This window comes from Sphingomonas sp. RIT328 (assembly GCF_000632225.1).
GTDB lineage: Bacteria > Pseudomonadota > Alphaproteobacteria > Sphingomonadales > Sphingomonadaceae > Sphingomonas > Sphingomonas kyungheensis.
Map to the genome: position 1 here is coordinate 1 of NZ_JFYV01000004.1, position 57671 is coordinate 57671.

The window sequence follows — 57671 nt, forward strand, 5'->3', positions numbered from 1 at the left end:
AGCCCTTCCCATTCCCCCGGCCCAGTTCGCCACTCGGCAGAAGCCGATGGCTGTGCAGCCATCGCCTTCGGCTCACAGGAAAAAGGAAGGAATAGAGACCATGAACCCGATCAACGATCTGCCCGCGTCCGGCTATTCCCAGCAGGCCGCTGCCATCGCCAGTGCGCTTGTCCAGCACCCCTCCGCGGCTAGCCATCGCCTCATGCTGTGGCTCGCCCTCGATGCGCTTGAAGATCCCGTCCGCGACCACGAGGAGGGTTTCGACAAGGCGCAGATGATTGCGCTGCTCCTCACCGACCTCGCGCGTGCCGCCTGATCCGCCCGAAGCCGTCTGGAACCACCCACCCGCGCGCATGCGGCCGACGCCGTGCGCCCGACAAGGATCACCGCCATGTCCTACGCCCATCTCGCCACCAGCTTCCGCCGCAACGCGCGCCAGATCACCGCGCGCGAGCCCCTCTCCGACGATCAGCTCCAGCGCGTCGTACCCTCGATCTTCGCGGCGGACGCCCACGCCAGCCGCTCTGCCCGCTACGTCTACGTGCCGACGATCGACATCGTCCGCGGCCTGCGCGCCGAGGGCTGGCATCCGTTCTTCGCCGTTCAGGCGCAGCCGCGCGACGGCTCACGGACCGGCCATGCCAAGCACATGCTTCGCCTGCGTCGCCCCGATCATATCAGCGAGCGCGAGGCGCCCGAAGTCGTCATCGTCAACAGCCACGATGGCACCACCTCCTACCAGATGTTCGCCGCATCATCCGCTTCGTCTGCACCAACTCGCTCATCGCCGGTGATCGGTTCGAGGAGGTCCGCGTCCACCACAAGGGCGACGTCCGCGACGAGATCATCGAGGGCGTCTATACCGTCGCAAACGACTTCCCGCGGCTCGTCGACGCTTCGCGCGAGATGGCCGCGGTGCAACTCACCCGCGACGAACAGCGCGTGTTCGCAGAGGCTGCACTGGTGGCGCGCTACGGCGAGGAGGAGCCTCCCGTCACCCCCGAACAGGTGCTCAGGGCGCGCCGCGCGGCCGATGTCGACGCCAGCCTGTGGGCGACGTTCAACGTCGCGCAGGAGAACATCGTCCGCGGCGGCCTGCTCGGCACGCGCCGGCGCGAGGACGGCACGATCGCGCGGCGCCGTACCCGCCCGATCGGCGGCATCGACCAGAATGTCGCGGTCAATCGTGCCCTCTGGACGCTCGCCGAGGGAATGAAGAAGCTCAAGGCGGCATGAGCGCGTGTCGGTGCCGCGGCCCTGCCGGCCGCGGCATCCCGTTGCGGCCGGTCGAACGAAGGGAGAGCTACGTGCAGAACATTGCGGAATTTCGCCTCATCGGTCGCGTCGGTCGCATCGACGTGCGCGAGAAGGTCGCACACGTCGATGTCGCAAGTGACTACCACCGCAGGAGCGCCACCGGCTGGCTGCAGGACACTCATTGGAACCGCGTCACGCTGTTCGGCCGCCTGGTGCGGCGCGCCGCGCAGCTCATCAAGGGCGACATCATCCATGTCACCGGACGCGTCCGGCAGAACGGCTACGAGCGCGACGGCGGGCGTATCCCTTCCGTCGAACTGATCGCCGCACGCTTCGCCTGTCTCGGTCGAACTGCCGAGGCCGTGCCGCGGCCCGCACGATCCGCCAATGATGATGAGCCCTGCCTTGCCGCGCTTAGTGCCGCGCTCGTCGGCTACGGCTATCTCGTGGATGAATTCGAGCATCAGCGCGATCCCGCCGCTCTCGAGACGCATGGCCGGCTCATCGAGAAGCAGGCCGCCGCGGTGCGTGCGCTGCTCGAACGGACGCTCGCCAGCCCCGCACTCATCGCCGCCTTTCATACGGCAGGCTATACCGGCGACTATCTTCGCGGATGCCCGTGGTCGCCCGAGCTGGCCGATGCCGTCTATGACGTTCGCCACCGTCGCGGAGAATATCACGATGGTGTGGCGAATGATTAAACGAGTCATACAAAATATCAATATAGATAGACGCTACGGGTAATTTTACGCCTATAATGTAGATAGAGGTGAGCTGTGATCCCGGTCGTTTTCATCTTCACATGGTTCATTACCGGCGTTGTCGTCATCCCGATAACGGCGATATTCTTCTCGTTCCGTCGCGCATGCCTCTATGCGTTGATCTGGGCGCTTCCGTTCTCACTGCAACCTATGGTGCACGAGATGGGGCAAGTCGAGACGCCATGGCACCACCACAAAGCGAACTCGGAAAAGCTTGGCGGGTAATTAGACGCAGGCGTGCGTGGGGCGCATCACTGCGCCGCGGCGCAGCGCCTCGTTCATCCGCGACTGCCATCCCGCGCCCGAGGCGCGCCACCGCGCCAGCACGTCCCGATCGACGCGCAGCGTCACCGATTTCCTCATCGATCCCGCCGGCCTTCCGCCCCTGTTCCGCACCAGTGCCGCCGCAGCTGCCCTCGGCACACCTCGCCCTGTGGCCGCGCGCGCCGTCGTCTCCTCCATTCACTCCGGATTGTCGTCATAGCCGGCAGGGGGCAGACCCTTACTCGTCGCCATAGCGCCGCATCTTTTTCTCATGTGCCCAGCAGAAGCTGATGATCCTTATGGCGTCGCCATCCATCGTGAACACCACGCAATACCCCCGCCCCCCGATCCCGCCAGCGTCAACGGCAATCATGATGACGACGACGCCGAGCGGAGGGACGAGGCGGCGTGACGAAGGGGCGGTGGGCGGCAAACGCCACTGGCCTATTCCTAGCGGCAAACATGGCAGGCAATGGGCGGCATGAAGGTCGGCGTCCTCGTCTCGCTCCGCATGTGGCGAGGACGAAAGGAAGGCTGCGCCTGCGCCCGTGATGATTCCTAACATTGCTGACGCAGCGATCGCCGAGTGTGCACCCAGCCGGTCGGCGATTAAGCGAGTTAAAGCGCTGCCGCTTACCATGACAGACACTACCGACCTGAACGTTTTCTATGACAGAAATCAAGGGGAATTCCTGACCATTAGTTAACGCAAAGTTACGAAGATCAAGGTAGCTATCGTATATTGCATAAAGGATATGCGAGCCATGTTATGTGAAATTGATGCTGTGGCCGGCCAATCTATTGGAGCAGCACGGCAGATGATGATCGAAGCGCTCTGGATTCTCGATCAGTCGCCCTCGGCCGCGGTACAGTTGGCTGCCGTTCACCTATGTCAGGCGATCGATCTGATGGATGTCGACGCCCTCTAGCGCCGTGCCGGCGCATCGCGCCTCGTGCTCACGGTAGGCGTCCTTGCGCGAAGAACAACCCACCTTTCCGTTCGGCGGGGTGCGGCGCGGGGAAAGCAGGCACGGTCTTGTCGTCCGCAGCGTCTCTGCCGCTGGCTCGCGTGCGTCGATCCGGCGTTAGCGCGCTCTGCTTTCTGCGTATCCGCGGTGAGCCTCGCATCGCTTACACGACCACACGCCGCCTCCGGAACGTCGAGTAGGTGCCGGCGGGGTGGCATGTCGGCTCGCGCCGACGTTGCTTGTCAGGATCCTCTTTCTCGAATCCCTAGTCCGGCACCGGCGCGCGAGCCGTACCAACATTGGCGTACTCAATTTGCCGCGACACTCCAAGTCAGATATACTGAGGATATCCTATCCATATCGAATGGCGATCCAGCGCCGATCGACAGGCGGGGAAATCCATAGGCTCGGATATGGAGATAGAAAGGATATCGATTTACGAGCCAGGCGATATCGACATATTTAGCGATAGGCAGTAGCTAGCCCATCGAATGGCAATCGATCGGAGGCCGGAAGGCTAGAATATCGATAGCCTATGGAAATCCGATGGATATCCGCGGTATCAGACAGGAGGCACAGGTGGCGGTGATTGCAATTGGAAATCCGAAAGGGGGGGCTGGCAAGACGACGCTTGCACTTGTCCTGGCAGACACCCTTTCAACCAATGGAGCGAGCGTCACGGTGATAGATGCGGATCCGAATGCGATCATCGAGCGGTGGGCTACCAAGAGGCAGGAAGCCGGTCGTGCGCTGCCTTATCGGGTAATCCCGCGGCCTACCGAATCCGAGCTGATTGCCACGATCGAGCGCGTGTCCAAAGACGATGACTTTGTGATCATCGACCTGGAAGGGTCCGCCTCTCGAATGACTTCGCGCGCACTGGCACGATCGCACATGGTCCTCATCCCGTTCAATCTGTCTCCGATCGATGCCGAGTTGGCGGCCCAGGCCGTCAGAGCGGTCCGGGAAGAGGAAGAGGCGCTGCAACGCCGCATTCCGTTCAGGCTGGTTCGTAGCCGAACGAACGCGGCGATAGCGACGAAGACGGCCAAGCGCATCGTCGAAGCAATCAGCGCGGCCGAGCTGCCGTTGCTCAGCGCGTCGCTTGTCGAGCGCGCCGCGTATCGAGACATATTCGAATTCGGGCTGTTGCTCACCGAACTTGATGGCGCCGCCACCTCCGGCGTCCAGAATGCCGTGATCAATGCAGCGGATCTCGCGCAATCTGTCGTGGGTGCCTTACGTGAGGAGTATCCAGAGTGACCAATTTCGGTTTTGGCAAGGGAGATGGAAAGCCGTCCGAAGATGCACCGGCATCCAGAAAGCTCGACTTGGGCGGTATGCCAAAAGGCTCGGTTGAGAATGATCCGATGCGTGAGCGAGAAGCCATGGATCGAGCGGAAGCCGTCGGTTTCATAAACCGGGGACAGGGCAGGGGGGTCACCCGCCGAACTCGCGTTGCGCAGCCCACCGCATCCGTCTTTGTAAAGGGCCCGGAGGAACTGATCGAGTGGTTTATCGCCTATACCGACGCGCAGGGACATCAGGCCTATTGGAAGTCGATCGAGGATTTACGCGACTTGGTCGAAGGTGAAAAGCGCAAGTCCCGGTGACAACGTCGCGCTAGCATCCGCCCGCGATCGCATCCGTCCGCATCAATACACCACACCCATCCTGATCAGGAGGTGCCAGCAGCTCGCATAGCTGAACTCGCAAATCGAGTCCCTATGCGGACGCCGGCGACTGACGATGATACGCAGGTCTTCGGCGCTCAGCGTCCAACACCGGATCAGCGCGGCTTCGCCTCGGCAAGGCGAGGAGGTCGGCGTGTTGCACCTCGGTCGGAACGGAACGACGCGGCACTTGGTGTCACGCCTTTGCGGGAGCTGTCCAACCGATCCGTGCCTAGGTATCGATCAGCGTCGAGTGGGCGACCCCGGGGTCGCGGCAGACCGCTCGTGCCGCTTGACACAGGCTGGATCTCCTAGCTTCTCCTCTTCGTCGCTATCCCCTTAATCGCTTCCGGCTTTGATCGAGACGCCGACCCGAATAGCGTACGCTGCGGAGGGATACAGCGCGATATGGTTTCCGCGCATCCGAAGCGTGCAGATAGCCTGCGGCTCTTCGAGGTGCTCGACTGCAAACCAGTGGCGAACGCGCCTGCGTCAGGCCGCAACGCCTGACTCAAGCAATGCCAAGTGCGCTGCGACTGCCTTGCCGCCGTGCCGTGCAATGGCTGCGGCGATGGCCCTGGCGTCGGCCTTGTCGATCGCCGCAATCTTCACCCGTTCGAGCGCGGCGAGGAGGGTGGGGCGACCGGCATCGCGCGCGGCAAGCTCGGCGGCTTTCGCACGCTCATCCAGCGCAGCCAGCTCCGCCGCGAGCGCTTCGCGACGCGCCTTGATTGCGGTCAGCTGGTCGGCTTTCGATGGGCGGGCCATTGCATCACTCCGTTATAGTGGCGAGACATGGGCCGGGGCGGGGGTTGATGACCGATCCCGGAGACCTGTCGATCAGCCCCAGCTGCGACCGCCATACCATTGTAGAGCGATTGGCGGAAAAGGACGTGACGCCATCACGTTGCCGCACGTGCGGCCTGCTGAAAGGTGCGAACCAATCGCTCGCAAGCAACTCTCCGATCAGCGTGTTTCTGGCAAGGAAACCGTTGTTTGAGGTTTGGGGAAGGTTGTCTATAATGGAGAGAAGAGAGGTATGGGAGTCATATCGCTACATCGCCCTCCGAAAGCTCCCATAGCAAGACCGATCAGCCGGAACGGCGGACAAGCCGCACCACTCCCTCAGGCGGCGATCGTCGCTGCAACGTCGCGTGAGCGACAAGCTGATAACGGTGGTGAGCTGAATAGCCGTCCCTTGTCACTCCGTCGGCGACCGCACATTCACTATCGCGATCTCAAGATCGACACCTGCAAGGGCGCGATCCGTCGTGTACACGTCGGCCTCGAGATCGATCGCCAAGGCTAGGCACGCTCGATCACCCAAAGACAAGCCCAAAGCCTTAGTCATGGGGCGGATGTCACCGATGATGAGCGCCTGCACAGGAGAGAGCGGGCGAACATCGAGGTGAAGACCGCCCAGGACTTCGCGTACCTCGTTTTGTGGCAGGCCCCGTTCTCGCAGTTTGGATACGACCTCCGCAAGGTTCACCGTTCCGATGACGCAGTGACCCAGAACGTCGATTACCCGGTCGGCACCAGCTTCGTCGTTCAGGAGACAGAGAAGGGCAGAGGCGTCGAGTACAACCTTGCTACTCACGCTCTGCCTCCGCGCGGCGGTCCTCGATCAGCTCGTCTGCCAACTGATCCCCTTCAGGTACATAACGACGAACAATGGCCCGTGCTCGCTCGATAGCCCTTGAAACCGATCGGACTCTCAGCTCGCCATCATGCACATCGACAAGCACGGTGTCACCCGTGCTGATGCCGAGGTTGCGCCGCATCGATGCCGGTATGACCAGCTTTCCACCATCCACGATCTTTACGCGCTGTGCATCCATATGCACCATTCCCTTTTCTGCTACCAGACAAGGCCTATCATACCTTAACACTGCATAATGCACAGAGATTCGCCTTGTCCATATCGCCGCTATTTATGACTCACGTGCGTTCACCAAGGCTGCTCTAGCCATTTAGGGACCGATAGGTTGGCTAGGCTAAGCAGTATCGCTCAAGCATCTTTGTAGCCACCAACGAGAACTGTGGCTAAGTGAGGTATACCGATACGAGCCGAGGAACGATGATGGGACAGCCGAACACGATCGTTCAAGCCGCGCGGGTATATCTGCGGGTGAGCACCGACGAGCAGGATCTTGCGCGGCAGGAGTCGATCGTTGCTGGCGCGAGGGCGGCGGGCTTCTATGTCGCGGCGGTTTATCGCGAGAAAGCGTCGGGCGCCCGGTCAGACCGACCCGAGCTCCTGCGCATGGTCGAGGACCTGCAACCAGGTGAGGTTGTCGTGGCCGAGAAGATCGACCGGATCAGCCGATTGCCGCTGCCCGAGGCGGAGCTGCTCGTCGCGACGATCCGGGGGAAGGGTGCACGCCTCGCTGTGCCCGGCATCGTCGATCTGTCCGATCTTGTCGCCGACAGCGCGGGTGTGGCGAGGATCGTGCTTGAGGCGGTGCAGGACATGCTGTTGCGCGTGGCCTTGCAGACCGCCCGCGATGACTATGAAACTCGGCGCGAGCGGCAGCGCGAGGGCATCGAGATCGCGAAACGGGCCGGGCGGTATACCGGCCGCAAGCCCGACCTGGCGCATCACCGCCGCATCATCGGGCTGCGAGAGGCAGGCATGAGCATCGCGCGAACGGCGGAACTGGCCGGATGCAGCATCGCCCAAGTCAAGCGCGTCACTGCGCTTCACCGTGCCAGGATGATAGCGCGACCGATCGACGCAACGGTCGAAGAAGATGAGGCCGCCGCATCTGCTGGGCCATCGGGGTAAGGAATGCATCAAGTTAATCGAGAGGCGGCCGCGGATGTGGTCTGCAATACACGGAATTTAAATAATCGGTCCCGCTTCGACAAGCTCGCTGCCAACTTTCTCTCTGGTCTGGCCGTCGCTACCGCAGTCGCACTCTGACTATGGCGAGCGTTGGTAAGTAAAGGTAGATCATAGCCAAAGACGAAGAAATGTTCGGCCCATACCTGATGCTTGTAGGTTCCGATCGCTATGACGGTCTTGAGCAAGGTGGCCCGGAATTCGGAGTCGTCGTTTACTGCTGGCTCGACGACGAAATTACCGCCTATGACTGATATGTCGCCTTCTTCGGCAACCAGGAGCCAGCGAGGAAGCCTGCCCAAAAACCATACATTCTACGCTGCGCCTCGACATCACTGTCGGTCAGCCGCTTATCAGGTGATTGAGTCCGGACTCTAGCCCCATACGCCCGATCGAAGTGACAGTCTTCGACCCATGCATAGGCATCGTTGCACGACCGCTCACAATCTGCCCTGCAGGATTATAGCCGGGAAGCCTGCCGCCAGATCGCCAAAGCCGATGCTGTTTCGTCCGAACGCCCTGAGAGGCGTGGTGCCTTATAAGGGTTTCTCTACTCAAACTCCTGAAGTTTCATGGCAGGCGTTATCTCCGCGCTATGAAACACATCTTCCGTCAGTATCGTACCTCCTGCATTCATCTTCGACATGACCTGGACCAATCCGTCCGCTGCTGACGCCATGCCCACCTGTAGTGTTAGTCTGGGTAGTATTGGTCACTATTTTCACGCTGGTCCGGTTCGATGCGGAATCGTAGGCATAGTTGCTAGTCACCCCATCGCTCGGTCCGCCCTTCCTTGCCACGGCTGACAAGCGGCCCATCCCATCATATTGATAAGAGATCGTTTCACCGATTGCGGATGTTGGTGCCACACTCAAGCCGATCAACAAGGTTGCGTTCAATATAGCTTTCATCGCCTACCCCAGCCAAGAAACGAAGCGCAGAGCGCCAGCAGAGTTTCCAGCCAATATGATGATGATATTGCACAGTTAGGCAAGATAAATCATGCAAAAGCTGATATTAACCATCTAAATGGCTCACCAATCTAAGAACTTATATTTTGTGCAACAAGTAGTAATCTATTTGCGAATCACCACGGCTAGCAGTTAGGATCAAATGATAGATTCGGGATGGATAAAATGAGCAAAGGTGATTGCACTAACCGTCGGCCATATCGCCTTTTTCGGCTGGCACTTGCTATATCTACGGCCCTAGGCTCGGCTCATTTTCTTCCAGCTACTGCACAAGTAGCGGCCCCACCCCCTGAAAGCCAGACGGTGGACAAAAACAGAGTTGACCTTTTTGCGGGCAAACTATCAATTGCAACAGCATCTATATCGATGGGTCAGGCGCCCACCGGGCTATCATTGTTGTTCTTCCTAAGCCCAGGCGGACAGGGGTGGGCCGATAACGTCACCTCTTATATAGACAAGAGCGCTAACGGCATCACGACCGTCGTCCTAGATGGCAAATCTATTACATTTTCGTACAATGATGGGACATTCATCTCGAGAAAAGCGGATGGTAGTTCGCTTACCTTCTCAGATGGTATATACACATTTACAGGGCGTGACGGACTAGTGGCACATTTTAGTGCCGCAATAACTGAACCATCCCCTTACTACGGGAATCAAGGATACGCCACGGATATACATTACCCAACGGGGCACACACTGACTTATTCCTATGACGTAGATGGAATATATAGCAGAATAGCTAGTGTATCCAGTAATCTCGGATATAAGATAGCTTTTCATTACTACGATGACCGGCCGTTTTCCACTAGTGGTTTCAATTGGTTTATCAAGACGCAAGCCGATTTGACGAACGTCGCGACGGGGCGCGCTGTCTCTCTGCAGCTCTCCACTGGTCACGTAGCTGTTCCAGGGGTCGACTTTGGTTACACCGTAACCGATGCCATTGGGAGGCAAACTCAATATCTCGGTAGCGCCTCGCGAATTACTGGGATTGCCAAGCCTGAAAGCACCGCGGCAGATATCGAGCTATCGTATGATGTCAACGGGCAAGTCAGTACGGTTAAAGACGCCCTGGGTACGACGACATATTCATACTCAGACGGAAATGACTACCGCACAACGACCGTAACCGACCCTCTAAATCATAAGAGTACCTATAGGTTTTCGTTGGCCTCCCAATTGCCTGTTGAAATCGTAGATGCTTACGGCAATAAGACGAGCTACGATTATGACGATCTTGGCAGACTGAAGAAGGTTACCTTCCCAGAAGGGAATGCAATAAGCTATGATTATGACAATCGTGGCAATGTATACCAAGTAAAACGATTTGCAAAACCGGCATCCGGCTTGCCGGAAATTATCGAATCTGCAGGTTTTACCGAAGACTGTAGTTCATCAGCATCATGCAACAAGCCTATCTGGCTAAAGGACTCCGCCGGAAATCGAACGGATATTAGCTATGATGCTTCGACCGGGGCGGTCCTTTCCGTGCAAGCTCCTTTGGTGGGATCGGACACAAATAGACCCACGCGTGTCAATACGTACACCTATATCAACGGGGTCCAGTTTTTACAGGCTTCATCGATGTGTGCAGATTCTGCGTCGTGTGACGGTACCGCAAAACAGACGAAAACTTCATTTACATACAATGAACATGGTTTACCGGCTAGTATATCAAACGAGGCGGGAGATGGATCTTTAGCATCTAACGTTTTAATGAGCTACGATGATGTTGGGAACGTCATCAGCATTGATGGGCCACTCGCTGGAGCCGCGGATACAAGTGTATTTAGGTATAACGCAGACAGAGAGGTGGTTGGCTCAATAACGCCCGATCCGGATGGGACGGGGCCTGCGAAGCAGGCGGCGGTTCGAACCACGTATGACTCTCGGGGGCGGGTGACACGATCGGAAGTCGGTGTTGTCGCGGGCACCGATGATACATCATGGACGGCATTTGCTGCTCAGCAGCAAACGTCAACGAGCTATGACAATGCTGACAGACCTGTCGTCAGTACACTTAGTGGAGGCGATCTAAGCGAGACAACATCATACAGTTATGATCACCAGCGGCTGGACAGTCAAACAACCCTTATAGGTGGAGGCGATCCAGATCGCATTATAAAATACTCCTATGATGATAATGACCGCTTGGTTAAAAAGACGGAGGCGTATGGGTCGACGGCTCAGGCTGATACGTTTACAACATCGTTTACGGCAAATGGCAAGCCGTCTGCAGTAACGGATGCAAATGGAAATGTGACCAGCTACTCGTATGACGGGTTTGATCGGCTGCTAACGACAACCTATCCTGGCGGCACTTATGAACTTTTGGGCTATGACAGTAACAGCAACGTTACTAGCCGGCGGCTACGTGATGGGCAAACCGTTGCCTACCAATATGACGCTCTCAATCGACGCGTCTACGATGATAATCCCGGCGCAAACATTACGGAGGCAGATGTAAGCTACACATACGATAATTTTGGCCGGCTTTTGTCCGCAATTGATCAAAACGGCTGGTCAGTCAATACCGAGTATGATGCGCTCGGTCGTCCAGTTCGTGAATACAGCAATATATCGAGTACCGCTTTGCAGTATGACTCTGGTGGCCATCTAATTCGACAAACCTGGGGCGATGGTTTTTTTGTTACGTACGAATATGACGCTGCTGGTAAAACGACTGTAATCCGCGAGAACGGAAGCCTTGCTTTAGCCGAATTTCTCTATGATGATTTAGGTCGCCGGACAACGCTCACTCGTGGCAATGGAACGGTGACCAGCTATAATTATGATGCTATGTCACGACTACTTACCCTTAGCCATGACCTTGCGGGTAGTGCTTGGGACCAGACGTATGCTTTTACGTATAACGGTGCCGGGCAGATCGCAACACGCTCGGGCAGCAACGATAGTTATGGGTGGAAAGACGCAACCAATGTAAGCCGTGACTATGCGGTAAATGCTTTAAATCAATATACTAAAGCCGGAGACGTAAGCTTCGGCTATGACGAGCGTGGCAACCTGGTAAGCTCAGGTAGTTCGACATATCAATATAACTCGCGCAATCATCTCGTTTCCGACGGTAACGGCCAGTCGTTCTATCGCAATCCTGTAGGGCAATTGGCCCAGACTCCGGGGATAAAATATGATTGGGTGAACGGTCAACTGGCGCAGGAGTCTGGCGATAGCATTCAGCGCCGCTATGTCTACGGCCCCAACCCGGACGAGGTGCTGGTCTGGTATGAGGGAGCCGGCACGAGTGACCGGCGCTATCTCCATACCGATGAGCGTAACAGCGTGGTGGCGGTCAGCAACGATGCCGGCAACGCGATCGCTATCAACAGCTACGACGAATACGGCATTCCAGGCACCAACAATCAGGGCCGCTTCCAATACACCGGCCAAGCTTGGATGCCTGAGCTCGGCATGTACGATTATAAGGCGCGCATGTACTCGCCGACGCTCGGCCGTTTTATGCAGACCGATCCCATTGGATACGATGATGGCACGAACTGGTATAACTACGTCGGCAGCGATCCAATCAACGCAACCGATCCAAGCGGGACGCTTCTTGTATGGGCCTGCGTAGCCGGTAATTGTGGATATACTGATGATGGTAGGGGTTTTGGTCTCTCCCCCGGTGATTTACGCGGCTTGAATCCGGGTTTCGCGCCTAATGATCGTGAGAAGGATAATTCATCTGGCGCATCTAATCCTGCATCTAAGGATGATGGCTTAACATGTAAGGGAAGGGCGACGTTTTCAGCAGTGGGTCCTTATCCTCAAGCTTCAGGTGATTCCGCTTTTGCTCCGGGCGTCAAGCCTGCTAATCGAACCGTCGCCATTGCAGGAGCACAGACATTTGGATTTGGCCGTAGGGCGCTTCGCCAAGGCGCGGCAGCGAGTATCCGTATCTCACCTGAGGGTCTAGACGACGTCCTCAGCGCCACAGGTGGACCAAAGCCACCATACACGGTGAGTGACTACGGCGACGCAAATATTCGAAACGCTCCCGGAACACGCTTTGATATTTACCGGTTTGCGACGAAGGAAGGCGCCCTTGCTTTCGGAAAGCGAACGGTGCCGTATACGGTTAAAGTTCCAGCAGGTGGCCATTGCCCGCCTGGTGCATCTGCGAAATAGGAGGAGATATGTTTATTGACGTACCTACTACCACTGAGGCGGGTGTAATCCGCTTAACCTCAGCCCGTTCCAATTGTGAAATCGTTCGCAATGTAACGGATGATGAGCTTGGCGATATAATTGAAGGTCGATGTGGCGAAAAAGCTGTATTTATAACTCGGGCACTTAAAAACATTCGGGTTGATCGCATTTCACCGTGCCGTGCTGTGATGACCGTATTCGCCGTGAATAAGCCAAAGCTACTTCTACTTGATAACTGCAGTGCAAAACTAAATATAAAAAACGTTGGTGATATTTGGTTAAAAAACCTCACCCATCGTTATCATGTCTCTGCCTCTCAGGTGGAGTATGTCTCATTCGAAATGGTCAGGCGGCAGGTGGGTTGCTATAAAGTTACTGTCACATTCGATGCTGACGCGAAGGCAGGTAAAGTAAATGCTTATATGCAAAGGTCTGGCAAATATTGCCTTGACAAATCATGATCGGTTAGCCGATGCGCTCCGGTTTGGGCATGATTGAGCGGATCAATTAATCCTCTACGCTGGAATGCGTTGGGATCATGCTATCCGCGAAGGGCATCGGCATCGGGTCAGGCCATAGCGGATCGATGAAGATGCGTGAACCACCTCAAGTCTTCGCCCACAACTCCGCCGCGTCGACCTTCCCTTGGTCGCTAAGCCTAAATCCCTACACGTGTTCGCAGCAGCGCCGGACGAATGTAAACCCCCACCTTACCGACATAAAGCATCGGCTGGGCGTGGCCCGGGGCCTTCTCAAACCACAAAAACACACACAAGGCCTATCATTCAGCATAATCCACGGGCATGGAGCCAGTTCAGTTGATCCGTGGCACCGGCGATCGACGCTTCTGTCGTCAGGGTAATCTCGCCAAGGCGCTGAAACACTGCGTCGGCTTGCGCGTGCATCAGCACCGTCAGGCCTAGGGCGTAGTCGTAGCTTTCAGCGTGCGAGGCCTTAAAACACCGGCGTGTCGCGCTCGTCACGGACCCGACGCGCTCCGCCAAGCACATATCGATAATCTCGCGGGCATGATCCTGAACGGGGGTCAGCGGCTGCCCTTTCCAAGTTTCGCTGCCAGCCCAACGATGCACATTAGCAAGCGGGTGATCTGGTAATCCATCGAACCGATCCACGGTTATTTAGAAGGCCGAGTCGCAGGGCTGACCGGGTGGCTTCGACCATCCTTCCAACGACTTTTGAAGATCTGTTCTCACAAGGGTCTTGCCTGCTTGAACGTCTCAGCCTCAAGACACATAGGCAAAGCACTGGCTGCGACGGTAGTCGGTAGCGCCTCGCCATCATTGTGACGATATGGCGAGGCGCTTTTCACAGACCGCCGTAAAGGTCCCGCTGACACCTCCGATCACCGCTGCCCGACTCTACCAGTCTCTTAGAGTATACCGTAATCGTACGCTCTGGGTAAACAGCTTTGCCGTTCAACCAGGGTCCATCTCGGTGAGATTGAACACAACGCGGCGAGGGTCAAGAAGCTGGCCGAACAGTTGAGGCTCATATGGCGCTTTTCGGCTACGCACGCGTGTCCACCATCGATCAGGATGTGAGCATCCAGGAAGCGGCTCTGCGCAACGCCGGATGCCAGACAATAAGATCGGAGAAGAAGTCTGGATCGGAGCAGAGAGGGCGGACCGAGCTGCAGACGCTCCTCGACTTCCTACGGCAGGGCGACACGCTGGTCGTCACGCGCATCGATCGGTTGGCGCGATCGATGAAAGACCTGCAGGACATCGTTCATGAGCTGAGGGGCAGGGGGATCACGCTCAAGGCAACTGAGCAGCCAATCGACACCGCTACGGCTGCAGGGAAGGTCTTCCTAGACATGCTTGGTGTCTTTGCAGAGTTCGAGACCAACCTTCGCCGCGAGCGGCAGGCGGAAGGGATCGAGGCGGCTAAGGCGCGTGGCGTCTACAAGGGCGGCAAAGCGCGCATTAATCCCGATACCGTACAAGCCCTCATCGCTGAAGGCGTAAGACCGTCGGAGATCCCTCGCCAGCTTGGGATTTCTCAAGGCACCGTCTACCGCTTCGTTGGGGAAAAGGTGCAGCCACCGATCGAGCTGTAGCGGTTAGGCGGGCGCGGGGCACCCGCCTGGTTTGATCACGCCTCTACTTTGCCTTCGTTGGGTCGGGCATCCATATTGTCTAACCGCTTGCTCTTGCAACCAAGGCCGATGGTCTTGGCCATCACGCTACGGCTCTCGCAATAGGACGGGGCAACCATCGGGTAATCGGATTTGAGGGCATAACGCTGCCGATACTCGTCCGGGGTCAGGCCATTGGTCGCCAGGTGGTGGCGGAGCGTACGGTACGGCTTGCCGTCGATCATTGAGATGATGTGATCTCTGGACGCGAGCGACTTGCGCACCGACACGGCCGGAGTAACCTCTGGCGAGCTTGTATCCTCCTCTACGTCAGGCTCACCAAGCTTCGTCACGGCTGCTTACATCGACCGCAGAAAAGCCGGAACGTCATCCGAGGGCGTACGGGTATTGGAATTGCGCAACCACGCGATGGTGAGTTCGGTGGCAAGCTCGACGGTGTTGGTAGACAGGGACATTCTCACTCACTCGTTACAGGGCTCCCGCACCCGGGAGCCTTTGTGCGGATGGCAGCATCAATACCGCTTGGCTGAGGGATAGCTAAAGGTTGATGCCTCGCTTGATCATCTCGGCCGCAGCCATTCTGGCGATCGCGATGGCGGGTTTCGCGCGGAATATATCTGCAAGGTCGAGCAGGTCTTCATTATCGAGCGTGATGATAGCCTCTTCAACCTCAGCGAGGCTTTGTACCGCGGTCGCACTGCTAGACGCGAGTCGCCGTCACCGGCGTCCAGGGCACCGCCGGCAGCGGTAAGACCAGCACCACCCTCAGCACCTACGCCACGGCGGCGCGCGACCAGGGCATCACCGTGCGCGCGCTGGCTCCTACCGTCACCGCCGCCGAGACGCTGGGCAAGTCGATCGACGCCGAGCCCATGACCGTGGCGAGCCTGCTCCTCCACGGCATCCCCGATCGCCACGGCCCCGAGGCATGGATCGTCGACGAGGCGAGCCTGCTGTCCGCCCGGGACGCGCAGCACCTGCTCGCGCGTACCCGCGATGCCGGTGCCCGCCTCGTCCTCAGCGGCGACCGCCAGCAGCTCGGTAGCGTTGGGGCCGGCAAGGTGTTCGAGCAGCTCCAGCGCGCCGACATGACGACGGTCACGCTCAAGGAGATCGTCCGCCAGACCACCCCCCACACCCGCGCCGCGATCGAGGCGCTGATCGACGGGCGTATCGGCAAGGCGCTCGACCATCTCGATGCCGGCGCGGGCCGCGACAAAGGTGCGATCACCGAGCACGCCGAAGCCGACATCCGCCGCGCCATGCTCGTGCGCGATTTTCTCGCGCTCACCCCCCGAACGAGCGCGCCGGCACCATCGTCCTCGATCCCACCCGCGAAGGCCGCGCCCTCCTCCCCGGCACGATCCGGCTCGGCCTGATCCGCGACGGCACACTGGGCAGCGAAGCCATCGCCGCCACCGTGCTGGAGGCCCGCGAACTGCGCACCGAGGAGCGCAAGCGCGCGCTCAACTACACCCCCGGCGATGTCGTCGTGATCCGCAAGGGGGTCCCCAAGCACAGCGTCGCCGCCGGCACCGGCTACACTGTCGCCGCGATCGACGGCCGGACGGTGCAGCTCACCGATCCCAAGGGCAAGGCGATCGACTGGAAGCCCGCATCCTGGGGCGCGACGTTCGCCAAGGCGTTCACCGAGGTGGACGCCGAGTTCCGCACCGGCGACCGCGTGCAGTTCACCCGCAACGACTATCGCGCCGACCGCCGCAACAGCATGGTCGCCACCGTCCTCGCGGTCGATCCCGCCCATGCCGGCATCACCGTTGCCATGCCGGACGGCACCGAGCAGGCGCTCGACGTGCGCCGGCTCGCCCACCGCTACGTCCGCCCCGGTTGGGTCCAGACCGTCCACGCCGCCCAGGGGGCCACCGCCACCCGTGCTCGCCCACATGGAGAGCTTCCGCCGCACCGTCCACGCCAAGAGCCTCTACGTCGCGCTCTCCCGCGCCCGCGACACCGCGTTCCTCTACACCGACGATCGCGATAGCCTCAACGCGGCCACCGCCCAGCGCAGCGGCAACCAAGCCGCTGCGCTCGATTAGAGCATGGGGTGGGCGTTCGATGACGGGGTCGCCGGATTGTGACCCATTGTGCCGTCAGCGGAGTTCAAGGGCGGCTGGGCTGTTGGCTGTAAGCTGCAACGATCCCATACGTTACTGACATTAAGAACAACGCAACCCCAGCCCACAGTCCAAGCCTGGACTGCGATTCATGTATCGCGTCATATGTAACCGCTAGCGACCCCGCCAGAGTTGCCAACACTCTTGGGAATACAGTATTGCTGTATCGACGGCATGCCTCTCGATGCCATACTGATAGTATGACTAGAACAACTCTCTCGTATATTGCCCAGTCCAGGATTACACCAATGACTGCACACCCTGGGTATAGTAGATAATTTTCCATTATCGGCAACTATATAGTGAGGAGCCCGCACCTACGGCTGTTCCGGCGCCGTTGGAAGCAAGCTGAACCTCTCGCGCTTGGCTTGCCGAAAGATTACCGAACATTCTCGTTGATGCGAGCGCGCTTCCTGCCAGCTTGCCTACCGCAACGCCCCCGGCGATCCCCCCCACATCGAGTAGGCCCCCGACCACATCGCGATTAGCGAAATGGGCTACTGCACCAACACCTGACGCGACAAGCGACACTGCGCCAGAAACCGCAGCTACAGATTCAAATCCTACGAAACCAGCACCAGTTGGAGCGGTTGCCAGTCCTGCGATGCCCGCCCCAACAGCCAGTTCGCCCGAATATAGGCTGACCTTGTCGGCTACATTGGCAATCCTAGAAGCCAGACCATTTCCGCAGGTCGGCGGCTTCGCATTTTGCGGTGCAGTATCTCGCGGCACGGGCCAGAGACCAATTTGCTGAAGCCAACTCTTCGACGCATTATCTACGGGGCGAGGCTGGAAGTATCCCCCAGTGCCATTTGGTTCTGAGCTAGGATACGCGGACGATGACCCGGATCCGCTGCTGGGTCCGAGGTGATATACTATTGGGGGCAGATCATACATCTGTAGCCCAGACGGGTCGGTTCGATTGATTGGATCCCCGCTTACATAGTTGTACCAATTGATCCCATCGCCATATCCGATGGGGTCGGTCTGCATGAAGCGGCCGAGCGTCGGCGAGTACATGCGCGCCTTATAGTCGTACATGCCAAGCTCGGGCAGCCAGGCCTGACCGGTGTACTGGAAGCGACCCTGATTGTTGGCGCCGGGGATGCCGTATTCATCGTAGCTGTTGATTGCGATCGCGTTGCCGGCATCATTGCTAACCGCCACCACGCTACCACGCTCATCGGCATGGAGGTAGCGCCGGTCACCCGTGCCAGCCCCCTCATACCAGACCAGCACTTCGTCGGGATTGGGGCCGTAGACATAGCGGCGCAAAACAGCGCTGCTCGACTCCTGAGCGAGCTGCCCGTCGACCCAGTCGAAGTTGCCCGCCGGCGTCTGGCCGAGCTCACCGGCCGGGTTGCGGTAGATCAGCTGGCCAGCCGCGTTCATGAACAGCTGGTTGCGGCTGTTGTATTGGTAGGTGGTACCGCCCGAGTTGGTGAGGTTGCCGCGCGCATCATAGCCGAACGTCGTGCCGCCGGCGCTGGTGTACTGGTTGAGCCCGTTCACCGCATAACTACGATCGACGTTGGCCGCGCCTGTCCAGGCGTAGCTGTCGTTGCTGCTGCTGCGCGTGAGGATCTGGCCTGCCGCATTGTATGTGAAGCCGTAGGTCTGGTCCCAGGCGCTGCCTGCCAGATCCTGGGTAAGGCTGGTCAGGCGCGAGGCGCCGTCATAGCCATAGCTGGTCACCGTGCCATTGCCGCGGGTCAGCGTCGTGCGGCGGCCAAGATCGTCATAGCCGAAGGTCGCCAGCGCCAGACCGCCATTCTCACGGATCACCTTCATCTGTCCGGCGGCATTGTACTCGTAGGTGACGTAGAAGCCGTCCGCCCAGGTCTGGCGAATCTTGCGACCTGCCGCATCATATTGCAGCGTCGTGCTCGCGACGTTGCTGCTCTGCGTCGTCGCCCGGCCAAGCGCATCGTAAACGAAGCCCTTGGTCCAGCCGTTGCCATCGCCCGCACTGGTCAGGCGACCAAGCAGATCATAGCCATAACTGACATCGACTTCGGCAACGTTGGTCTTGGGATTGTGGGCGAAGACCCGGCGGTTAAGCGCGTCATAGTCATAGGTCAGCGTCTGGCCGTCACGCAGACGGCGGCCGATGACATTGCCATTTGCGTCGTACGTCACCTGATCGTTGCTACCGCCTGGATAGGTTACCGTCGTTGGCCGGTCCAGACCGTCATAGCTATAGGTCGTCACGTTATTGTTAGCGTCGGTGACTGATGAGAGCTGACCACTTGCCGTGTATACTGAGCTTTCCGTTGCAGCAACATCCGTTCCGTAGCCGCGGGTTACTGCTACAGTCCGCCTCGCTACATCGTAGCTCTGCCGCACGATGCGATCCGCGCCGTTCCCACCCGGCGTACCAAGAGTACAGCCGTCTGGCGGTGACTGGAATGCGCCAGCGTTCATGCGCTCGCCGTGCAGATCGTGCGCCCCATCGCATCGTAAGCGTACTGGGCGACGGCAATGGTTGTACCGCCTGTCGAAAGCGAAGCCAGAAGTTTGCGATCTGCGGCGTCATACCCAAAACTGAGAGTCTGAACAGCAGTGAAGCTGGATCCGTCCGCATTGGCCGTCCCGATAACCACCCCGGTCACTCTACCTTTTGAGTCATAGCTGTAGCTTGTCGCACGACTCCTAAGCGGTCCTGTCCCATCCGGATCCGCCTCGATAACCATCGTAGTTTGACGGGCGGCATTGTAGATCGACCTAACGGTGTCTGCGTTGCCCAGGATTGGGCCGTCCACCGAAACTACATCACCAGCACCGTTATAGGCAAAAGATGTCGCCGCGGCGACACTTCCGTCCCCGGCAGAGACCGTCGTGCTGGTGGGTAGCAGGTTATTCGCAATACCTGGTTGACCGTAAGCAATAACAGTTCGAGATTCATCTGCGGAATTCACGCAGCTACTGGAGCTTCTGCACTCGGATACTGACGTCAGGAGATAGGTCGGTGCTCCGGAAGCGACGAGCGTTCCTGAGCTATTTTTGTAATAGGCCTGGAGCTGCGAATAAGCGTAGCGCCTTTGTGGACGAACTCCGCTTTGATTTGCCGGCAATGTGACACTCGTCACCCCGCCATGGGTTGGATCATACACATAGTCGGTTTGCGCGTTTTTCGCATCGCGCGTCCAATTTGGCTGGTTACACGTGATAGTATTGCCGCAAGATGGATCATATCCAGCAGAGGTCACTATATCTGCCGGGGTCCCAGAAGTCGCCGAGACCAACCTGCTTTCGATAACATTGCCACGGCTGTCATATAAAAAACGCTGTTGGACCTGGGTTGGCGAGGTTGCGGTAGAAAGCCGGCCGCTGCTGTCATATGTATAGGAGGTCACGGCACCACTTTCGTCGGTAACCTGAGTCGGAAGGCCGACGGTGACGTTCGATGTCACGATCCGCGAAGTCCCGTCAGGATTACCGATCGTAACAGTGGTTGACGGATAAGTGCCAGAGTATGAGTATTGCCACGTTTGACCAGCAGCCGTAACCGACACCACATTGCCGTAGCCGCTGCTTGGGTAGGTTACAGATAGATCATCGGTTGTAGAGCCCGGACGGCGAATTGAAGTCGTCGTAAAGGTCGTCGCTCTGCCAATGTTGTCAGTAATGGTCCAGCTGCCGGCTGCCGCGCCCGCTGCGACGGTAATCGCCGGCCAGTTCTGCGAAAAGGAGCACGAGTATGCAGTGATTCCACAGGCGTCTGTTGCCATGTTGAACGCGGTAATAGTGGTCAGTGTGTTCCAGCTGCTGTCGCCTGCTATGGTGCTTGCATAATCAAAATGCAATTGATAGCCTGACGAGCTGGCAACCGAAATCAGTCGCACTTTCCATGGTACGTTGCTTCCACCGCCACACTGCTGTTGATACTGGCTGGAGCAGCCAACCTGTCGCAAGTATGACATGGTCAAGGTTCGCCCTGATGCGTATTTGACGCTTGTTACTCGCGCAATCCTGTTGCTGTCGACGGACGTCAGCGTTCCGTCATAGCTATATTGTGTGCCATCGCTAAGCGTTAAGACGTATCCGGTGCCCGACTGCGTCAGAGTCGCACCATCTCCCAATTTCGAGACCCATACCCCATTTACCTTTGTGAAGACGGTGCTTGCCGGACCATTTGGTCCAAGCACACCGACATTCACCGAGGTGGTATCGCCATAGATACCGAGCTCGTACTCTGAGGTTCCTGGCCTACCGTTTCGGTGGTCAAGATACAGCGGCAGCTCTTCGTTGCCGCTGCCTATCGAAAGCATCTTTACTCGACCGGAGTAGGTGCCGCGGGCAAGGTCAACGCCATTTCGATCTTTCTGGTATCGGGCTGGCGGCGCAACGTCCGCGCCTGCGTAGCCGATATGCCCCAGACAGCAGGCGATTGCCAAAACTGAAGACGAAACAGCATGCCTCTGCAATGCAAGCCCCATATTACTCCCCTATTATCGTTGGTATACTGATTTTATGACAAAAAGCAGCGCAATATTTTATCAGGTAACCTGATTCTTTTAGGTGTTACACCTACTTCAAATGGCTTATAGATGAGTAGATCGAGCGGATGCCGTCGTCCCAGGCAATATTAAGACACACAAAGGTATGGTACGCGGCATAGTAAATACTATAACTGTAGTTCGATGCGTGCGGGTCACTTCTCCCCCCGCCGCGTTATTTAACTATCGTACCGCTACTAGCCCTGCTTAGTAAAATGCGGGCAGATTTAGCGACCAGCGCCGGTGATTCGAACCACAACCCGATTGTCAACTTTATCGTGGCTGTACGTCGTGTTAGTGCCGTTGTTGACCGTACCGGTATGCACAACACTGCCGACACGCCCTTTGGCGTCGTACGTGTACGTAATTGTCTCTGCAGCACTCGTCGCATGAGGCAACGTCATTAGACACATGAAAAAGATGACCTTCATGATCACGCCTCCCCCAGGTTTTTGCTCTTGCCGGCAGCGTAGACCCAAATTATTTCTGCGAGCAACAATATTTTTGAGGCGGGACGAAATGGTTGCGTTACCGTCAAATTTAGAAAGCCTTTGATCTGGCTTGGCCTCCGTAGGACGGTAAAATCCGCCCTCTGAGCTAGGGGCAGCATCGGGTACAATATAAAAAAGGGGGTGAGATTGATGCAGATGAGATGCACGGCGAAAGCGGCAGCATTCGGCATATTCGTCAGTTTATCGCTGACTGTATCAGCGACAGCCTCCGAAACCGTTCGCAATACATACGACGCTAAGGGCCGCCTGACCAACGTAGATGGCAGCAACAGCGGCAGCGGATCGAGAGTATATTCTTTCGATAAGGCTGACAATCGAACTCGGATGCAGAACACCGGGGCCGGCGCGACGGTGCTGAATGGTGATGCCGAAAATCCTGCGGTATCAAACTACGCTTACAACCCTTCGGCGCCGGACCTGGTATTTTATGGTGGAGCCGGCATTGCTCAGAATGGTGGAGCGTGGGGCTTTCCAGCCCCATGGTCTGGCAATCAGGTGTTCTTCATCCAGGCTAGTGGCAACACGGCGGGCTATGTTGAGATGAAGGCGGTTCGCCTTACCGTCGGTCAACGCTACCAATTTGCCTTTGCAAGCGCACAACGGCCCGGCTTCCCAGCGAATAACATGAAAATCTACATCGACGGTAACCTGGTATGGGATGCGCCCCCTGATACGGCAGATCGCTTCACGCCCCATCCGACGCAGTCGTTCATCGCCAGCAAAGATACGGCGACAATTCGTTTTGCGGCTACGCCAACGTCTTACGATTCCTCTTCAGCCGTTGATGCCGTAAGCGTGCAGCCGCTTAATTAGATGCATTCCTATGCATCAGCATTGAACAGGAAGACGCGATGCTGAGCAGCAACCCAGCCGAGCTATCGATGAGTGCTGCGGTGAACTGGCTGGCCACGCTCATGCTGGGCAGCATCGGAACCGCTATAGCCATCCTGGCAGTTGCAGGGCTTGGCATCGCCATGCTGTCAGGCCGCCTTCCTGTACGCAGAGGCGGTCAGATGGTCATAGGCTGCTTTATCCTGTTTTCGTCCCACGCCATCGCATCGGGCCTATGGAATGTAGGCCACGCTCAGATCGACGAACCGATCCAGCCAGCAAATATCGAGGCCCCGGCGTATGTTGCGCAAACCCCACCACCAACGCCCTATGATCCCTACGCAGGGGCATCGGTACCGGTCCGCCCACCTGACAGTGCACGCGGCCTGCTGCCGCATTGAACAATGCGACGAAATTACACTGAGTATTCGAAACGAGATTGACGCGCCTCTCGTCTCTTGAGGATATGCGGTACAGCACGTGCAAGGGGAGGCACATGAAGACCTATTCAAGGCTTGCCGCTCTGGTGGCCCTTACATCGCCGGCAATGGCGGCAGCGCAGGACAGCTTTTCTGATCCCGCCGGCTCCGGTCCAATCGTTGGCGCCGTTCACTGGCTGCAGGGCACGTTGCTCGGCACCGTCGCAACCGTCATTGCAGTGATCGCGGTGGCCTCCGTCGGCCTGCTCATGCTGACCGGGCGGATGAACTGGCGCTATGGCGCGACCGTCATTCTTGGCTGCTTCATCCTGTTCGGGGCGGCGAGCATCGTCGGCGGCATTCAGTCGGCGTCGAGCGTTGGCTACTGATTCAGAAAGCCTTGATCGCGACGTTCTGTTTGTCGGTCTTACCCGCCCGCAGATGCTGCTGGGTGTGACCTATGGTTTTGCGATCGGCAATGCGATCCTGACGACCGAGCTGTTCCTCGTATTCAAGTCCGTTTGGGTGCTGTTGGCGGCGCTGGTCGTCCACGCCGTCGGCGTCATTGCCTGCCTGCGGGATCCCCGCATCTTCGATCTGTGGCTGGTCAAGGTGCGGCGCTGTCCGCGCGTTCCCAACCACCGTCTATGGCGCTGCAACGCCTACCGCCCGTGAACAAAGCCGCACAGAATTGGGCGCGGGAGAAAGCGGCAGGCGACCATCTGCCGTATCTCGCGCAGATCGACGATCACACCGTCATGCTGCGCGATGGTCGCCTGATGCAGGTGCTGATGCTCGACGGCCTGTTGTTCGAGACGGCGGACACTGCCGAGATCAACTATCGCAAGACGCTGCGCGATGCGATGCTGCAGACGATCGGATCGTCGCGGTTCGCACTCTACCATCACGTCATCCGCCGACGGGTCGAGCCGCAGCTCGAGGCGCCGTTCCCCGATCCCTTCAGCACCGGTGTCGATGCGGCCTGGCGTGATCGCCTTGCCTCCAAGCGTCTCTTCTCCAACGATCTGTTCCTCTGCGTCATACGGCGCCCGCTTCAGGGCCGGGGCGGCGTCGCGGATCGGTTTGGTCGCTGGCTCGGGCGGGGTAAAGACAGCAGCGCAGCAGAACAAAGCGCAGAGTTGCGTGCGCTCAATGCGGCGCGCGATGCGCTGCTCGCCGCTCTTGGCGCATATGGGGCAAGGCTTCTTGGCAGCTATGACGGCAAGGGTGGACCGTGCTCTGAGGTGCTCGAGTATCTCTCCGGCTTGTACAACGGCGAAATCCGTCCGGTCCGACTCCCTGAGGGTGACGTCGGCCAGTATCTGCCCGCCCGTCGCGTAAGCTTTGGCGCTGATACGGTAGAGCTTGGCGCCACCGGCGAGGCTCCGCGTGATTTCCAGGCGATCCTCTCGATCAAGAATTACCCGGGACAGACCGGGCCGGGGATGCTCGATGAGCTGCTCCGATTGCCCTTCGAGCTGACGGTGACGCAAAGCTTCGGCTTCGTCGATCGACAGGCGGCACTCGGCAAGGTCAACCTGGCCCTGCGCCGCATGCGCGCGGCCGATGACGAGGCTCTCAGCCTCCGGGGTGAGCTCGGCGTCGCACGCGATGACCTTGCTGCTGGACGCGCCGCATTCGGCGAGCATCATCTGACGATCGCGGTGCGAGGCGATACACCCGCCCAGGTCGATGACGGCGTCGCCGAGGTTCAGGCGGCCTTGACCGACCTCGGCCTTGTCGCTGTGCGCGAGGAGATGGCGCTGGAACCAGCCTTCTGGGCGCAATTCCCCGGCAACTTCAGCTACGTTCCGCGACGTGGCCTCGTCGCCAGCCGCAATTTTGCGAGCCTTGCCAGCCTGCACAATTTTCCGACTGGCAAGGCGGAAGGCAATCACTGGGGGCCGGCGGTCACGGTCCTAGAGACGACCGCTGCCGGTCCGTACCATTTCAATTTTCACCACGGTGATCTCGGCAACTTTACCGTCATCGGCCCCTCGGGCACCGGCAAGACCGTCGTCCTCAATTTCCTCCTCGCACAGGCACGCAAATACGATCCGCGAATCGTCTTCTTCGACAAGGATCGGGGCGCCGAGCTGTTTCTGCGCGCCGTTGGCGGTCGGTACGACGTGCTACGGCCCGGTGAGCCTTCGGGCCTCAACCCGCTGCTGCTCGACGATACCGCCGAGAACCGCCGCTTCCTGGTCGACTGGCTATCGCGGCTTGTCGCCGATCCCGCTCGCCCGCTCGACAGCGAAGACATGGTGCGCATCGTCGAAGCGGTCGAAGCCAATATGGAGGCGCCACGCGCCTACCGGCGCCTGGCCCATTTTGCGCAGCTACTGCGCGGACAGGCACGCCCCAAAGGGGGCGACCTTGCCTCGCGCCTGGCTCCCTGGTGGGGCAGCGGCGATCGGGCATGGCTATTCGACAATGCCGAGGATCGCACCAATCTTGATGAGCGTGTCGTCGGGTTCGACATGACCCGTATTCTCGATGATCCGACCGTACGGACGCCGGCGATGATGTACCTCTTCCACCGGGTGGAAGAGCGGCTCGACGGCACGCCGTCGATCATCGTGGTCGACGAAGGCTGGAAGGCGCTTGATGACGAGGTGTTCACCGCCCGTATTCGCGATTGGGAAAAGACCATTCGCAAGCGCAACGGCATCGTCGGTTTCGCAACGCAGAGCGCAGAGGACGCCCTCTCGAGCCGCATCGCCTCTGCAATCGTTGAGCAGGCGGCCACGCAAATTTTTATGCCTAATCCGAAGGCGCAGGCGCGCGACTACATGACCGGGTTTGGCCTCACCCAGCATGAGTATGATCTCATCCGCACCATGCCCGACAATGCCCGGGCCTTTCTGATCAAACATGGTCAGGACAGCGTGGTGGCGCGCCTCGATCTGTCGGGAAACCGTGATCTGCTGATGATCCTGTCGGGCCGTGAACGATCGGTACGCGCGCTCGACGCCATTCGCGCAGAGATCGGCGATGATCCCGCAATCTGGCTGCCGCGGCTGCTGGCAGAGGCGTCATGATCGACTGCCCGCTTCCCGATGGTGATGCCGGCGTCGCCCTTCGCCTCTCGAGTTTCTTGACCTGTCAGGCGCAAGCGCTTGGCGAGAATGGCTATCAGGCGCTGGCTGGTGGTCCGATGATCGCCGGCTTGATGACCGGGCTCGTCACGATCTTCGTGGCGCTGATCGGGTACCGGTTTCTGCTTGGTTCGGCGCCGACCCTGCGTGATGGCGTCGGCTGGGCCGTTCGCCTTGGCATGGTGCTGACGCTGGCCACCGGGTGGCCAGCATTTCAGGTCCTCATCTACCGTGTCGCGGTCGACGCACCGAGCGAATTTGCAGCCGTGTTGTTGCCTGCCAGCGGCCTTTCAGCCGACGGACTCGATGAGCGCGTGCAACAGGCCTACGACACGATCCGGCTAGGCTCGAGCATCAATCCTGCCTTGGCACCACAATCGGCGTCGACGACCACCACGCAAGGCGTGCAGGCCAACACCTCCGGGACGCAAGCGCAGCAGCAAGCGCCCAACTTTGGCCCGCTGGGTCAGACAGCACTGCCGCAGACCGCATCCTGGTTCGTCGTCTCGACGTTAGGCGTCGCCGGCGCGCTACGCCTGGCGGCAGGCTTCCTGCTGGCGATCGGGCCGCTCGCGATTATGGCGCTCCTGTTCGATGCCACACTCGGGCTCTTCATCGGCTGGGTACGCGCTCTCGCCGGTGCGGCTCTCGCGACGCTCGGCGCCACGATCGTGACCGCGCTGGATCTGTTGCTCGTCGAGAGCGAACTCGCCCATCTGCAGGCGGTGGAGCGCGGTGTCACCATCATCGATCCGCAGGCGCTGACCACCATCGTACTCGCCTTCACGTTGGTGATGCTGGCAGCGATCTGGGCGGCGGCCAAGATGGCCGGCGCATTCAGCTTCACGTTGAAGCGGCAGGAGACGCTGATCACGGAGCAGTCGCACAGTAACGTCAGCGAGCGATCGAGCTCGACCTTCGGCAGGCCTCAGGGCGGCCGTGAGGGCGCAGCTGCGGCGACTGGAGCGCCACCCCGCGCGCAAGGCGTCGCCAATGCCCTGGCTGGTACGATGCGGCGCGAGCAGATTGCGATCGCTGCTGGTGAGGCAGGATCATCAGCAGGGAGCAACCGGCGTCAGCCGCTCCAGCCTCAGCCGAGGCAAGATGCCTCATCATCTCCGACGGCGCTTGGCCCTTCGGCCCGCCGCTCGATGACACGAAAGACACGCAGCGCCATGCGGCGGGACGGAGCGGCATGACCGAGCGCGAGACCTATTTTCGAGATGCACGAAGCTGGGCGGAGGATACACGCGCCAGGACATCACGCTCGAAGCAGATTGCCTGGACGATTGCTGGGATCGCGATCGGCGCTGCGGCCTTCGAAGCCGTGGCTCTGGCCATGCTGACGCCATTGAAGACGGTGCAGCCGATCACGCTTTTGGTCGATCGCCAGACGGGGTTCGTTCAGGCGCTCGATCCCAATACCCCGCAGCGCGTCTCCGCCGATGCGGCGCTGACCGACGCGTACCTGGCACAATATGTCCTTGCCCGTGAGGGCTTTGATCGGGCGACACTGCAGATCGACTATCGCAAGGTTGCGCTCTGGTCGGCAGGGAATGCTCGCGCGTCGTACCTGTCGGGAATTGCTGCGACCAATCCGGCAAGTCCGATCCAGGCGTTGCCTGGTGGTTCCGTCGTCACTGCGCGGGTAAAAAGCGTTTCACGCCTTCAGTCCGGCATCAGCCTGGTTCGCTTCGACACTCAGAGGACCGATCGCAACGGTCAGGCTGAAGCGCCTCGACCCTGGATCGCGGTTATCCGCTTCCGCTATTCGGCTGCACCGATGGCGTTCGGCGACCGCCTGGTGAACCCGCTTGGCTTCCAGGTCACAGGCTATCGCCGTGATGCCGAAGCGCCACCGGTCCCCGAGACTGTCACCAGCCAGGTGGTGACGCGCACCAGCACTGTTCAGGGACCCGTTTCTGTAATCGAAACGCGCACCGCCCCCGTTGCGACGACCCGATCGCCTACGGTCCGTCGGGCACCGGTCCGGATCGTGCAGGGCGGCGTAGGCGGTCCATTTATCAGCCAACGTGAGGTTCCGACCAATCAGATTCCGATGGGCTCACCGCTTGGTCCCGTCGTCGACACGGCCGCGACGACGACGGAGCCGCAGCAATGATGATGGTGCTGACGCTTCTTGCCGGAGCCGCGCAGGCGGGCATGCCCGCGATGCCGCCGGCGCCTCTGCAATTCACCATGCCGGCTGATCCCCGCATCCAGACCTTGGTCTATGACAGCGGTCGCGTCTTCGACTTACGGGTCGGCAGTGGCTATGCCGCCATCGTTGAACTGGCTGGCGATGAGCGGGTCGAGACAATCGTGGTTGGGAACGAGACGGGTTGGGAGGTGACCCCAAACCGCTCAGGCAATCGCGTGATCGTAAAGCCGCTTGGTGCTGCCATGACGACGAACCTGATGATCGTCACCGATCAGCGGCGCTATGTCTTCGTGATCAGCGCCGATAGCGGCGGTAATGGGAGCGGTGCGTTTGTACTCCGCTTCTCCTACCCCCTGGGACAGCCCGGCAGCCCTCAGCAGGTCGTTCGTAGCGCCGATTACCGGCTCCGGGGCAACAAGACCCTCTATCCGATTGCGATGAGTGACGACGGCAAACGGACCACCATCACCTGGGATCTGAAAACCTCGCTTCCCGCAATTTTTGCGATCGATGATCGTGGTCGCGAAGCGCTGGTCAACGGACGCATGGTCGATGGTGACTATGTCATCGAGGGCGTCGCCAAGCGGTACGTATTCCGCCTCGGCAAGGTGCATGCCGATGCGACGCGCATGGTCCTGAAAGGCCGGCCATGAGCCGTAGCCAACCAGCGCCGGCGCCGGTGGAGCAAGGCGGCCATGATCCGCGACCCGTCGTGCGCTTGCCCCGGCAAGGTATGCCAGGTGCAGTCATTGCATTGGGCGCTATCGCGGTTGCACTGATCCTGTTCGTGGTTCTGAATGGTCAGCGCCAGCGCCGGGTGACGGCACCACAGCAGACGGCTCAAGCCGATGGGTTTACGCCACCACCGCCCCTGCAGATGCCTGTCCTTGCCGAACCAGCCGTTCCGGCACCAGTGCCCGTCATTGTCACATCTTCCGCGCCAAGCCTTCCGCCAGTGCGGAATGACCCGCCGCCTGTAACCTACGCGCCGCCCGTCATCACGCCAACGCCGCCAACACCGTTCGTACCCGCGCCCGCGGCTCCTCCGGCCGAACCAGCACGCGACAAGAAGGCGCAAGGCGCCATCGTCTATGATCTCGGTGCCGAAACACCGGCAGCGGGCGGCACGACGCAGCCATCGGCCGCGGCAGGCGCTAACGCGGGTCGCAATGGCTCAGGGGGTTTTGATGACGCGCCCGCCAAGGCGACGACCATGGCGAGCCGAACGGACGTCGTTCCGATCGGAACGCAAATCCCCATTGCGCTTGAAACACCGATCGACACCGCAAGGCCCGGCCTGGTGCGGGCGATTGCGTCCCGTGACACGCTCGGTTTTGATGGCCGCCGTATTCTTATCCCCAGAGGCTCGCGCTTCGTTGGTGAATATCAGTCGGAGGTACGCTCGGGCCAGAACCGCGTGTTCGTTACGTGGACCCGGGTTATCCGTCCCGACGGCGTGACGATCCGCCTTGGTTCGCCGGCAGCCGACCAGCTGGGCGGCAGCGGCGTACCCGGCAAGGTCAACACCTTCTTCTTTCAGCGTTTCGCCGGAGCCGTCCTCCAGTCAGCGCTGACGGTGGGGGTAAACCTTGCATCACAACCACGGTCAGGCTCGGTGATCGTCGGTATTCCGTCAGGGCCAATCTCTACCATAGGGCAGGGGTTGGTGCCCAACGACTACAGGCCGAAAATCACCGTCAAACAGGGTGCTGCGCTCAACGTTTTCGTTGCGCGCGATCTCGATTTTTCCGGCCTGACGGCTGGACAGCCTGCCGCACGATGACCGCAGCGTATCTTGACGTCTACCTTGCGCCCTTTCTCGAGCAGCTCGCTCGGCCGGACGTCACCGATCTCTACGTAAACCGCGCTGGTGAGATCTGGATCGAGACGCTGCAAGGTGGACTCGAGCATCATCTCGTGCCCGAGATCACGGAGGCACAGCTCTGGCGTCTGGCCCGGCAAATCGCGAGCGTGACCCATCAGGGGATCAGTCGAGAACATCCGTTGCTGGCAGCACGCCTCCCAGACGGCTCGCGCGTCCAGATCGTCGCTCCGCCGGCAACGCGTGATGGTATGGCCATTGCCATCAGGAAACACGTGTCCTCTGATCTGTCGCTTGTCGATTATCAGCAGGCTGGCGCTTTCCACGATACGACCGGGTCCGATGCAGCAGATCCCGTCGAGGATGAACTTGCCAGCCTGTATGAGATGCGCAGGTGGGACGCCTTCCTTGTCGCCGCTGTACGGGCGCGCAAAACTGTAGTGGTGTCTGGCGGCACCTCGACCGGCAAAACCACCTTTCTCAACGCTCTCCTACGTGAGATCGCGCCGTCTGAACGGCTCATCCTGATCGAGGACACGCCGGAACTCGTACTGCGGCATAAAAACGCGATTGGCCTCGTCGCCGCCAGAGGCGGGTTAGGCGAGGCGAACGTGTCAACGGAAGACCTGCTGATAGCCTCCCTCCGCCTGCGGCCCGACCGCATCATCCTGGGCGAGCTCAGGGGCGCAGAAGCCTTCACCTTCCTCCGGGCCGTCAACACCGGACACCCAGGATCGCTCACCACGATCCATGCTGATACCCCATCTGGCGCAATCGAACAGCTCATGCTCCTCGTTCTGCAGGCTGATGCAAAGTTGCAGCGTGCTGACCTTCTTCCATACGTATCGCGCGTCATTGATGTGATCGTACAGCTCGAGCGGCGGCAGGGCGTCAGACGAGTGGCTCAGGTCGATTGGCTGAAGAGACGTTAAGGGGGGGGCAAATCTTATGCTGAAAGCAGTTGCAGCTGGTGCCATATTGTTGAGCGTCTGCTCCAGCGGTTATGCCGAGACGGTTCAATATGGCTATGATGCCCAAGGCCGGCTGTTGGTCTCCGATGTACGGAGGTCTAATGGGACCGGTTATGCTGCCGGCTACGGTTACGACAAAGCTGGTAACCGGAGAGTCTATCAGAATGCCCGGGTCGTTAAGACAGGCGGCCTGGCCTCGGGTACAGGTATTGGGGTGGGAGAAAGCATCCTATCACCGAGCGGTGCATACCGCTTTATCTTGCAATATGACGGCAATCTCGTCCTTTACGCTGGCCCGCTGCAGCCCATTTGGTCCACAAGCACGTTCCAACCGGCAAATGCCCGTCTCGAAATGCAGGGAGATGGTAACCTCGTGCTATACAGCGACTCAACCGCAATATGGGCAAGCCATACTGATGGCCACCCGGGAGCTTATTTTGCTGTGCAGGAGGACGGCAATATTGTAATTTATACTGCCGCTAACCAAGCAATATGGGCGCGATTCGGGCTATAATCGAAGCGGTTGCCAAACAATACCGTTATACAAATCACTGTCTGACTATCAGGGGGTCGCATGACATATCTCAAGCGCGCGCTGCAAATAGCGGGCCTGATCGCCGTTGGGTGCGGATCGCCAGCAATGGCAGGCCGCCAGACGGGAACATTGGCGTACATAAGCGCTGACAAAACGTTCGGCACCGGCGTCGTCACCTTCTCGGTGATTGGCGGCGCAAGCTCCGACAAGCCTGCCTGTGCTGCTGGCGCCGACGCGCGCTGGGCTTTGAACGTCGGCGACAACGCCCCTGCAAATCAGTATATTTACTCTCTTATTGTATCATCCATGTCTTCGACATTTCAAATTTCTGTTACTGGCACCGGCAAATGTGCAACGGTCTCCAATTTAGAGGATGTCGCATACGTTGAAGTTAGAAAATAGATCTTGACGCGGCTGAAAGGTCAAATGCAAAAAATATTGCACCGCCTATTCGTTTATTTATCAACGAAGCTGAACATAGCCAATGCGGCAATAGATTCCGCTCTGATTGGTTAGCAATGTTACCGGTTTACCCGACAAATAAGCCGACGTAATTACTGACACGATTGCATCGTAGTTATCGGCGTCTCTATTTACGAAGGCCCACGCTTCGCTTGTGCCGCACATAGGCGTACCATCCATATAGACTCGGAAACCGAAATTCTGCCCCTCAGTGACGACGTCAATCCCGGAGACCTTCCCGGTCTTAATACCGTCCCACGCTGCCGCAGGCGACGCCCATGACAACGCGACGATAGGAAGCGTGGCAGCGATACGACTCAGCAAACGCAACGTGTTCATCCCTTTACAATCCAAGACTGCACACTGTGCCAGTCTATCTAGGTTTGTCCAGATCGATAAAGGGTTTTTATCAATACTCTTATTAAAAACCGGTGGTGTCAACCTGCCACCAAATCATTACCTAGTTTTAAAAGATTGAAATTGGAACAGGTTTTGTGGAAATGGGTGCAAATCCAATCTTCTTGACTAAAAGATCAAGAAAGGTTGATACCAGGTCGACAGCTCAGGGGGGGGCGATGAAGAAAAAGACGGCATTGCTTGTGGCATTAGCGCTGACCACGGCCATAGCGCCCAACGCATATGCGACCTACGATAGCAACACGGTAGGGAGGATTACCAATGTTCTCACCTACGATGATGGACATTTTTTAATATCTCTGGATCCCATGCCAGCCGGACCGTGTAGTAATTACTTCATAGTAGGCACTGACGTCGCAGTCGACGCAAGGCAAATGCTTCTATCCCGAGCACTCACTGCTTATGCAAAAGGGGAAGCCATACCCATTGGCTACGACGGGCATACTTGCGTGAATGGATGGTTCAGAGTGCATCGAATTGGCTGATTCTTATCGTGCTAACTTGGAAATCGTAAGCCAGCCAGCGGCAGGAGTTCGCGAATGCGAGTAAAGCTGATGATTTCAGTGGTATCCTTATGCCTATCAACCGGTGCCTCAGCGGGCGGAAGCTCCATCACAAGCAAGGTAAAGGAGGTTCACGTTCGCGCATCTGACGGGTTGCATTGGGTAGTGATGGCCACACCTCCGTCAGGTCGCCCTGACTGTGGCAGCAGGCAACCATATTATATGATAAAGGACGAGCACAGCGATGCGGGAAAAGCGCAATTCGCTATGCTTCTCTCAGCTCAGCTTTCCGGTAACTTGGTAACCATCGATGGGGCAGGCGCATGCTCGCGCTGGGGCGACGGAGAAGACATCGAGCATGTAATGCTCGCGCAGTGAGCCCCCTAGCGTTGTACGCCAACCGGGGTTTTGGAGGAAAACCGACATGACCAGATCAAACCGCTTCAAAGGCCTTTGGTGCGGACTCGCAGCGATCGGCTTCGCCTATGCAGGCATAGCTCACGCAGAGAGCGTCACCAACGTTACAGTGACAGGGGTCGGCAATCAGGGAACGCAGCTTTATGCGACGCTAGCAACCACACCCCCCGGTTGCCGCGGAGCCGTGATCTATCACTCCTCCGAGATACAAGCCGGTCAATACGTCATGAGCATCTTGCTGTCAGCCCGTCTCGCTAATCGGCCGCTTACACGGATCGACTATAGCGTTCACGGTGATGGGACGTGTTGGATCGTCTTAGTTGAGGTATAAGCATTACATACAACCTCAGGAAGGATTGTTTTTGATGCGGTTAAGGTCACTAAACGTATTTGCAGTAGCTATGATTGCGAGTGGGGCGATATGTGCTCCTATGGCTAACGCGCAAACCACGTCGTATCGCTATGACGCCAGAGGCCGGCTTATCGGCTCCACAAATTCCAGCGCAAGCGGGACAGTCAACACGTCGATAACGTATGACCGCGCCGACAATCGTGCAAATTACTCGGTATCGGGCGCCGTCAACGGCACCGGGGGAAATACGGGCACTGACCCAAATTCTGGTGCATCGATCCCGCCTCGGTCAGGCACATCTCGATTGATCGTTGTGCCCCTGAATGGCTTCACAGTCATCCCTCTCCCATGAGTTCAAAGCTGTTACGCGTCGCTTCCGACGCAACGTCCGTAACTCTTCCCATCGGATTGGCTCAGTTTATCAATAGTAATTGAACGTTTCATAGGAGACGGTTATGCGGGTGATTGGCTTTATAGCGTTGTGTACGATTGCTTATACCTCGGTAGGACAGGCTAAAGCAGATGTATATTGTGGTGGCGATGCAACGCCAGCCAGATTATTAACATATGGCGACGGATCGGTCTTGATACTTACCACTTGGCGGAGTGATTTCATACAGATCTGCAATTTAAATAAAGCTTGGAAGGGCGTTGAACCTGCCGCGTGCTTTGCCTGGATGTCGAAGATTGCTGGTGCCATAAACGCTAACAAAAAGATCGGTCTTTGGTATAGCGGGTTATCAGGTGATGCCTGCCGCTCTATACCAACTTACTCTGGTGCCCCGGCACCGGTATATATTGACGTAGCGCCTTAACCGGAGGCACGCCGACACAGCTTTGCTAAATGTATAGTCACACATTTTCGCCAAGGCAGCTTGAGACATGGCATGAGCGAGCACGTGGCCGGCTTACCTCGTTGGCGATGCTACCGGTATGCCGCCGCTGTTCGGAAGCGTTAGATTAGGTCAGCATAAATAATGTAAGCTTGGGCCCTTGCAATAATACCCCCTCTTGTTCCACCATCATGCTGCCGAAGGGACGGCACGATGGGGAAGGGGGAATGTCATGAATATCATGACAAAGGGCCTGATGGTGATGCTGCTTACATCGTCATCGGCAATGGCGCTTGCCGTAGAGACAAACACGTTCACCTATGACGCCAAAGGCCGCCTTACGAAGGTGGTGAAATCTGGGTCCGTCAACAACGGCGTAACGGTCGAGGTTGCGCATGACAAGGCGGACAACCGGACCAAGATCAAGGTGACTGGCGCGCCGCAATAAGGCGCTGCCGAACCTTTTGTATCTCTACCATCTGAGGCAAAAAATGAAAAACTCGGTTGAAGCCGTGCGCTGCGGCTTGCGTGTGCGTCGTGCGCTTTTGATTGTCTCCACGGTCCTTTGTTCAGGCTCCGTTATCCCGGCTTTTGCGCAGGTGGCAGCGCCAGCTCCCGTGCGGAGCAACATCGATGACAACGATGTTGACCTATTCCTTGGAACTTTGAACGTTGATGGCCCCCTTCTCACCGCTGGCGATGGTAATAGTCAGGGCCTTAGTTGGCAGAAGCTTTATCGCGGGACTGGTGGTTTCGGTGACAGCTTGGTCGCCACGTTGTCCGGGTCGGGCACCACAACGTATGTATCGTTCGGCGCAGTCACAAAAACATTTACAACATCCGGCTCCAGCTATGTATCTACTGAGGGAGATGGCTCTACCCTCACGAAAAGCGGCACGACATACACATTTACAGCCGTTGATGGTACGGTTGCTACGTTTAGCTCCAGTACGGTCGGAACGTATCCCTACAACAGCATCCAGGGAAACGTAACAAGCGTCACGAAACCGGATGGTGTTCAATTTACCTATACCTATGATAGCGCACGTTACTGTTCCGCCTCGAAGCCGGCAAGCTCTGGTCAAGTCTGTACGCGATATGCCTACGCCTATCGCATTTCATCGGTATCGAGCAACGGAAAGTACATACTAGCATTCCGCTATGCTAATGATGCATCGTCTTTCGATCAGACGGATGCGAGCGGAAATGATTTCACCGGCTGGGGTGACATCACGAGTGTTGTGTTAACGAACTCCGCGACGGGCGGGGGAGCACGAACACAGTCGTTCAGCAATTCTAGTGCCGGATACATTGTAACTGATGCTATGGGGCGTGCAACTACGTACCGTTTTGCTTCAGGTAAGCTGGCTGGTATCAAACGCCCCGGTAGTAGCGGGGAGGACATTACCGCCACCTATAATGCCTCAGGGAGGGTCGCATCCCTAACCGATGCTTCTGGCACAACAACCTACTCATATGTAGATAGTGGCAGTGACCGCACCACAACTGTAACTGACCCACTAGGTCACGCTACCACATACATCTTCAACATAACACTACAACGTCCAAGGTCGGTAACAACAGCTACGGGCAACACGACAACAAGTACATATGACACGTCTGGTCGTGCTCTTCAGGTAACCTCGCCTGAGGGTAACTATACGACGTTCACCTACGATACTCGCGGCAACGTGACGCAGACGCAGGTGGTCGCAAAGCCGGGAAGTGGCGCGCCGACGCTGACGACGAGCGCATCCTTCCCCTGCTCTACTGCGGCGACGTGCAACAAGCCTGCCTGGACTAAGGACGCGAAGGGCGCGCAGACCGACTACGGCTACGATAATACCACAGGTAACGTCACCTCGGTCACTGCCCCAGCGAATCCAAGCGGTTTGCGGCCAACCACCACGTACAGCTATACGTCGGTCAACGGCATTCAAATGATGAGCGGCAGCTCGACCTGCTCTAGTGCCGCAACTTGCGTAAACTCGGCCAATGAGACGCGGACCAGCATCAGCTACAATGCCAATGGCTTGCCAACCGCCACCACCGTACAGGCTGGCGATGGCTCGACGTCGGCAACAACGACCAAGAGCTATGACGATGTCGGCAACGTAGTCAGCGTTGACGGCCCCATTGCTGGGAGCGACGATACCGTCAGTTATCGCTACAATGCTAACCGTGAGATGATTGGCATGGTCGGTCCGGATCCCGACGGCGGGGGGCCTCGCCGACGGCTTGCTCAGCGCAACACCTATGACGCTAAGGGGCGGGTCACGCAGACAGAGAATGGTACCGTCTCGGATGCCAGCGATGGCGCGTGGAATGCCTTTGTCTCGCAGCAGCAGCTCGTCACGTCTTTCGATGGCGTGGATCGCCCGCTCAGCAAAACGCTGACGGCAGGCGGCACGACCTACGCGACGACGACCTATGGCTATGATCACCAGCGCCTCGATACGGTGACGGTAGCGATGAGCGGCCAGGGCGCGGATCGCACCACGAAATACGGCTATGACAACGCGGATCGCCAGACCAAGGTGACCAGTGCCTATGGCACGGCCGAGCAATCTGACGATGTTACTGTCAGCTATACAGCGAATGGCAAAATGGCGAGCCAGACGGACGCTAATGGTAACGCCACGACCTATGGTTATGACGGCCTCGACCGGGCAACGACGGTAACCTATCCGGGCGGCAGCTACGATCAGGCGACGTACGATGCCAACGGCAACGTCACGAGCCGCCGCCTGCGTGATGGCCAGACGCTGACCTACGATTTTGACGCGCTGGATCGCCGGACCTTCGACCACAACCCCAAGATCAACGTCGCCGAGGTTGATGTCGGCTACAGCTATGATCTGCTTGGTCGCCTGACTAGCGCAGGTGATGGCAATGGCTGGACCAAGAACTTTGGCTACGACGCACTCGGCCGGGCGACGACGCAGAGCAGCAACGTCGCGAGCACGACGCTGCAATACGATGCGGCAGGTCGTAAGATCCGCCAGACTTGGGCGGACGGCTTCTACGTCACCTACGAGTACAATGCTGCTGGGCAGATGACCGTCATCCGCGAGAACGGCGGACTGGCGCTTGCGACCTTTGCCTATGACGATCTTGGCCGCCGTACGTCGCTGACCCGTGGCAACGGCACGGTGACGAGCTATGGCTATGACGGCGCCTCGCGCCTCACCAGCCTCACCCAGGATCTGGCTGGCAGTGCCTGGGACCAGACATACGGCTTCACCTACAATGCGGCAGGCCAGATCCTGACGCGCAGCAGCAGCAATGACAGCTACGCCTGGACGGGCGCGGCCAACGTCGATCGCAGCTACGCGGTGAATGCGCTCAATCAGTACACCAGCGCTGGCGGCACGACGTTCGGCTACGATGCACGTGGAAATCTTACCAACTCGGGCGGCACCACCTACCAGTATAACAGCCGCAACCAGCTGTTCATGAACGCAGCCGGCCAGCTGATCTACCGGAACCCGGCCGGAGAGCTTGGTCAGACGCCGGCGGGTAACTTCGATTGGGTTGACGGCCAGCTCGCCCAGGAGTCGAGCAACGCCATCCTGCGCCGCTATGTCTACGGTCCCGACCCGGACGAGGTGCTGGTCTGGTACGAAGGGTCGGGCACCAGCGACCGGCGCTATCTTCATGCCGACGAACGTGGCAGCGTAGTGGCAGTCAGCAACGATGCCGGCAACGCCATCGCGATCAACAGCTATGACGAATACGGCATCCCCGGCGCCAACAACCAGGGCCGCTTCCAGTACACCGGCCAGGCCTGGCTGCCCGAGCTTGGCATGTACGACTATAAGGCGCGCATGTACTCGCCAACGCTCGGCCGCTTCATGCAAACCGATCCTATCGGATACGGCGATGGCATGAACTGGTATAACTATGTTGGAAGCGATCCGATTAATGGCATCGATCCTGATGGACTAAAAAAGAAGCAGCCTAAGGTCAATGACGGCGGCGGTGGTGGCGGCGATGGTAGCGGCGGCGGCGGCGGCGGTGCATCCGCACCCGGACCGCGCGGGCGGGGCCGCGGGCCGACCTCATTCACCTCGCCCGATGGGCCGACGAGGAAGTGCGCCCGCAACTGGCCCTCGTCATAGCGGCCCTGGACCAGCACCGCATTGCCGCGCGTCACATGGGCGGTGCCGTCGCGCCCGGCGTCGATCATCGCACGGCCGCTGCCGTCCTGGACGACGAACCGGTCCCCGAACACCTCGGCGACACGGCCCTTGACCGTGACGATGCCGTTGCTGTTGGCGAGGCGGGCGATCGGCGTCGCCACCGTCGGGGCCATCTCGACGCCCGGCCGGGTCAGCGCGACCGCGCCGGCGCCGCCCGCTGCCCCCACCGCGACCAGCGCCGCCGCACCGAGCGCCAGCCGCTGCCGGATCGTGATATGTAGTCTTGCCATCGATCGTCTCCTTCATGTCGATGACCGGCTTCTACGGTGATTCGGCCGACCCCCGCTGAACCAGGCGGTTCATGTTCGGTTTAGCCAGGGAGAATAGGGCCACGGTCATGCGCATCCTGCTAGTCGAAGACGATCCCGACCTTGGCCCGGCCACCGCCCGCGCGCTGCGCGCCGAGCATTTCGCGGTCGATCTCGTCGCCGACGGGATCGACGCCGGCCATCTCGGCGAAACAGAGACCTATGACGCGGCGGTGCTCGACCTCGGGCTGGCGGGCAAGGACGGGATCAGCGTGCTGCGCGACTGGCGCGCCGCGTCGCGCGCGCTGCCGGTGCTGATCCTCACCGCGCGCGACGGCTGGTCCGACAAGGTCGCCGGCTTCAAGGCGGGGGCGGACGACTATCTGGTCAAGCCGTTCCGCGTCGAGGAACTGGTGATGCGGCTGCGCGCGCTTGTCCGCCGCGCCGCCGGCCATGCCCAGCCGGTGCTGACCTGCGGACGGCTGTCGTTCGATACGCAGATCGGCCATTTCGAACTCGACGGCCTGCCGCTCAAGCTCACCGCGTTCGAATGGCGCGTGCTGTCGACGCTGATGCTGCGGCGCGAGGCGGTGATCGAGCGGCTCGACCTGCTCGAACGCGTCTATGAAGGCGATGCCGATGTCGATTCGAACAGTCTCGAGGTGATCGTCGGCCGCCTGCGCCGCAAGATCGGCGCCGAGATGATCGAGACGATCCGCGGCCGCGGCTATCGGCTGACCTGCGGCGAGGGCTGAGCCGGTGCTGCGCTCGATCCAGGGGCGGATGCTGCTGCTCTCCGCGGTGGCGATCCTCGCCGCGCTCGGCATCGCCGGCTGGGCGATCGCCGGCGTGCTCGAACGCGTCGTCACCGAAGGCATCGACCGGCGGCTCGATGCCGAGATCGCCTTGCTCGCCAGCACCGTCGCGCCGGACGGGCAGGTCGACCGCGCCCGGCTCGCCGCACGGGCCGGCGCCTTGGAGGCGGGGCGCGGCTGGACGTGGCGGATCGACGGACCCGACGGGGCGATCGGCTCGGCCGACCCACCGCGGCTGCGGCCCGGCCCGGTCGCCGCACCGCCGCCGCCGCCGGGCGCGCCCGACGCACCGCGAGCGCCCCCCGCACCGATCGCGGAGGATGCCGCCGCACCGCAGGGGCTCGACGGCGTCGATCAGGCTGGCCGCACCATCCACGCCCGCCGCCTGCGCCTCGTCACGTCGCGGGGCACGGTATCGCTGCTCGCCGCCGCGCCGCGCGCGGTGGTGGCACGGCCGCTGCGTGAGGCGTTGACGCCGCTGCTCGTCGCGCTGGCGATCCTCGCCGCGCTGCTCGCCGCCGCGTCGCTGCTGCAACTGCGCCTCGGCCTGCGCCCGCTCGCCCGGATGCGCGAGCAGCTCGCCGCGATCCGCGCCGGCCGGCGCGAGCGGGTCGACGACGATCAGCCGGTCGAGCTGCGCGGCCTCGCCGACGAACTCAACGCGCTCGCCGCCGATCGCGCCGCCGCGCTCGCCACCGCGCGCCAGTCCGCGGCCAATCTGGCGCATGCGCTCAAGACGCCGGTGGCGACGCTCGCGCTGCAGCTGCGCGACGATCCGGCCAAGGCGGCGCAGGTCGCGCGGATCGACGCGACGATCCGCCACCATCTCGCCCGCGCCCGTGCGGGAGCGACCGATACCCGCGCCAGCGTGCGCATCGCCCCGGCGGTGGACGATCTCGCGCTGGCGATCGGCCGCCTCCACGCCGGGCGCGGCATCACCGTCACGCCGCAGGTGGCCGGCGACCCGGTCGCGGCGATGGACGCGCAGGATTTCGACGAACTGCTCGGCAATCTGCTCGACAATGCCGCGCGCCACGCCGCGACGCAGGTGTGGATCGATGTGCGCGTGGCGAGCGGCGACGCGCGCCGCATCGAGCTAACCGTCAGCGACGACGGCCCCGGCATTCCCGCCGCGGACCGCGCGCGCGTCACCGAGCCGGGCGTACGGCTCGACGAGCGCGGCGAAGGCCATGGCTTTGGCCTCGCCATCGTCCGCGAGCTGACCGAGCTGCACGGCGGCAGCCTGACGCTCGGCGAGCGTGACGGCGGTGGCCTTGCCGCGAGCGTCACGTTGCCGGCGCGGCACCAATCGGCCGGTCAAGCGTAGCGCCTATCCGTCTCCCGTCCGCCGAGGTGCCATGCCGACTCCCGCCCTGTTCCAGCCGATCACCGTCGGCGCGCTGACGATGCGCAACCGCATCGTCATTGCCCCGATGTGCCAATATTCCGCCGAACAGGGGCGGATGACCGACTGGCATCTCATCCACCTCGGCCATCTCGCGCTGTCGGGGGCGGGGCTGCTGACGATCGAGGCGAGCGCGGTGACGCCCGAGGGGCGGATCACCTTCGGCGACGTCGGCCTGTACGACGATGCCACCGAGGCGGCGATGGCGCGGGTGCTCGAATCGGTGCGCCGCCATTCCGACATGCCGATTGCGATCCAGCTCGCCCATGCCGGGCGCAAGGCGTCGACCGACCTGCCGTGGCGCGGTGGCGAGCAGATCGCGCCCGACCATGCCGACGGCTGGCAGACGGTCGCGCCGTCGCCTGCGCCCTTCGCCGAGGGCGAGAATCCGCCGCACGCGCTTTCGGTCGCCGAGATCGAGGCGCTCGTCGCCGCCTTCGCCGAATCCGCCCGCCGCGCCGCGCGGCTGGGGATCGACGCGGTGCAGTTGCACGGCGCGCACGGCTATCTGCTCCACCAGTTCCTGTCGCCGCTCAGCAACCGGCGGACGGACGATTATGGCGGCAGCCTCGACAATCGCATGCGCTTCCCGCTCGCAGTGTTCGACGCGGTGCGCGCCGCCTTCCCGGCGGAGCGGCCGGTGACGATGCGCGTCTCGGGCACCGACTGGGTCGAGGGCGGCTGGGATGCCGAGCAGACCGTCGCCTTCGCCCGTGCGCTCGAAGCGCGCGGCTGCGCGGCGATCCACGTATCGAGCGGCGGGCTCGATCCGCGCCAGCAGATCCCGACCGGGCCGAGCTATCAGGTGCCGCTCGCCCGCGCGGTCAAGCAGGGCTGCGGCCTGCCGGTCGTCGCGGTCGGGCTGATCACCGACTATGAGCAGGCCGAGGCGATCGTCGGCACCGGCGATGCCGACATGATCGCGCTCGCCCGCACCATCCTCTACGAACCGCGCTGGCCCTGGCATGCCGCGGCGCATCTCGGCGCGCACGTCAAGGCGCCCGACCAATATCTGCGCTCGCAGCCGCATCGCTTCCGCGACCTGTTCGACGCGTGAGGCAGGCTGGTTTTGTCAGACTGGACCTGAACCCCGGATCGGAGGATGTAGCGCCAGCTTCAACCTGGAGGGGATATGCCATGACCGATCATCACGTGCGCACCATATTGCCGGTACAGGCGGTACTCGGCGAGGGGCCGGTATGGATCGGGCGCGAGCAGGCCGTGTGGTTCGTCGACATCAAGAGCCGGCATATCCACCGCTTCGATCCCGCGAGCGGCACGGCGCAGCGCTGGGATGCGCCCGATCAGGTCGGCTGGGTGCTGCCGAGCGACGACGGCGGCCTGATCGCCGGCCTGCGCACCGGACTGCACCGCTTCGATCCCGCCGACGGCAGCTTCACCTTCCTGGCGCGGCCCGAGGGCGATGCCGCCGGCAACCGGCTCAACGACGCGGCGACCGACAGCGCCGGGCGGATCTGGTTCGGCACGATGGACGACGCCGAGACGGATCTGACCGGGCGCGTCTATCGCCACGCCGGCGGCACGGTCAGCGACAGCGGCCTCGCCCCGGTATGCATCACCAACGGCCCGGCGATCGCCGGCGACGGCGTCACGCTCTACCATACCGACACGCTCGGCAAGACGATCTGGCGCGCGACGATCGATGGCGACGGCCGGCTCGGCGCGGCGACGCGCTTCGTGACGATCGAGGAGGGCGCCGGCTATCCCGACGGTTCGGTGGTCGATGCCGAAGGGTGTCTGTGGGTCGCGCTGTGGGGCGGCTGGGGCGTGCGCCGCTACGATCCCGCGGGCGCGCTGATCGGCACGGTGCGGCTGCCCGCGTCGAACATCACCAAGATCGCCTTCGGCGGCGCCGATTTGCGCACCGCCTATGCGACGAGCGCGCGCAAGGGACTCGATGCCGAAGCCTTGGCGGATCAGCCGGAAGCGGGCAATCTGTTCGCCTTCGATCCGGGCGTGGCCGGCGTACCGGTGACGCCGGTGGCGGTGTAAGGAGCGCCTTCCGGAGGTGTCGCACCATATTGATGCCCGGCAGGCATTGAGGATATCGGCACGCCCGAACACGTCTGCGCAAGTGTCGCTGCACCTGCCAGAGCATCACAGTATTCCCGCGCGGGCGGGAATCCGGCGGCCAAGCAGACCATCGGGTTACGACTAAGAAGACGCTGGGCTCCCGCCTGCGCGGGAGTACTGCAATACTTCGCCCGTCATGCCGGACGCGTTCCAGCATCCACCGTTCGGCACGAGCATAACCCGACATATTGCGGCGCGACGGCCGCCGGAGCAATCCGAGGCCGCTCGGAAGGTCGTCCCGTAGCGACACGCACCACCCCGGTCTTCGCCGGGGTGATGCGAGGTTCGGGAAGGTTTCGATCATCGTCTGGCGCGACGATCGGTTCGAGGTGATGCCGAGCCTGTTCAGCAAGGCTCGTTCCGCTTCAAACAGAAGCGGGCGGGCGACCAGAGGCCGACCCGCCCGCCTCATGAACGACACTCCCGCCCCTGGACGGGAGCATCCACAGCTTACCGCGGGCTGGCTTCGCGCTTGCCGTCGAGCCGGCGGGCGATGCTCCAGCCGTTGTCGTCGCGCAGCGCGGCGGGCAGCAGCGCCGGCGCGAGGTTCTGGAAGCAGACCGGGCGCAGGAAGCGCGCGATCGCCAGCGTGCCGACCGACGTCGTCCGCCCGTCGCTCGTCGCCGGGAAGGGGCCGCCGTGGACCATCGCCGGCGCCACCTCGACACCGGTCGGCCAGCCGTTCGCCAGCACGCGGCCGACGCGGCGTGCGATCACCGGCATCAGCTTGGCCGCATCCGCCTCGTCAGCGGGATCGAGCTGCAGCGTCGCGGTGAGCTGACCTTCGAGCTTGCCGACCACCGCGATGATCTCGTCGATGCTGGCGCAACGGACGACCACCGACGACGATCCGAACACCTCGTGCGACAGCGCGACGTCGGCGAGGAACTGCTCCGCCGTCGTCTGGAACAGCGCGCCGACCGCCTGGTTGACACCTTCGCCGACCTTGCCGCGCGCGATCGTCGTCACGGCGGAATGGCTGGCGAGCGCCTCGACGCCCTTTTCGAAGCTCGCATGGATGCCGGGGGACAGCATCGTCGCCGGCTGGCTGTCGGTCAGCGCCGCGCCGGCGTCGCGCACGAAGGCGTCGAGCTCCGGACCGTCGATCGCCAGCACCAGGCCGGGGTTGGTGCAGAACTGCCCCGCGCCCATCGTCAGCGATGCGACGTACTCCTTGGCGAGCGCCGCTCCGCGTGCGGCGAGCGCGGCGGGGAAGATCACCACCGGATTGATGCTCGACATCTCGGCATAGACCGGGATCGGCTCGTCGCGCTCGGCGGCGATGCGGGCGAGGGCGAGACCGCCGGCGCGCGAGCCGGTGAAGCCGACCGCCTGGATGCGCGGATCGGCGACCAGCGCGCCGCCCAGCTCGTTCGTTTCGCCGGGAAGATAGGAGAAGACGCCGGCGGGCAGCCCGGCGGTCTTCACCGCCTGCTGGATCGCGCGGGCGACCAGCTCGCCGGTGCCGGGATGCGCGGGATGGCCCTTGACCACCACCGGGCAGCCGGCGGCGAGCGCCGAGGCGGTGTCGCCGCCCGCCACCGAAAAGGCGAGCGGGAAGTTGGAGGCGCCGAACACCGCCACCGGACCGATGGCGAGGTTGATGCGGCGCAGGTCGGGGCGCGGCAGCGGCGCGCGCTCGGGCTGCGCCGGATCGATCGTCGCGTCGAGGAAGTCGCCCTGGCGCACGACGCCGGCGAACAGACGCAGCTGACCGACGGTCCGGCCACGCTCGCCCTCCAACCGGGCGCGCGGCAGGCCGCTCTCGGCCATCGCGCGCTCGATCAGCGCGTCACCGATGTCGAGGATGTTCTGCGCGATGCCTTCGAGGAAGGCGGCGCGCGCCTCGAGGTCGGTGGCGGCGAAGGCGGGGAAGGCCGCTTCGGCGAGCGCGCAGGCCTCGGCCACCGCATCGGCACGCGCCGACGAGAAGTCTGGGGTCAGCGTTTCGCCGCTCGCCGGATTGACCGCGGTGAAACGGTCGGAAGCTTGGCGTGATTCGCCGCCGATCAGCAGGGCGCCGTCGATCATCGGAAATACCTCTCAGGAAATTGTCTGAGTTAATCTAGGCCACCGGCCGCCCCGCGACAATGGCGCACGTTGATCCTCGTCGCGCGTCAGGCTCACTCCTCCGCTTCGAACGTCACGGCCTCGCCGCTGTCCTGCGGATCGAGATCCCAGAGCGCAGCGACCTGTTCGACCGCGCGGCGGGCGATCGCGTCGAGCGATTCGGGGCAGGAGGCCTGCACGTCCCAATTATGCCCGGCTCCCGCCCACGGCTCGGCGAGCGTCGGTAGCATGAAGTCGATGGCGGTCCCCTCACTGTCGAGCGACAGACGCAACGCCGCGCGGTTGAGCTCGTCGCGCAGGGCCTCGGCACCCAGCGTCGGGCGGGGGTGGCCGGCGGCGGCAGCATGTCCGGCCGATCCGGACTGGGGTTCGTCGTCTTCCATGACAGGGCAAGCGCAACAGGATGAGGATCGTTCCGCTACGTTACCCATCGACATTTTCGACCCGAAACCTGCCGCGATGCGGTAGATTGCTGTTCTTCATCGGAAAAAGCGTCAATGGGCGGCGATGCGCTATTTGATCCTGCCCGCCCTGACGCTCGCCACCCCCGCCGTCGCGCAGACTGGCGCGGCGGCCGACGACATCGTCGTCACCGGGCGCGGCCTGCCCGATTCGCCCGGCGAGCGCGCCTTCGACATCGTCACGATCGATCGCGACCGCTTGCAGGCCAATGCCGCCGCGCGGCTCGAAAGCGTGCTCGCCGACGTCGCCGGCCTCCAGCAATTCCGCCGCTCGGACAGCCGCAGCGCCAATCCGACCAGCCAGGGGATCAGCCTGCGCGGCATCGGCGGCAATGCGTCGAGCCGGGCGCTGCTGATCGTCGACGGCGTGCCGCAGGCCGATCCGTTCGGCGGCTGGGTCGCCTTTCCGGCCTATGCCACCGGCCGGTTGGGGCAGGTGCGGGTGACGCGCGGCGGCGGCAGCGGCTATTTCGGCCCGGGGGCGCTCACCGGCACGGTGCAGATCGACAGCGCGACACCCGACCAGCTCGCCCCGCTCGACGCGAGCGTCTTCTACGGCAGCCGCGATTCGGTCGACGCGCAGGGCAATGCCGCCCTGGTCCGCGACGGCGGCTTCGCGACGCTGTCCGCGGCCTATGCGCGCGGCGACGGCTTCGTGCCCACCGTCGCCGGACAGCGTGGCCCGGTCGACCGGCCGGCGCCCTACGAACAGGCCTCCGCCGCGCTGCGCACCGTCGTGACGATCGCGCCGGCGACCGAACTCCAGGCCAATGTCAGCGCCTTCACCGACCGGCGCGAGCGCGGCACCGCTTATACCGCCAACCAGTCCGACGGGGCCGACGCCAGTCTGCGGCTGGTCGGACGCGGCCGCTGGGGCTGGTCGGCGCTCGCCTATCTGCAGACGCGCGCCTTCGCGTCGAGCTTCGCCAGCGTCAACGCGGCGCGCACCACCGCCAGCCAGTCGCTGAATCAATATAACACGCCCGCGACCGGACTCGGCGCGCGGATCGAGGTGCAGCCGCCGGTCGCCGACACCGTCGACCTGCGGCTCGGCGCCGATCTGCGCGACGTGTCGGGCAAGACGCAGGAGCTGTTCACCTTCGTCGCCGCCCGTCCGACGCGGCGCCGCGAGGCGGGGGGCGAGACGCGGACGCAGGGCCTGTTCGCCGACGGCAGCGTCACGCTCGGCGACCTGACGCTGACCGGCGCGGCGCGGATCGACTGGTGGACGATCGACGGCGGCTATCTCAGCGAACGCCCGCTCGCCGGCGGCGCGGCGCTGACCGATACGCGTTTCGCCGACCGGTCGGGGGACGAGGCGACCGGGCGGGTCGGTGCGGCCTGGCGCGCGGCCGACTGGCTGACGCTGCGCGCCGCCGGCTATCGCGGCTGGCGGCTGCCGACGCTCAACGAACTCTACCGGCCGTTCCGCGTCGGCAATGACGTCACCGCCGCCAACGCCGCGCTGTCGCCCGAGCGGCTGACCGGGATCGAGGCTGGCGCGACGCTCACCCCGCTTGCCGGAGCGAGCCTCGCCGTGACGGTGTTCCACGACCGGCTGACCGATGCGATCGCCAACGTCACTTTGTCGTCGACGCCGACCAGCGCGTCGCGCGTCCGCCGCAATCTCGACGCGATCCGCTCGACCGGGGTGGAGGTGGACGCGCGCTACGCCTTCGGGCCGTTCGACGCGCTCGCCTCGTGGAGCCATGTCGATGCGCGCGTGCGCGCCTCGGGTGCGGCGGCGACGCTCGACGGGCTGCGCCCGGCGCAGACGCCGCGCGATGCGGTGTCGGCGACGCTCGGCTGGCGCCGCGAACGCGCCGCGCTGTCGGCGACGCTGCGCCATGTCGCGCGACAGTTCGATGACGATCAGAACAGCCGCAGCCTCGCGCCCGCGACGACGCTCGACGGCTATGCCGCGCTGCCGCTCACCCGCGCGCTGACGCTGGAGGCACGCGCCGAGAACCTGTTCGATGCCCGCGTCGAGGCGGGGATCAGCGGCGCGTATATCGTCGAGCGCGCCACCCCGCGGACGCTGTGGATCGGGCTGCGCGCACGGCTCGGCTGACGCGGGCATCGACGCGGCGGCCGCGGGCGATTAAGCGGCACGCGTGACCGCACCGCTTCGCCTCCGCCTCGATGCCGCAGCCCTTGCCGACAATTGGCGCACGCTCGACCGGATGAGCGGCGCGGCGGCGTGCGGCGCGGCGGTCAAGGCGAACGGCTATGGCCTCGGCGCCACCGCGGTGGCGGAGCGGCTCGCCGCCGCCGGCTGCCGCGATTTCTTCGTCGCGACCTGGGCGGAGGCGGAACGGCTCGCCCCGCTCGGCCTGTCGCTGTCGGTGCTGCACGGCATGCGCGACGAGGATATGCCGCTGGCGCTGGCGGGGATCGCCCGGCCGGTGCTCAACAGCGCGGCGCAGGTGGCACGCTGGCGCGCGGCGGGCGGCGGCCTCTGCGACGTGATGGTTGATACCGGGATCAACCGGCTCGGCGTCGCGCCGCAGGCGGTGCGCGACGGCCTGCTCGACGGGTTGTCGATCGAGACCCTGCTCAGCCATCTCGCCTGCGCCGACGAGGACAGCGCGATGAACGCGCGCCAGCGCACCGCCTTCGCCGCGCTCGCCGGGGCGACCGCGGCCCGGCGGATGAGCCTCGCCAATTCGGGTGGTATCGCGCTCGGCGGCGATTATGCCTTCGATCTGACCCGGCCCGGCATCGCGCTTTACGGCGGCATCGTCCGGCCCGAATATGCCGGGCGGATCCGCAGCGTCGTCACGCCACAGGCGCAGGTGCTGCAACGTCGTACCGTCGCGGCGGGCGAGACGGTCGGCTATAACGCGACGTGGAGAGCGCCGCGGGCGACCGAGGTCGCGATCCTCAACCTCGGCTATGCCGACGGTTACGTCCGCGGCTTCTCCGACACCGGCACCGCGGGGGAGGGGCGCCTGCCGGTGATCGGCCGCGTCTCGATGGACCTGCTCGCGCTCGACGTCAGCGCCAGCCCGGATCTGGGCGAGGGCGATTGGGTGACGCTCGACTTCGCGTTGCCCGACGCGGCGGCGGCGAGCGGGATGTCGCAATATGAGCTGCTGACGCTGCTGGGGCAGCGGTATGATCGGGTGTGGGGCTGATCAGACCGCTTCGGGTCCGGTCCAGACGTCGAACGGCCGTGCCCGAATCCACCGCGTCGCGAGCCATTTGACGCCGCTGCGGACGGGCTCGCCGGCGTGGCGGGCGGTGGTGAGGCCACGGCTTGCAGCGTCGACATTGTCGAAGATGATCGCGTCTCCCACGCGCGGGCGGATGATGAGCTTGTGATCGGGAAAGGTCGTCTCGCCACCGGTAAAATCGTCGTTGAGATAGACGAGCACCGTCGTGACGCGTTGATTACGCGCCTGCGGAAGAATGTCCGAATGAAGGCGGAATTGTTGCCCCGGCCGGTAGCGCAATACGGTCAGCGCCTCGCCTTGGCCGATCTGGGTGGCGCTCAAAGCGGCGATCCGCTGATTGAGGGCGCGGATCACCGGATCCTCGCGCACCGGGCCGATCACGGCCGCGTCCGACGTGCGGATGGGGTGCGGCACCGATCGCCCGGTGCGCGGATCGACCACCACCGCCGGCGCGAGTAGATCGTCGGCCGCACGCGCGATATGCGCGCATTCCGCCGGCGTGAACGCCGCGGCGGCGCGACGCACGCTGCCGTCGGCGCTGAGTGGCTGGATCGGGGGCAGGCTTGCCGGCGCCCCCGCGTCATCGAGCGGCATCGCCGCAAGCAGCGTTTCCAGCTGTCGCGCCGGCGCGTCGCCCGCCGCGACCGCCTCGCCCAGGAGGCGCCTAGCCGCCTGCCAGTCGGCGGCGGCACCGGTGCCGTTGGCAGTGAGGGCGATCTCGATCAGCCGGGCCTCGACGTTGCCGGTAGCCGCAGCACGTCGCAGCGAGGAACGCGCGGCGGGCAGATCACGCGGCAAGGGGCGGCCCTGCAACTGCCACAGTCCGAGCTGGAACAGCGCCTCGCCATCTCCGGCAGCGGCACGCCGTTGAACCTCGGCGACGGCGGTCATCGGATCGATCTGCATGGCCCGACGGTGGACGAAAAAAGGGCCGGTGGAAACCACCGGCCCTCCAAGTTGTGCGGTTTGCCGAAGCGCTTAGAAGCGCGCGGTGACGCCTGCGTAGAAGCGACGCCCGATATTGTCGAAGATTGCGCTACCCGCACCGATGCCGGTCGCGCCGAGCGGCGGCAGGCGATCGGTGAGATTGTCGACGCCGAGATAGAAGGTCGACCGCTCGCTGAAATCGATGCCGAGCTTGGCGCCGATGTACAGGACATCCGGATAGAAGGGGATGTCGAAATCGTCGAGATTCTGCGCCGGGCGGCCTTGAAAGGCGATCCGGTTCTCGATCACACCGACCGACTGCTTCGACAGATAGCGGAACTGGGTGTCGAACGTGACGAGGCCGAAATCGGCGCCGAGGTTCACCGTCACCTGATCCTTCGGATAGCCCAACTCGCCGACGAAAGTATCCGCGAAGCCCGGCTGCAGCGGATTGAGGAAGTTGCTGGCTTCCAGAAGATGCGTGTAGATCACCTGACCCGACAGGCGCGTACCGCCGAAGCTGTGCGCGTAGGACAGGTTGGCGTCGATACCGCGCCGCTTCAGGCTCGCATAGTTCAGCGGATTGTCGAGCAATGCACCTTCGATGATCCGATAGGATTGTTCGCCATTCGGACCGGTCGCGCCGGCGGCAACGCGGGTGAACTGATTGCAGAACTGATTGTTGGTGATCGACGGTGAGTCATAGCAGTTGTTGACGGTCGCCTGTGCACCCGCCGAGTTGATGACGTTGTTGACCTTGATGTTGTAATAATCGACCGACAGGATCAGTCCCGGCGCGAAGGTCGGCGAAATCACCGCGCCATAGGTGTACGAGTCCGACTTCTCGGCACGCAGGTTGGCGTTACCACCGCTCAGGATCTCGAGCGACTGCACGTATTGGTAGTTGTAGCTGGTCGGAATGCCCGCAGCCGCGCAATTGGCGGCGCGGAACTGTGTGCCGCGGCCGAGATTATCCGCCGAGCACGGGTCCAGGAAGCCAGGCGCGAAATTCTGCCCGGCCGATGCATACAATTCGCTGAGGTTCGGTGCCCGCACCGACCGCCCGTAATTGGCGCGCAGGCGGACGCCCTCGACCGGCGCCCAGACGCCGTTGAGGTTGTAGGTGTAAACGGTGCCCGCCGAGCCCTTGTAGTCGGAGACGCGACCGGCGGCGCCGACCGTGACCTCCTTGAGCAGCGTGATGTCCTTGAGCAGCGGCACACGCAACTCACCGAACGCTTCCTTCACCTCGAACGACGGCGGATCGAACCGCGCCAGTGCGTTGTAGAAGGTGTAGCCGGCCTGCACGTAGGGATCGGCCTGGAAGTAGTTCGTCTCGCGACGATATTCCGCACCGATCGAGAAGCCGACCGCGCCGCCCGGCAGGTTGAAGAACTTCGACGAATCACCCGAAAGGTTGGCCAGCAGGTCAAGCTGGGTGATCTTGCCTTCCGAGACGGTGTTGCGCAGCACGTAATTGCGCGTCGCATCGGAGATGCTGCCGACGCCGAACGGATTGAGCGGCTGGCAGTTGGCGATGTCGTTGGCGAGGTTCGCAGCATTGCCGCCGACATCCTCACCGAAGGCGAAGCGGCTGGCATCGAGCTGCGCGCCGCAGACGATCTGACCGGTCGCCGGATTGCGCACCGCGTCGAGTGCGAGGCTCAGCCGCTGCACGTCGACGTTGCCGAGAACGCGGGTGCGCTCCTTGAATTCGCCGTAGTTGGCCGACACCTCGTAGTTGAACGTGTCGGCGAAGTCGCCGCGCACGCCACCGACGATGCGATAGGTCTCGCGCCGTGCATCCTCACGTCGCGAACCAAGATCGGTGAGGTTCTTGCGCAGGATGAAGCGATAGGCGCCGCTGTTGATCTGCGTGCGCAGCGTCGCTGCCTGTGCGGCGGTGATTGCCGCGCCGGTGGTGGGATTGATGCCATTGTTGACTGCCAGCAGCGCCTGTGCGGTCAGTGCCGCACTCGCATCCGCGCTGAGGAACGGATTGTCGAGGCGCGGACGCTCGTACAGCGCGTCGATCGTCGAGCCGGTATAGAAGGCCGGACCCGAGCCGCCGAGGCTGACCGAGTCGACGCGGACATATTTGGCTTCGACGAACGGCACGAACGCGTCCGAAACGGCGAAGTGGCCGACGAGATTGGCCGAATAGCGATCGAGCTGCGGGAGCAGCTGGACCAGCGTGCCTTCACGCCGCGTGTTGCCGTTGCCCCCAATGAAGGAGCCCGCAGGGGCCGCCGACGGGGCCGCTGCCGTACCGTTGGCGATGCCGACGCGCGTGCCGGTCTCCTGGATCAGCGAACCGCCCGGCTGGAACAGATAGTTGCAGGTATAGGCGCGGCCGAGCGGATCGCGGCCGCAGCGCGCAGTGGACGTTGCGCCGAGCCCGGCTCCGGCGAAAGAAACGAGTCCGCCGTCGAAGATCGTCGCGCTGCGCACGTTGCGGAAGAAGACCGCGTCCGGCACGCCGTCATAGTTGAGCTTGCCGTCGACGCCGACACCCGCCGCATCGACGTTGGTCGTGACGAACGTATCGTTCTGGCGATAGGCCTTGCGGTCGGACGCGAACAGCGCCTCGGTGCGGGCATATTCGAGGTTGACCGCGAGGTTGCCACGGCCGTCAGCGAAATTCTTGCCGCCGGTCAGGCTGACGAAATAGCTGCCAGCGTCCTTTTCGTCGCTGACGCCGCCCTGGGCGCGGATCTGCAGGCCTTCGAAATTCTGCTTGAGGCGGAAGTTGACGACGCCGGCGATCGCGTCCGAGCCGTAGACCGCGGAGTTGCCGCCGGTGACGAGGTCGACGCCCTCGATCAGGTCGGTCGGGATCGTGTTGACGTCCACCGACACCGCATTGTTGAGGATGTCAGACCCGACATGGCGGCGGCCGTTGACGACGACGAGCGTGCGCGACGTGCCGAGCCCGCGCAGATCGAGCAGGTTGAGACCGCCGGTGCCGAGGAAGCGCGTCGAGTTCGACTGGCTGTAGGTGCTCTGCAGCTGCGGCAGATCGTTGAGCACGTCACCGATCGAGGTGCGCGCGGTCTGGGTCAGCTCGGCGGCCGACACGGTGGTGATCGGCACGACCGATACCGCGTTGGGCGAACGGATGCGCGATCCGGTGATAACGATTTCCTCGGACGGCCGCGTCGGCTCGTCCTGATCGGGCGCCGCCATCGAGGTCCCGGCCGTGTTGCTGCCGGCCTGCGGCGCATTCGTATCGGGAGCGGTTTGCGCGAAGGCATTGGTGGCGAGCAGCATCCCGCCCGCGAGCGCGCTCGCGGAGAACAACCAGTTCTTCATAATAGTCCCCTGTGTCAGGCGTTTATCGCCTTTGTCAGGGGACCATGTTGGCAAACGCACGGCCGCAGGGACAAGCGGCAATGCCTCCAAAACGTGTCAATCTTGTCATTTAGCTGTAATGTGTCGCCAAAATGACACGATTGTGACCGCCGTCATGTCCAAATGTTGCGTTTACGTCAGCGCCGGTGTCCTGGCGCTTCAGCGCTCCACGCACATCGCGATGCCCATGCCGCCGCCGATGCAGAGCGTCGCCAGCCCCTTCTTCGCATCGCGCTTCTGCATCTCGTAAAGCAGCGTGGTGAGCACGCGCGCGCCGCTCGCGCCGATCGGATGGCCGATCGCGATCGCGCCGCCATTGACGTTGACCTTGTCGGCATCCCAGCCGAGCGCCTTGCCGACCGACAGCGCCTGCGCCGCGAACGCCTCATTGGCCTCGATCAGGTCGAGATCGGCGAGCGTCCAGCCGGCCTTGTCGAGCGCCTTCTGCGAGGCGGGCACCGGCCCGATCCCCATCACCGACGGGTCGACGCCCGCGCTCGCCCAGCTGCGGATCGTCGCCAGCACCGGCGCGCCGCGCTTTGCGGCCTCCTCACGGCTCATCAGCACCAGCGCGGCGGCGCCGTCGTTGAGGCCGCTGGCATTGGCGGCGGTGACGGTGCCGTCCTTCTTGAACGCCGGGCGGACGCCGCCGACGCTCTCCAGAGTCGCGCCGGCGCGGATATATTCGTCGTCCGCCACCACCGTGTCGCCCTTGCGGGCCTTGATCGTCACCGGCGCGATCTCGTCGGCGAAACGGCCGCCGGCGCGTGCCGCCTCCGCCTTGTTCTGGCTGGCGACGGCGAAGGCGTCCTGGTCGGCGCGCGTCACCTGATATTCCTCGGCGAGATTCTCGGCGGTGATGCCCATGTGATAGCCGTTGAACACGTCGGTGAGGCCGTCGACCACCATCGTGTCGACCAGGCTGATCGCGCCCATCTTGGTGCCGCCGCGCATCGTCTGTGCGTGCGCGCTCAGCGACATGCTCTCCTGGCCGCCGGCGACGACGATCGTCGCGTCGCCGGTCTGGATCGCCTGCGCGGCGAGCGCCACCGCGCGCAGCCCCGATCCGCACACCTGGTTGACGCCCCAGGCCGGCACCTCCTTGGGGATGCCCGCCGCCATCGACGCCTGCCGCGCCGGATTCTGGCCCTGCGCCGCGGTCAGCACCTGGCCGAGGATCACCTCGGACACGTCGGCGCCGTCGACGCCGGCCTGGGCGAGCGCCGCCTCGATCGCGATGCGGCCGAGCTCGTGCGCGGGGGTGGCGGCGAAGGCGCCCAGGAAGCTGCCGACGGGGGTGCGCTTGGCGGCGGCGATAACGATCTCGGTCATGATGATCCTACTCCTTTGCGGCCTGTCTACCGCCCGGCAGCGCGGCGATCCAGTGCGCCAGCGGCTCCCACAGCATCGCCCGCCCGCGTCCGCCGACGATCATCCCGACATGGCCGAGGCCGAGGTCGCGCCGATCTTCAAGCCCGGCGGCGGTCGCCGCGGGGACGATCCGGTCGGTGAGCGAGACGAACTCGACCGCGGGGCAGGTGAGGCGCTCCGGCCCGGCGGCGACGCCGCGGATCGGCCAGCCGCCGGTGCCGGGGCGGTCGGCGGCGACGAAGCCCTCGAACAGGTCGCGCGCCGCGGCGAGCGGCAGCGGCTCGCCGGCATTGGCCCAATCCTCGAGCCGGACGAAGGCGCGCGCCGCCGCGCCGTCCGGATCGAGCCGGCCGAACGATTCATATTTGGCGACGGTGCGCGCCGGGTCGAGCCGCCAGAAGCCCGCCTGCAACGCCTCCATCGGCAGCACGCCGAGCGCCTCCGCGGTCGGCGCGGCGGCGTGCCACAGGTCGAGCATCGCCGGCGCGGCATCGCCATAGCCGGCGAAATGCCACGGCGCGGCGATCGTCGCGAGTCCCGCGACCTGCGTCGCCCCCGCCGCGGCGAGCGCCATCGTCCCGCCGAGGCAATAGCCGACCAGCACCGGCGGTTCGTCGAGCTGCTCGATCAGCCGCAGCAGCAGCGATTCGACGTGGCCGGTCATGTCCATGTCGCGGTCTGCGGCCCCCGGCGATCCCCAGTCGACCAGCGCGACGCGGAATCCCTGTTGCGCCATCCAGCGGACCAGCGATGCCTCGCCGAGGTCGAGGATCGCCGGCGGATTGATCAGTGACGGCACGAACACCACCATGCGCCCGCGCCCGCCGTAATAGCGCAGCGACGCGCGCCCCGCGGTGGCGAGCGCCGGCATCGGCGCAGGCGGCGCGGGGCGGGGCGCCTGCTGATAGGCGGCGAGACCGGCCAGCGCGGCGGCGGTGCGCGCCGGCTCCGCCGCGGTTTCGCTGCGCAGCATCTCGAGGAACAGGGGCAACGGCCGCGGACCGTGTTGCGGTGCGAAAAATTGCGGCGTACCATCGGGATCAGTCACGGCAACGCACCGTCGCGCAACAGGGGAGCGGTATGAGGAAACAGGCCAGGGGCGACGGAATCGTCATCATCAAGAAATACGCCAACCGGCGCCTCTACAATACCGAGACCTCGTCCTACATCACGCTCGACCATCTGGCGACGATGACCCGCGACGGCCGCGACTTCAAGGTCGTCGACGCCAAGACCGACGACGACATCACCCATAACGTGCTGACCCAGATCATCATGGAAGAGGAAAGCCGCGGCCAGACGATGCTGCCGGTCAGCTTCCTGCGCCAGCTCATCTCGATGTACGGCGATTCGATGCAGGCGATGGTGCCGGGCTATCTGGAGGCGTCGATGGACAGCTTCCGCCGCAACCAGGAACAGTTCAAATCGGCGGTCGAAGGCGCCTTCGCCCACTCGCCCTTCGCCGAGATCGCCAAGCGCAACCTGCAGATGTTCGAGGTCGCGGCGCAGGCGTTCCAGACCCCGGCGGCGGCGGTCGCGCCCGCCCCCGCCGCGCCGCCGGCGAGCAAGGACGACGAGATCGCCGCGCTCAAGGCCGAATTGTTGCGGCTGAAGGACAAGGTCGAAAAGCTCGGCTGACCCATGCCGCTCCTGTTCTGGGGCGCGGGCGGCACGGTACTGCTCGCGCTCGTCGCCGCCTTCGCCGACCGCCGTCGCCGGTTGCGCGCCGATCCCGACCGGGTCGGCCTCATCGACTGGCGGACGGTGCAGATGGCGGCGCTGCTCGCGACGATCCTGCTGGTCAGCCTCGGGCTGCACACGCGGTAGTTTTTTCTCTTCGACGCGGGGGCGTTTGGGTTCGCGCAGAGGCGCGGAGGGGTCCCGATCGGCGTGTAGCGCCTCTGCCGTTATGGCGACTTTGAATCGCCGGAACGATCAATCCTTCCGCGCCTCCGCGCCTCCGGGTGAACAATTTTTCTTCGCCCGCCGCTCATTCATAAGAAGCGGGGATGAGCCATTGGCGAGAAGAAGATAGGGTTCACGCGGAGGCGCGGAGATGTCTCTATTGCCGCGCACGATTTGCCCCAGTCCTACGAGTGAGGTGGGGCTGCTGGCGCAGCCATTGTCTCTGCGTCCTCTGCGCCTCTGCGCGCATCAAATCTTCAGTAGAATTGCCGCAGCGTCAAGGTCCGCACCGTCCCGTCGCACAGGCCGAGCCGCACCACCGTTCCCGGCGTACCGATCGCCCATTTCGCCAGCGCGCTCGTCGGATAGTCGGCCGTTACCGGCGCGTCGTTGATCCGGCAGATCGTCTCGCCGGCGCGCCAGCCCGCCGCCGCCGCCGGTCCGCCGCGCATGACGTGCAGCACCTTGAGCCGGTCGCGCGTCAGCCCGACGAGCAGCCCGCTGGTCGAGCGCAGCGGCGGCGCATCCGCATCGGGGCCGGGCTTGAGCACCATCCGCCCGGCGCCGGGGTCGAGCAGCACCCGATAGCTCTGCAACAGCCCCGATCCGACCCGACCGGCGACGCCGATCGTCTCCGAAAAGCCCGCGGGC

At 62.2% G+C, this 57671-nt stretch carries 48 protein-coding genes and 3 pseudogenes (1 of these 51 running past the window's edge); 36 read left to right on the plus strand and 15 right to left on the minus strand.

What is annotated here, in order from left to right:
- From BW41_RS03110 to BW41_RS03125, 4 genes and pseudogenes are all read left to right on the plus strand, one after another.
- On the plus strand, positions 1–316 hold a 316-nt coding region (locus tag BW41_RS03110; RefSeq protein WP_235199484.1), incomplete at its 5' end, for a hypothetical protein.
- A 75-nt stretch (positions 317–391) separates the two neighbouring features.
- Positions 392–1236 (plus strand): annotated as a pseudogene (locus BW41_RS03115) (DUF932 domain-containing protein).
- A gap of 41 nt (positions 1237–1277) precedes the next feature.
- Complete coding sequence (locus tag BW41_RS20300; RefSeq protein ID WP_235199486.1) at positions 1278–1958, plus strand: single-stranded DNA-binding protein; 681 nt, start codon at positions 1278–1280, stop codon at positions 1956–1958.
- 75 nt (positions 1959–2033) lie between these two features.
- Positions 2034–2243 (plus strand): hypothetical protein, encoded by a 210-nt coding sequence (locus BW41_RS03125; protein ID WP_037531370.1) that lies wholly within the window; start codon positions 2034–2036, stop codon positions 2241–2243.
- Here BW41_RS03125 and BW41_RS20305 read toward each other — a convergent pair whose 3' ends face one another.
- Entirely contained in the window at positions 2244–2480 is a 237-nt protein-coding gene (locus tag BW41_RS20305) for a BrnA antitoxin family protein (protein WP_037531371.1), read from the minus strand. It abuts the gene before it with no gap.
- A gap of 1316 nt (positions 2481–3796) precedes the next feature.
- On the opposite strand from BW41_RS20305, the gene BW41_RS03135 reads away from it, so the two are divergent.
- Positions 3797–4513, plus strand: coding sequence for a ParA family protein (locus BW41_RS03135; RefSeq protein ID WP_051583214.1), 717 nt, complete (start codon positions 3797–3799; stop codon positions 4511–4513).
- A complete protein-coding gene (locus BW41_RS20800) occupies positions 4510–4863 on the plus strand; it encodes a hypothetical protein (protein WP_152542081.1) in 354 nt (117 codons plus the stop codon). The genes BW41_RS03135 and BW41_RS20800 overlap by 4 nt, the downstream gene beginning before the upstream one ends.
- Positions 4864–5415: 552 nt before the next feature.
- Here BW41_RS20800 and BW41_RS03145 read toward each other — a convergent pair.
- The 3 genes from BW41_RS03145 to BW41_RS03155 all read right to left on the minus strand — a co-directional run bounded on the left by BW41_RS03145 (position 5416) and on the right by BW41_RS03155 (position 6764).
- The gene (locus BW41_RS03145) at positions 5416–5691 is read right to left on the minus strand and encodes a hypothetical protein (RefSeq protein ID WP_037531376.1); all 276 of its coding nucleotides are present in this window, start codon (positions 5689–5691) and stop codon (positions 5416–5418) included.
- A 433-nt stretch (positions 5692–6124) separates the two neighbouring features.
- Positions 6125–6523 (minus strand): type II toxin-antitoxin system VapC family toxin, encoded by a 399-nt coding sequence (locus BW41_RS03150; RefSeq protein ID WP_037531378.1) that lies wholly within the window; start codon positions 6521–6523, stop codon positions 6125–6127.
- A complete protein-coding gene (locus BW41_RS03155; protein ID WP_037531511.1) occupies positions 6516–6764 on the minus strand; it encodes an AbrB/MazE/SpoVT family DNA-binding domain-containing protein in 249 nt (82 codons plus the stop codon). The genes BW41_RS03150 and BW41_RS03155 overlap by 8 nt, the downstream gene beginning before the upstream one ends.
- Positions 6765–7006: 242 nt before the next feature.
- Between BW41_RS03155 and BW41_RS03160 the strand changes: the two genes are divergently transcribed.
- The 3 genes from BW41_RS03160 (at position 7007) to BW41_RS20820 (ending at position 13370) form a co-directional block, all read left to right on the plus strand.
- On the plus strand, positions 7007–7711 hold the full coding sequence (locus BW41_RS03160) for a recombinase family protein (RefSeq protein WP_051583215.1): 705 nt from the start codon (positions 7007–7009) through the stop codon (positions 7709–7711).
- A gap of 1874 nt (positions 7712–9585) precedes the next feature.
- On the plus strand, positions 9586–12888 hold the full coding sequence (locus tag BW41_RS20815) for an RHS repeat domain-containing protein (RefSeq protein ID WP_161773110.1): 3303 nt from the start codon (positions 9586–9588) through the stop codon (positions 12886–12888).
- An 8-nt stretch (positions 12889–12896) separates the two neighbouring features.
- Positions 12897–13370: a hypothetical protein gene (locus BW41_RS20820; RefSeq protein WP_152542086.1), complete on the plus strand. Its 474-nt coding sequence runs from the start codon at positions 12897–12899 to the stop codon at positions 13368–13370.
- A gap of 324 nt (positions 13371–13694) precedes the next feature.
- Here the strand turns inward: BW41_RS20820 and BW41_RS20825 are convergent, their stop codons facing one another.
- Positions 13695–14042, minus strand: a complete 348-nt coding sequence (locus BW41_RS20825; protein ID WP_152542088.1) for a hypothetical protein — start codon at positions 14040–14042, stop codon at positions 13695–13697.
- A 380-nt stretch (positions 14043–14422) separates the two neighbouring features.
- Between BW41_RS20825 and BW41_RS03175 the strand changes: the two genes are divergently transcribed.
- Complete coding sequence (locus BW41_RS03175; RefSeq protein WP_037531382.1) at positions 14423–14989, plus strand: recombinase family protein; 567 nt, start codon at positions 14423–14425, stop codon at positions 14987–14989.
- Positions 14990–15024: 35 nt separating this feature from the next.
- Here BW41_RS03175 and BW41_RS03180 read toward each other — a convergent pair.
- Positions 15025–15483, minus strand: a pseudogene (locus tag BW41_RS03180) (MucR family transcriptional regulator).
- A 270-nt stretch (positions 15484–15753) separates the two neighbouring features.
- Here BW41_RS03180 and BW41_RS19950 point away from each other — a divergent pair.
- Together BW41_RS19950 and BW41_RS19955 are read left to right on the plus strand one after the other, a co-directional pair.
- Positions 15754–16407 (plus strand): annotated as a pseudogene (locus BW41_RS19950) (AAA family ATPase); the annotation flags it as partial.
- 41 nt (positions 16408–16448) lie between these two features.
- Positions 16449–17030 (plus strand): hypothetical protein, encoded by a 582-nt coding sequence (locus BW41_RS19955; RefSeq protein ID WP_051583218.1) that lies wholly within the window; start codon positions 16449–16451, stop codon positions 17028–17030.
- 418 nt (positions 17031–17448) lie between these two features.
- On the opposite strand, the gene BW41_RS19960 is transcribed toward BW41_RS19955, so the two are convergent.
- Entirely contained in the window at positions 17449–19587 is a 2139-nt protein-coding gene (locus BW41_RS19960) for an RHS repeat-associated core domain-containing protein (protein ID WP_081792863.1), read from the minus strand.
- A complete protein-coding gene (locus BW41_RS20325; protein ID WP_081792864.1) occupies positions 19584–21602 on the minus strand; it encodes an RHS repeat domain-containing protein in 2019 nt (672 codons plus the stop codon). The genes BW41_RS19960 and BW41_RS20325 overlap by 4 nt, the downstream gene beginning before the upstream one ends.
- A gap of 698 nt (positions 21603–22300) precedes the next feature.
- Between BW41_RS20325 and BW41_RS21440 the strand changes: the two genes are divergently transcribed.
- The 20 genes from BW41_RS21440 to BW41_RS03260 all read left to right on the plus strand — a co-directional run bounded on the left by BW41_RS21440 (position 22301) and on the right by BW41_RS03260 (position 43678).
- Positions 22301–22987 carry a hypothetical protein gene (locus BW41_RS21440; RefSeq protein ID WP_152542090.1) on the plus strand — a complete coding sequence of 229 codons (687 nt, stop codon included), beginning with the start codon at positions 22301–22303 and terminating at the stop codon, positions 22985–22987.
- A 38-nt stretch (positions 22988–23025) separates the two neighbouring features.
- On the plus strand, positions 23026–23406 hold the full coding sequence (locus tag BW41_RS20335) for a TrbC/VirB2 family protein (protein WP_081792866.1): 381 nt from the start codon (positions 23026–23028) through the stop codon (positions 23404–23406).
- Positions 23407–23501: 95 nt separating this feature from the next.
- Complete coding sequence (locus tag BW41_RS03195) at positions 23502–23813, plus strand: TrbC/VirB2 family protein (protein WP_037531517.1); 312 nt, start codon at positions 23502–23504, stop codon at positions 23811–23813.
- A 52-nt stretch (positions 23814–23865) separates the two neighbouring features.
- The gene (locus BW41_RS21705; RefSeq protein WP_051583220.1) at positions 23866–24099 is read left to right on the plus strand and encodes a type IV secretion system protein VirB3; all 234 of its coding nucleotides are present in this window, start codon (positions 23866–23868) and stop codon (positions 24097–24099) included.
- Positions 24072–26465, plus strand: coding sequence for a VirB4 family type IV secretion/conjugal transfer ATPase (locus BW41_RS03205; RefSeq protein WP_152542091.1), 2394 nt, complete (start codon positions 24072–24074; stop codon positions 26463–26465). The genes BW41_RS21705 and BW41_RS03205 overlap by 28 nt, the downstream gene beginning before the upstream one ends.
- Entirely contained in the window at positions 26462–27721 is a 1260-nt protein-coding gene (locus tag BW41_RS03210; protein WP_037531386.1) for a type IV secretion system protein, read from the plus strand. Before BW41_RS03205 ends, BW41_RS03210 begins: the two co-directional genes overlap by 4 nt.
- The gene (locus tag BW41_RS03215; protein ID WP_081792868.1) at positions 27718–28644 is read left to right on the plus strand and encodes a virB8 family protein; all 927 of its coding nucleotides are present in this window, start codon (positions 27718–27720) and stop codon (positions 28642–28644) included. Before BW41_RS03210 ends, BW41_RS03215 begins: the two co-directional genes overlap by 4 nt.
- Positions 28641–29336 (plus strand): TrbG/VirB9 family P-type conjugative transfer protein, encoded by a 696-nt coding sequence (locus BW41_RS03220; RefSeq protein WP_081792869.1) that lies wholly within the window; start codon positions 28641–28643, stop codon positions 29334–29336. Before BW41_RS03215 ends, BW41_RS03220 begins: the two co-directional genes overlap by 4 nt.
- Positions 29333–30466: a TrbI/VirB10 family protein gene (locus BW41_RS20345; RefSeq protein WP_235199488.1), complete on the plus strand. Its 1134-nt coding sequence runs from the start codon at positions 29333–29335 to the stop codon at positions 30464–30466. Before BW41_RS03220 ends, BW41_RS20345 begins: the two co-directional genes overlap by 4 nt.
- Positions 30463–31437: a P-type DNA transfer ATPase VirB11 gene (gene virB11, locus BW41_RS03225; protein WP_037531391.1), complete on the plus strand. Its 975-nt coding sequence runs from the start codon at positions 30463–30465 to the stop codon at positions 31435–31437. Before BW41_RS20345 ends, virB11 begins: the two co-directional genes overlap by 4 nt.
- 16 nt (positions 31438–31453) lie before the next feature.
- Positions 31454–31990: a hypothetical protein gene (locus tag BW41_RS20350; RefSeq protein WP_081792870.1), complete on the plus strand. Its 537-nt coding sequence runs from the start codon at positions 31454–31456 to the stop codon at positions 31988–31990.
- A gap of 60 nt (positions 31991–32050) precedes the next feature.
- Positions 32051–32413 carry a hypothetical protein gene (locus tag BW41_RS20835; protein ID WP_152542093.1) on the plus strand — a complete coding sequence of 121 codons (363 nt, stop codon included), beginning with the start codon at positions 32051–32053 and terminating at the stop codon, positions 32411–32413.
- Between the two features lie 2204 nt (positions 32414–34617).
- Positions 34618–34977 carry a hypothetical protein gene (locus tag BW41_RS20840; protein WP_152542095.1) on the plus strand — a complete coding sequence of 120 codons (360 nt, stop codon included), beginning with the start codon at positions 34618–34620 and terminating at the stop codon, positions 34975–34977.
- 250 nt (positions 34978–35227) lie between these two features.
- Positions 35228–35443 (plus strand): hypothetical protein, encoded by a 216-nt coding sequence (locus BW41_RS21445; RefSeq protein WP_051583221.1) that lies wholly within the window; start codon positions 35228–35230, stop codon positions 35441–35443.
- Between the two features lie 1243 nt (positions 35444–36686).
- Positions 36687–39116 (plus strand): RHS repeat domain-containing protein, encoded by a 2430-nt coding sequence (locus BW41_RS20360; protein WP_235199491.1) that lies wholly within the window; start codon positions 36687–36689, stop codon positions 39114–39116.
- Positions 39089–39418: a hypothetical protein gene (locus BW41_RS21180; protein WP_153810788.1), complete on the plus strand. Its 330-nt coding sequence runs from the start codon at positions 39089–39091 to the stop codon at positions 39416–39418. Before BW41_RS20360 ends, BW41_RS21180 begins: the two co-directional genes overlap by 28 nt.
- Before the next feature lie 116 nt (positions 39419–39534).
- Positions 39535–40200 carry a response regulator transcription factor gene (locus tag BW41_RS03245; protein WP_037531396.1) on the plus strand — a complete coding sequence of 222 codons (666 nt, stop codon included), beginning with the start codon at positions 39535–39537 and terminating at the stop codon, positions 40198–40200.
- Between the two features lie 4 nt (positions 40201–40204).
- A complete protein-coding gene (locus tag BW41_RS03250) occupies positions 40205–41587 on the plus strand; it encodes a sensor histidine kinase (RefSeq protein ID WP_327195559.1) in 1383 nt (460 codons plus the stop codon).
- A 31-nt stretch (positions 41588–41618) separates the two neighbouring features.
- Complete coding sequence (locus BW41_RS03255; protein ID WP_037531398.1) at positions 41619–42722, plus strand: NADH:flavin oxidoreductase/NADH oxidase; 1104 nt, start codon at positions 41619–41621, stop codon at positions 42720–42722.
- Between the two features lie 80 nt (positions 42723–42802).
- Positions 42803–43678 carry an SMP-30/gluconolactonase/LRE family protein gene (locus BW41_RS03260; RefSeq protein WP_037531401.1) on the plus strand — a complete coding sequence of 292 codons (876 nt, stop codon included), beginning with the start codon at positions 42803–42805 and terminating at the stop codon, positions 43676–43678.
- A 531-nt stretch (positions 43679–44209) separates the two neighbouring features.
- On the opposite strand, the gene BW41_RS03265 is transcribed toward BW41_RS03260, so the two are convergent.
- Positions 44210–45790, minus strand: coding sequence for an aldehyde dehydrogenase (NADP(+)) (locus BW41_RS03265; protein WP_037531403.1), 1581 nt, complete (start codon positions 45788–45790; stop codon positions 44210–44212).
- Between the two features lie 92 nt (positions 45791–45882).
- Positions 45883–46212, minus strand: a complete 330-nt coding sequence (locus BW41_RS03270; RefSeq protein ID WP_037531404.1) for a hypothetical protein — start codon at positions 46210–46212, stop codon at positions 45883–45885.
- A 124-nt stretch (positions 46213–46336) separates the two neighbouring features.
- On the opposite strand from BW41_RS03270, the gene BW41_RS03275 reads away from it, so the two are divergent.
- Both BW41_RS03275 and BW41_RS03280 read left to right on the plus strand, forming a co-directional pair.
- Positions 46337–48361 carry a TonB-dependent receptor gene (locus BW41_RS03275; protein WP_152542096.1) on the plus strand — a complete coding sequence of 675 codons (2025 nt, stop codon included), beginning with the start codon at positions 46337–46339 and terminating at the stop codon, positions 48359–48361.
- 43 nt (positions 48362–48404) lie between these two features.
- Positions 48405–49427, plus strand: coding sequence for an alanine racemase (locus BW41_RS03280; RefSeq protein ID WP_037531406.1), 1023 nt, complete (start codon positions 48405–48407; stop codon positions 49425–49427).
- Here BW41_RS03280 and BW41_RS03285 read toward each other — a convergent pair whose 3' ends face one another.
- From BW41_RS03285 to BW41_RS03300, 4 genes are all read right to left on the minus strand, one after another.
- Positions 49428–50357 carry a 2OG-Fe(II) oxygenase gene (locus BW41_RS03285; protein ID WP_235199492.1) on the minus strand — a complete coding sequence of 310 codons (930 nt, stop codon included), beginning with the start codon at positions 50355–50357 and terminating at the stop codon, positions 49428–49430. It lies immediately after the preceding gene.
- An 87-nt stretch (positions 50358–50444) separates the two neighbouring features.
- The gene (locus tag BW41_RS03290) at positions 50445–53705 is read right to left on the minus strand and encodes a TonB-dependent receptor domain-containing protein (RefSeq protein ID WP_037531408.1); all 3261 of its coding nucleotides are present in this window, start codon (positions 53703–53705) and stop codon (positions 50445–50447) included.
- A 198-nt stretch (positions 53706–53903) separates the two neighbouring features.
- Positions 53904–55076 (minus strand): acetyl-CoA C-acetyltransferase, encoded by a 1173-nt coding sequence (locus tag BW41_RS03295; RefSeq protein WP_037531411.1) that lies wholly within the window; start codon positions 55074–55076, stop codon positions 53904–53906.
- A gap of 7 nt (positions 55077–55083) precedes the next feature.
- Positions 55084–56088, minus strand: a complete 1005-nt coding sequence (locus tag BW41_RS03300) for an alpha/beta fold hydrolase (protein WP_051583227.1) — start codon at positions 56086–56088, stop codon at positions 55084–55086.
- A 107-nt stretch (positions 56089–56195) separates the two neighbouring features.
- Between BW41_RS03300 and phaR the strand changes: the two genes are divergently transcribed.
- The gene (gene phaR, locus BW41_RS03305; protein ID WP_037531415.1) at positions 56196–56753 is read left to right on the plus strand and encodes a polyhydroxyalkanoate synthesis repressor PhaR; all 558 of its coding nucleotides are present in this window, start codon (positions 56196–56198) and stop codon (positions 56751–56753) included.
- A gap of 3 nt (positions 56754–56756) precedes the next feature.
- A complete protein-coding gene (locus tag BW41_RS03310; protein ID WP_037531418.1) occupies positions 56757–56942 on the plus strand; it encodes a hypothetical protein in 186 nt (61 codons plus the stop codon).
- A 335-nt stretch (positions 56943–57277) separates the two neighbouring features.
- On the opposite strand, the gene BW41_RS03315 is transcribed toward BW41_RS03310, so the two are convergent.
- Positions 57278–57671: the 3' portion of an aspartyl protease family protein gene (locus tag BW41_RS03315; protein WP_037531420.1), read on the minus strand. It continues 788 nt past the right edge of the window; only the last 394 of its 1182 coding nucleotides appear in the window; the start codon falls outside the window, past its right edge; the stop codon is at positions 57278–57280.

Coding starts and splice junctions, on each gene's coding strand:
- BW41_RS20305 (WP_037531371.1), bottom strand. CDS start 2,480: ATGGAGGAGACGACGGCGCGCGCGGCCACAGGGCGAGGTGTGCCGAGG.
- BW41_RS03135 (WP_051583214.1), top strand. CDS start 3,797: ATGGATATCCGCGGTATCAGACAGGAGGCACAGGTGGCGGTGATTGCA.
- BW41_RS03145 (WP_037531376.1), bottom strand. CDS start 5,691: ATGGCCCGCCCATCGAAAGCCGACCAGCTGACCGCAATCAAGGCGCGT.
- BW41_RS03155 (WP_037531511.1), bottom strand. CDS start 6,764: ATGGATGCACAGCGCGTAAAGATCGTGGATGGTGGAAAGCTGGTCATA.
- BW41_RS03160 (WP_051583215.1), top strand. CDS start 7,007: ATGGGACAGCCGAACACGATCGTTCAAGCCGCGCGGGTATATCTGCGG.
- BW41_RS20820 (WP_152542086.1), top strand. CDS start 12,897: ATGTTTATTGACGTACCTACTACCACTGAGGCGGGTGTAATCCGCTTA.
- BW41_RS03175 (WP_037531382.1), top strand. CDS start 14,423: ATGGCGCTTTTCGGCTACGCACGCGTGTCCACCATCGATCAGGATGTG.
- BW41_RS19960 (WP_081792863.1), bottom strand. CDS start 19,587: ATGAACGCTGGCGCATTCCAGTCACCGCCAGACGGCTGTACTCTTGGT.
- BW41_RS20325 (WP_081792864.1), bottom strand. CDS start 21,602: ATGGGGCTTGCATTGCAGAGGCATGCTGTTTCGTCTTCAGTTTTGGCA.
- BW41_RS20335 (WP_081792866.1), top strand. CDS start 23,026: ATGCTGAGCAGCAACCCAGCCGAGCTATCGATGAGTGCTGCGGTGAAC.
- BW41_RS03195 (WP_037531517.1), top strand. CDS start 23,502: ATGAAGACCTATTCAAGGCTTGCCGCTCTGGTGGCCCTTACATCGCCG.
- BW41_RS21705 (WP_051583220.1), top strand. CDS start 23,866: ATGCTGCTGGGTGTGACCTATGGTTTTGCGATCGGCAATGCGATCCTG.
- BW41_RS03205 (WP_152542091.1), top strand. CDS start 24,072: ATGGCGCTGCAACGCCTACCGCCCGTGAACAAAGCCGCACAGAATTGG.
- BW41_RS03210 (WP_037531386.1), top strand. CDS start 26,462: ATGATCGACTGCCCGCTTCCCGATGGTGATGCCGGCGTCGCCCTTCGC.
- BW41_RS03215 (WP_081792868.1), top strand. CDS start 27,718: ATGACCGAGCGCGAGACCTATTTTCGAGATGCACGAAGCTGGGCGGAG.
- BW41_RS03220 (WP_081792869.1), top strand. CDS start 28,641: ATGATGATGGTGCTGACGCTTCTTGCCGGAGCCGCGCAGGCGGGCATG.
- BW41_RS20345 (WP_235199488.1), top strand. CDS start 29,333: ATGAGCCGTAGCCAACCAGCGCCGGCGCCGGTGGAGCAAGGCGGCCAT.
- virB11 (WP_037531391.1), top strand. CDS start 30,463: ATGACCGCAGCGTATCTTGACGTCTACCTTGCGCCCTTTCTCGAGCAG.
- BW41_RS20350 (WP_081792870.1), top strand. CDS start 31,454: ATGCTGAAAGCAGTTGCAGCTGGTGCCATATTGTTGAGCGTCTGCTCC.
- BW41_RS20835 (WP_152542093.1), top strand. CDS start 32,051: ATGACATATCTCAAGCGCGCGCTGCAAATAGCGGGCCTGATCGCCGTT.
- BW41_RS20840 (WP_152542095.1), top strand. CDS start 34,618: ATGCGGGTGATTGGCTTTATAGCGTTGTGTACGATTGCTTATACCTCG.
- BW41_RS21445 (WP_051583221.1), top strand. CDS start 35,228: ATGAATATCATGACAAAGGGCCTGATGGTGATGCTGCTTACATCGTCA.
- BW41_RS03245 (WP_037531396.1), top strand. CDS start 39,535: ATGCGCATCCTGCTAGTCGAAGACGATCCCGACCTTGGCCCGGCCACC.
- BW41_RS03255 (WP_037531398.1), top strand. CDS start 41,619: ATGCCGACTCCCGCCCTGTTCCAGCCGATCACCGTCGGCGCGCTGACG.
- BW41_RS03260 (WP_037531401.1), top strand. CDS start 42,803: ATGACCGATCATCACGTGCGCACCATATTGCCGGTACAGGCGGTACTC.
- BW41_RS03265 (WP_037531403.1), bottom strand. CDS start 45,790: ATGATCGACGGCGCCCTGCTGATCGGCGGCGAATCACGCCAAGCTTCC.
- BW41_RS03270 (WP_037531404.1), bottom strand. CDS start 46,212: ATGGAAGACGACGAACCCCAGTCCGGATCGGCCGGACATGCTGCCGCC.
- BW41_RS03275 (WP_152542096.1), top strand. CDS start 46,337: ATGCGCTATTTGATCCTGCCCGCCCTGACGCTCGCCACCCCCGCCGTC.
- BW41_RS03285 (WP_235199492.1), bottom strand. CDS start 50,357: ATGACCGCCGTCGCCGAGGTTCAACGGCGTGCCGCTGCCGGAGATGGC.
- BW41_RS03290 (WP_037531408.1), bottom strand. CDS start 53,705: ATGAAGAACTGGTTGTTCTCCGCGAGCGCGCTCGCGGGCGGGATGCTG.
- BW41_RS03295 (WP_037531411.1), bottom strand. CDS start 55,076: ATGACCGAGATCGTTATCGCCGCCGCCAAGCGCACCCCCGTCGGCAGC.
- BW41_RS03300 (WP_051583227.1), bottom strand. CDS start 56,088: ATGCTGCGCAGCGAAACCGCGGCGGAGCCGGCGCGCACCGCCGCCGCG.
- phaR (WP_037531415.1), top strand. CDS start 56,196: ATGAGGAAACAGGCCAGGGGCGACGGAATCGTCATCATCAAGAAATAC.
- BW41_RS03310 (WP_037531418.1), top strand. CDS start 56,757: ATGCCGCTCCTGTTCTGGGGCGCGGGCGGCACGGTACTGCTCGCGCTC.